Here is a 45,653-nt window from a genome sequence, read left to right on the forward strand (position 1 = left end):
CGTTAAATAACTGAAACATAATACAAAATGAAAAGCTGACTATATAAAGAAAATTAGTCGGGTTATTGTGTTGTTAATAATAGAATGTAAAAAGATTATGCAAAAAAGGTAGAAATGCCTAATTTCGCATCACCTAAACTAAGATAATACATTAAATGAAAGATTTATTCGCAAAAATATACAAAGACAAAGGGCCATTAGGGAAATGGGCTGCACAAGCTGAAGGATATTTTGTTTTTCCAAAATTAGAAGGACAGATTTCTAACAGAATGAAATTTCAAGGAAAGGATGTAATAACGTGGAGTATTAACGATTACTTGGGTTTAGCAAATCATCCTGAAGTAAGGAAGGTGGATGCTGAAGCAGCGGCAGATTATGGTTCGGCTTACCCAATGGGAGCTAGAATGATGTCGGGGCATACAGATCTTCATGAGAAATTACAGAATGAATTATCCCAATTTGTAAATAAAGAAGCGGCTTATTTATTAAACTTTGGTTATCAAGGAATGGTGTCTACTATAGATGCACTTGTTGCTAAAGATGATATTATTGTTTACGATGTAGATGCGCATGCGTGTATTATAGATGGTGTGCGTTTGCATATGGGTAAACGTTTTACTTATAAACATAATGATATTGAAAGTTTAGAAAAAAACTTAGAACGTGCTACCAAAATGGCAGAACAAACAGGCGGCGGTATCTTAGTGATTACCGAAGGTGTTTTTGGAATGCGTGGAGAGCAAGGACGTTTAAAAGAAATAGTAGCATTAAAAAAGAGATTTAATTTCAGACTTTTTGTTGATGATGCTCACGGATTTGGAACGTTAGGTAAAACTGGAGCCGGAGCAGGAGAAGAGCAAGGTGTTCAAGATGAAATTGATGTATACTTTGCAACGTTTGCTAAGTCAATGGCTAGTACAGGTGCATTTATTGCTGCCGATCAAGAAATAATTGATTATTTAAAATACAATTTACGTTCTCAAATGTTCGCTAAATCGCTGCAAATGCAACTTGTAGTGGGTGCTTTGAAGCGTTTAGATATGCTAAGAACAATGCCCGAATTAAAACAAAATCTATGGACAATTGTAGATGCATTACAATCGGGTTTAAAAGAAAGAGGGTTCGATATAGGTACAACCAAAAGTTGTGTAACACCAGTATACTTAGAGGGTAGTATTCCGGAAGCAATGGCGCTAGTAAGAGATTTAAGAGAAAACCATGGCGTTTTCTGCTCGATCGTCGTCTACCCCGTAATTCCAAAAGGAATGATTTTATTAAGAATGATACCAACAGCAACGCATACTCTTATAGATGTTGAAGAGACTTTAGATGCTTTCGAAGCGATTAGAGAGCGCTTAGTAAATGGTACTTATAGACGTATGTCTGCCGATCTAATTAAAGCGATGGGAGAATAGACACTATATAAAGTAAAAAAAATCCGATTCATTTTTGAATCGGATTTTTTTTGTTTTTATTTCAAGTAAATCTATCCGTTTTAAATCCCACTGTAGCGTCTTATAATTCTTTTCTAAACGTTTTACGTCTTATAATTACTTTGGCATCAAAGTGTTTCCATATCTTATATATAGCGTCATTATCATCAAGTTCTGGCGTTCTATAGCACGTCTCAATACCTTTTTCGGTAAATGTATTATAGTACTCATTAAAAATAACGGCGTGTACTCCTTTATTTTGATACTCTGGTTTTACCCCTATTAAATAGAATAACACTTCCTTACTTTCTTTTTTAGCTTTCAATAATTTTAAAAAACCAAAAGGGAATAATTTTCCGTTTATCTGTTGAAGTGTTTTTGCAAATCGAGGTAAAACAATAGCAAATGCTACCATTTCATCATTTTCATCAACAACAAATTTAATATATTCGGGGTTTACAAAACTGATAAATTTTTTCTTAAAGAATTCTTTTTGAATATCTGTAATCTCTACAAAAGACGATAGTTGCGAATAAGAGGAATTAAATAAATCGAACATTTTATCGACATATGGCATAACCTCTTCAGTCGTAGTGAGTTTTAAAGCACGCAGTTTATAACGCTTTTTAATAAGTTCTTGTGCTTTATAGAAGTAATCGGGATGTACGTTTTTAAAAGGAAATTTATTCTCGGAGTACGATTTTTCGACCTTAAAACCTAAAGCTTCATAATGGTTAACATAATAAGAATGATTGTACCATGTAATCATACTAGCAACTTGATCAAAACCTTCTGTAACAACACCTACTTTGTCTAAATTAGAAAAACCTACAGGGCCTTCCATGTATTCCAAATCGTGATGATTTCCCAAGGCTTTCACTTCATTAATTAACGCTTTAGAAACCTCCAAGTCGTCTATAAAATCGAACCAACCAAAGCGCATTTTTTTCTGGTTTTGGTTATTTATTTCAAGCCAGTTTGTAATTGCCGCAATACGACCGACTACTTTATCATTTTTATAAGCTAAAAAGAAAGTGGCATCAGCATCCTTAAAAATAGGATTTTTGTTTTTATCAAATGTTTCAAGTTCTTGAGATATAATAGGAGGAACCCAATATTTTGAATCTTTATAAATAGAAAAAGGAAATTTCACAAATGCTTTTAAGCCTTGTTTTGAGTCGATTTTTTTTACTGTAATCATATAAGTTTAGTAGCGATTAGTTATCATCGAAATCGATAACCTGAGTTTCTTTTTCTCTCTTTTCAGAAGAGCGATTAGCTTTTTTATTGTCTTTTTGTCTTTTCTTATTGGCTTTACGTTCTGCTTCATCTTCTGCAGACGTTCCATTATCCAGTTTATCCTTATGAAAATCGAATCGGTAGGAGGCTCCAAAGTTAACACCAAAAACGGAAGGTGTGTCTTTCGTATTGAAAGTTACCGCGGTATCTAACTGAAAATTTCTTCCCCACAAATAAGCACCTCCAAAACGGAATAGGTTATCGGCATAAAAATCACTCTGGATTCCTTGAGTTTCACCAAATAAAACCCATTGATCTGTAATCGATTTTGTTACGGTGGCAATATATTGGAAATCGGAATAGTCTGTTCCAATTCTGTCCTTAGAGAAGTTTAAAACTAATACCCAACCACTGGAAAAATTATTTTGAGTCGACACCATTATTTTAGGGCTAATGCCTTCTACGCCAGGTGCAGTATATGGGTTGTCTTTAGAATCGAAATTAGCACCTGCATAAACGGCAACTGCTGGAATTAAAGAATTCCATTTAAATTTTCTGTTGGCGTGATAGCTAAAAATATTCGGTTTTTCTTCTTTCGCATTTTTATACGGGTCGTAAACCAGGTATTTAGCCCCGATTACCAAGTTCTTGAAATTAGATCGCTTTGTGTCTAGTGCAATAACGGAGCGACTGTCTTTAAACGTATCATTTTGGTAGGTTCCTTCAATATTAAGTTCTAGTTGAGGTAATAAAAAACCGTATCTCGCAGCAAAATCGATACCAAAACCAGACACTTCATATTTTAATGGTGTGTGCGATTCCTTAATCATATATGGGCCAATTTCTAACTGAGCGACGTTAGTACCGACAGAAAATGCCGATCGAGATACGCCAGGCCGGTTAGAATTAATAACTTCTGTATATTGAGCATTTAAAGTATAGCTTGCAATAGAGAGAAGTGCAAGCGCATAAAACTTCTTTATTGACATAGGTATTGGGTTTTGCTCCAAATATAGAGATTTTATATTTTTTTTAAGGAATTAATTCTGAAATTACTCTCATAGTATTGTATTTTTGTGTTTAATAAAATTACACCAACAAGTATCTATAATATGGGAATTTTAAAAACTATACTTTTTATTCTTTTATTTTATTACGGTTATAAAATAGTATCTCGATTATTTGCACCGATGATAATGCGCTATTTTTCTAAAAAAGTGCAAGAAAAATTCGGTGCTCAGTTTAAGGATTTTGCTAATCAGCAGAAGCAACAAAAACAGCAAACTAAAGAAAAAGAAGGTGAAATCACAATAGACAAAATGCCGCAAAATTCAACGTCTAATAAAAATGTTGGCGAATATGTTGATTATGAGGAAGTAGATTAACGCTTAGGCTTTATCTTCAGTTGTTTTTACCTTTTAAAACTATTTTCAATTTCAAATTTGAATAATCTCGAAAAATATGAGTATTTTTCAAGCTCATAGTTTTAACACATTTTATGCACGTTTCTTTTAAAAAAATCCTGCCACATTTATTAGTGTTTGTAGGGTTTATTATTTTATCATTAGCCTATTTTAGTCCCGTATTGCAAGGTAAACAAATATTACAGAGTGATATTGTGCATTATGAGGGGATGGCTAAGCAACACAAAGCATTTAAAGCCGAAACCGGACAAGAAACGTATTGGACCAATAGTGGTTTTGCTGGAATGCCAACTTACCAACTGGGAGCTAAATATCCGCACAACTACATTAAACAATTAGATTTGGCACTTCGGTTTTTACCGCGACCTGCCGATTATCTTTTTCTCTATTTTATAGGGTTTTATATTCTGTTACTCAGTTTAAAAGTCAATTATAAACTGGCAGCTTTAGGCGCTTTGGCCTTTGGTTTTTCTACCTATTTAATTATTATTATAGGCGTCGGGCATAACTCTAAAGCGCACGCCATTGCGTATTTTCCGCTGGTTTTAAGTGGGATTATTCTTACGTTTAGACGAAAATATATTGTTGGTTTTATAATTACAGCACTTGCGTTAGGCTTAGAATTAGTGACAAATCATTATCAAATGACCTATTATTTGATGCTGTTGGTTGTTGTTTTAGGAGTCGCTTATTTAGTAGATGCGTATCGCAAAAAAGTGTTACCGCATTATTTTAAATCGGTAGGGATTTTAACGGTGGCGCTTGTTGTTGCTATTGGTTTGAATGCTACAGGGCTTTTAGCGACGCAAGAATATGTAAAAGAAAGCACACGTGGTCCTAGTGCGTTAACTATTAACGCGGACGGCTCTAAAAAAGAAGCAGCGTCTTCAGGATTAACTACTGAATATATTACCGAATATAGCTATGGTAAATTAGAAACATTCAACTTATTTATTCCTCGCTTTATGGGAGGAGGAATGGGGGAGGATATCGGTAAAGATTCAAATCTTTATGACGCATACTTAGGGTTAGGAGCGAGTCCGTTACAAGCTAAAGAAGCGGTGAAACACGCACCAATGTATTGGGGAGATCAACCTATTGTTGAAGCGCCAGCATATGTTGGAGCTGTTATTGTTTTCTTGTTTGTATTCGCTTTATTTCTAGTAAAAGGCCGTTTAAAATGGTGGCTAGTAGGTGGTACAGTATTATCTCTGTTATTATCTTACGGAAATAATTTTGGTGTATTAACCGATTTATTTATCGATTATATGCCTTTATATAACAAGTTTAGAGCCGTAAGTTCTGTTCAAGTTATTTTAGAATTATGTGTTCCAATTTTAGGAATTTTCGGTTTGGTGAAGCTGTTTAACGCTTTTAATAGTGATGAAGAAAAACTGAAAGCTTTAAAATATTCTGTAGGAATTACTGCGGGATTAGCCGTGGTGTTTTTAGTTTTTAAATCAGTATTTTTTGATTTTATAGGCTTGAGAGATCAAATGTTTCGTGAAAATTATGGTTTAGATTTTGCTAGTGCTTTAGTGGAAGATAGAAAAACACTCTTCACAAACGATACTCTAAGAACCTTAATATTAGTATTGTTTTCAGCGGGAACGATTTTCTTCTTCTTAAAGAAAAAATTAAACGAAACTAAAGTTATTATTGTTTTTGCAGTCTTAATTGTATTTGATTTAGTGGGCGTAGATAGGCGCTATGTTAATAACGATAATTTTGTGTCTGCAAATAAAGTAGAACAGCCATATCAGCCTAATACCTCCGATTTACAAATACTTAAAGACACATCTCACTATAGAGTGTTCGATTTGGCGTCTGGCGGGGCTAGAGCATCGTTTTTCCATAATTCCTTAACTGGTTATCACGCTGCAAAATTAAAGCGTTACAACGAGGTGTTTGACTTTTATATTTCTCAGAATAATATTAACGTACTAAATATGCTTAATGCAAAGTATATTATTGTACCAGACGAACAGCAAGGTACCGCTGTCTTTACTAATGAAGATGCCAATGGGAATGCTTGGTTTGTTAGCCAGGTAAAATCTGTTGCATCTCCAGACGAAGAAATACTAGCGTTAAATAAATTAGATAATAAAGCAATAGCAATTACAACTAATGAAGCTATAGAAAGTGCTTTTACTGTAGATTCTTTAGCGTCTATAACTGTTTTAGACTATAGGCCAAACTATATTAAATACGACTCTAAGAACCTAAATGAAGGGTTTGCGGTGTTTTCAGAAATGTATTATAAAGAAGGTTGGAACGCTTATGTAGATGGCGAATTAAAACCTATTCATAAAGTAAATTATACGCTACGCGGACTGCAAACACCAAAAGGAAGAAGTGTTATAGAATTTAAATTTGAACCGCAAGTGGTAGAAACCGGAAGTAGTATTGCGTTAGCATCGTCTGTTCTTTTAGCGATATTAATACTGGGTGGTTTGTTTTATGAGTTTAAAAACAGAAAGAAATTAAGTGAATAAAAAGGTACTTATAATCACCTATTATTGGCCACCTGCAGGAGGGCCTGGTGTTCAGCGTTGGTTGAAATTCGTAAAATACCTACCCGAATTTCAAATTGAACCTATCGTTTATTGCCCATCTAACCCCAATTATCCCATTGTAGATGAAAGTTTATTACCTGAAGTATCAGATGAAGTAACAGTGCTTAAGCAGCCTATAAAAGAGCCTTATAAGTTCGCAGGATTTCTGTCTAATAAATCAAAAACCATAAGTAAAGGTATTATTCCTGAGAATAAAAAATTAGGGATTATAGAGAAGCTAATGCTTTATGTTCGCGGCAATTTTTTTATTCCCGATGCCAGAAAAGGGTGGATAAAGCCTTCTGTGGCGTATCTGTCTACTTATATTTCAGATTATAAGATAGACACTATTATAACTAGCGGACCGCCACATAGCCTACACTTAATTGGTTTGCAGCTTAAAGAAAATCTTGGCGTACAGTGGATTGCCGATTTTCGCGATCCGTGGACGTCGATCGGGTATCATAAAAAATTAAGACTCACTCAAGCTTCTCAGAAAAAACATAAAAATTTAGAAAAGCAGGTGCTTACTACTGCCGATAAAATAATTGTGACGAGTAATAACACAAAAAAAGAATTTCAGCAACTAACCAAACAACCAATAACCGTCATAACTAATGGTTATGATGTCGAGAAACCCCAAGCTATCGTTAGGGACTCTAAGTTTAGCTTGGCGCATATTGGATCTTTTTTATCAGAAAGAAATCCAGAAATATTATGGAAAGTACTTCACGATTTACGAAATGAGGATAAAGACTTTAAATCGGATTTTCAGTTGAAACTGGTTGGCGCTGTAAGTGATTCTGTAGTACAATCTATTAGTAAGTATAGTTTAAATGATTGTTTAAATAATGTGGGTTATGTTTCTCATAATGAAGCCATAGTGCATCAAAAACAAACACAGTTATTGTTATTAGTTGAAATTGATTCCGACGAAACAAAAGCGATTATTCCGGGTAAGTTATTTGAGTATATGGTTTCCGAGCGACCGATAATTGCTATTGGCCCCATTGATAGCGACGTGGAGGATATTTTAAAAGAAACCAATACTGGGAGCTATTTTAATTACGGCGATTACGAGGCTTTAAAATCTACAATTAAAACACATTACAAGGCCTTTAAAAGGGGTGACTTAAAAACCCAGGCGATTGGTTTACAAAAATACAGTCGAAGAAATGTAACCAAATCTTTAGCTGAACTTTTATAATGGGAATAGTCGTTAATCAATCTATTAAAAACACGGTAATTACCTATGTAGGATTTGGAATAGGCGCCATTAACGTATTGTTTTTATTTACCAAATTTATAGATCCTGTCTATTTTGGTGTGATAACTTTTATTTTATCTACCGCCAATATAATGATGCCACTAATGGCGTTTGGCGTACATAATACCATTGTAAAATTCTATTCCTCTTTTAAAACACGGCAATCCCAAAACGGGTTTTTAACCTTAATGCTGTTGTTACCTTTTATTGTTATTATTCCGGCCATTGGTATCAGTTTTATTGCTTTCGATATTATAAGCGATTGGATTTCTAAAGAAAATCCTATTGTGGGCGATTATACGTGGTATATTATTATCACAGCGATTGCTTTTGCTTATTTCGAGGTGTTTTACGCGTGGAGCAAAGTACAGTTGCAAAGTGTGATTGGTAATTTTATGAAAGAAGTGTTTCATAGGGGGTGCACTACTGTTTTATTGCTTTTGTTGTATTTTGGTTACTTAGATACTCAGGAATTAATTCAGGCGATTGTAGCGGTATATGTGGTGAGAATGATAATAATGAAATTGTATGCTTATAGTTTACGATTTCCGTCTATAAAGCACATTCAACTTAAGGGGATATCTCGAATATTAAAATACACGTCTTTAATTATTATTGCGGGTTCGGTCGCTAATATCATTTTAGAGATTGATAAGTTTATGATTGGTAAATATGTCGCTATAGAAAATGTGGCTTTTTATGGCGTAGCCATTTATATTGCAGCAGTTATTGGAGTGCCCTTGCGCTCAATGCACCAAATAACGTATCCGCTAACGGCAAAATTGCTAAATGATGGTAATAAGGTCGAACTTAAAAGACTCTACCAAAAAAGTGCGTTAAGTCTGCTTATAATTAGTGGATTTATTTTTCTAATCATTATTTCAAATATCAATCAGTTATATGTTTTAATGGCAGACGGCTATACAAACGGGCTCCTTATCGTTCTTGTTATTGGGTTAGCGAAATTATCTGATAATGCGTTAGGTAATAATAATGCGATTCTGTTTAATAGTGATTATTACCGAGTCGTGTTGTTTTTGGGCGTTTTATTAGCAATTTCAACTGTGCTGTTAAATACTCTTTTTATTCCGAAGTTTGGTATTAATGGAGCGGCTTATGCGAGTTGTATTACCATATTTTTATATAATACAATCAAGGTTATTTTTGTGTATTTAAAATTTAATATGCAACCATTTACAAAAAACACCTACAAGACTTTAGCTTTAATTACTGTTTGCGGCTTCTGTTTTTACTTTTGGGAATTCCCATTTCATCCTGTAATTAATATCGCCTTAAAATCATTGTTATTAAGTGTGTTTTATGGTTTTGTTGTCTACCGATTTAATTTATCTATAGACATTACAAATTTGATTAATAAGCTATTGAAACGTTAGAAATAGTTTTAAATAAAAACACCTATTGAAACCTTAAGAGGAGCAATAGGTGAAGTTTATATTACAAAAGAGCTTATATTCTTCCTGATTTACTTTTAGAACGGTTAGAAGATGAAGAACGTTCCCTTGATTTAGGGTTTCTCGGTTGCGCTTTTTTACGGGCCGAAGGACTTCTCATTTCTCCTTTAGAACGCGAACTTCTCTCTTGAGTTCGCGCCGATTTTGTTTCGGCTCTTTTAGGTGTCGATACACGATCGTTTCTCTTCGTGCGATTAGGTGTGTTTGCCTTTGTATTTCTCGTGTTGTTTTTATCAGACCGAGCTTCAGTGGTGCGTCTTGGTGTTGTGCTTCTTGTTGCATTACTTTTATTTTGCGAACGCGAAGATGTTGCACGCGAAGTTTTTCGGTTTCTAGAGCTATTATTAGCAATACGTTGTCTACCATCGGTACGAGACGCGTAATTTCTATTTCTTTTAATAGAAAGGCCTCTTCTGTTGGCAACCGCCGTGCGTCTTCTACTATTGTTAACGTAAGGCGAATTGTAATGGTAACGCACCGCTTTATAGTGTTTTCGGTACGGTTTGTTATACACTACGCAATACTGGCGTGTAGGAATTCTATAATACGAATGCCAAGGTCTACGCACATAATGTCTGTTGTGCACATTTATGTAGCCTCTAAAATGAGAAAACGTATTGTGGCCATTATAATACACGTGTAAACCACCTAGACGCGAGACGAAACCGTGATGATTGTAAGTAACGAAAACGTTGCCAATTTGATTTATTCTTCCGTAGTAATCGTAAAAAATCGGAACATTTTCAATTTGAACAATCGCACCATAGTCATCATATTGCACATAAGCACCGTAATCGTAACCCGAATTGAAACTAATATGAACATTTGGCGAACCCATTGAAACATTTATATTGGCGCCGTAACTAGGAAGGTGGAAATCAAACTGGCCATCTGGGAACACTGAAAACTCAATACCTTGCTCTACAAAGATGAAAGACTTATCGTACCCATAAAATCGCGAATAATTTGAGGACTCTAAATGAGGCTCACTTTCTGCTCTAACAGCAACACTTATTAATAGTAAAGCTGAAAATAAATAGATCATTTTTTTCATAACAATAGGTTTTAGATTGAATAGTGACTAAAATACAAGCACCGTGCCAAAAAATAAATCGCAGTTGCTAACGCGCTAATTGTTATCGAAACAAAACGGCACTGTATTTTGCCGCGTCATTAATATCGAGTAATTTAGTGGCTTAAAAAATAGAAGAAAAATATGTCTTTTAAAAAGCTAAATCCAGAAATTAAAGAAGCTTTAATTACCAATGAAATTGAAACGCCAACGTCTTTTCAGAAACGACTTTTACCGAAAATAAAATCTGGAATAGATATTTATGGCATAGGGAAAAAGGGAGCGGGTAAAACGACTGCTATGATTATTGGGACGATGCAAATATTGGGAAGTAGATCTTTTGAAGATGCGCCTAGAGCTTTAATACTCGTTAAGGACAAACAGGCAGCAATAGACCTAAAAGATGCTTTTTTAGAGTTTACAAGACGTACAGATTTACGAATTTACACCGCCTATGAAGAGCACGATATAGACACCGAAAAAGAAGATATTTATATTGGTCAGGATATTGTAATTGTAACGCCAAAGCGTTTAAATAAATTATTTTTTCTAAATGCAATTAATGTAACGCAATTGAAGTTGTTTGTTATTGAAGATGCCGAATTTGTGATAAAAGCTAAATATTATAACGATGTTATTCGAGTGCCTGAAAGTATTGAAAAATGTCAATTTTTAATTCTTGCTGAAGAATTATATCCAAAATTAAAGCGTTTAGACGATTTATTTATGGCTAATGCAATTACTATAAAGGCATAAATAATAATAGAAGAGGAGGTAATAGCCTACTTATTAACCCAGATATCTTCCTTTTATAACTAACAAAAAAGCGCTTAAATAAAATTAATTTTATTTAAGCGCTTTTTTTCTTCGGTACTCAGATTGCACTCCTCGTAACCTTGTATTTATAATTATTCAACGATAAACGTACCCTGCATTAAAGCATAGTGTGCTGGGAAAGTACACATAAAGGTGTAGGTTCCTGGAGCTGGAGCTTCAAATTCAATGGTATCACTTTCGCCACCACCAAGCATTTTAGTATGCGTAATAATCATATCTGTCATATCCGCTGGAATATAGTCGTTGTCTGCGGCCATAGCACCTGCTTGTCCTACAGTAGCCATGTCAGCATCTTGTGTTAATAAAACCCAGTTATGACCCATTACCATCTTTTTCATTTTACCCACGTGTTTTAACGTCAATTTTACTGTTTGTCCAGCTTTAACACGAATCTCGCTTTTATTATATTTCATCTGGTCATTACCTTCAATGGTTACGACAGCTACATTTGAATCCATAATAATTTCTTCAGGCGCAACTTTCTCTTCCATTGGGGTGTCCATTTTCATCTCTGTTTTTTCATTTTTCTTGTTGTCACCACAACTAAATGCAGCCGCAGCCAAGAATACTAAAAGTAATTTTTTCATTTTATATTGAATTTAGATTAATAATAAGTTCTGTAAAATTAACTGCTATTTTTATGATTTCAAAATATAAATCTATTCATTTTTAAAAATTAGGAAAGTTGTGTATGTATACCTTGATTTAGTAATTACAGTAGTGTCTATAATCCTAGATACCGTTTAATTTACAACTATTAACGTGCCTAATAGCATAAATGTCTTCAAAAAAAGGAAATATTTAAAAAGGTATTGCTGCATTCTATTAATATACATCGAATAAAATTTATCTTAAAAAAAACAAGATACGACCAAAGTGGCTCTGGCTTCTTTCTTTAAAATGCGGCATTTATTATCATAACCTTTAATCTTGTATAGATTGCGAACCTCTTATTTAGATGGCGCCTTACCGGCGCTAATTGTAATTAAAACAGATACGACGCTGAAGACTCGAAAAATAACAGTACTCGTGATATAACACAATCTGCTTTTACCTTCTTACGGCTGCTTTTAACTTAGAAGATTTGTATCTAAAGTAACGTATTCTAAATTGTAAGCCTTGAAATGAGTGGGGTTATTTTAATATCTTCTTTTGCCGTTGCGGTTAAGCACTTTAAACTCTTCATAACATTCGCTAATGGCGTCTAAAATTTGAAGATCGTTGGCTGTATTTATAAAATCTTTAGAATAATTACATTGGGTTATAATTTCGTCTAAGTCAATTTTGTTCACTTGTAGTAAAACCATCAGCATTTCACGATCAAAACGAGAGGCGAGTAGCGCTCTTATTTCGTCGTCTTTCTTCATCTGCCTTAGCTTTTTAAGCTCTTGTCCTTTGCTACTGAAGGTGTTATATAAAAAATCCAAAGGATTAAAAATAGAACCTAAAACTCTATCAATAGCACTTCTAGATTTGTTTCCTGCCTCATATCCTGTAGATAGCCCCGAAATACTGTAACGGTAATTGGTGTTTAATTCTACTTGTTTTATATCGACTTCTAAATATCCCGTAAGCTTTAATTCGTTTACCACCACTTCTTCTAAAGCGAGAGCAAGTTCTGTTAAGGTGATTTTTGAACTCCCAAATTTAATCCAGTCGTTCGTTACTTTTACTTTAATAGATTTGTAACCAATATAAGATAAGTGAAGGGTGTCGTTGGTTTTCGCTCTAAGTTTAAACTCCCCTTTGGTATTAGTGGTAGTACCAATAACTTGATTAATATTTACGATATTCACGTCTTCTAAAGTTTGGTTAGTCGTTGCGTCGACTATAACACCTAGAACTTCTGTGACTTTCTCTTGAGAGAAACTAACGAGAGAAGAAAAAAGAAGAATACAAGCAAATAAGAATTTCATATATGTTATTGGTATAAGCTATAAAAGTACTAAACATATAATTGTTTAGTACTTTTAAAGTTATTTTTTGCTTAAAATTAACAAAAACGTTTAACGTCTAGAACGTCTTGGTCTAGAATCTCCAGAGGTTTCAGTTCTTGAGTCGCTACGTCTTGGTTTCGATGACGATGTATCACTTTTTTTACGTCTATCACTTCTATTAGGAGAACTTCCAGAATTTCCAAATGAACGTGGTTTTCCACCGTCTTTTTTATCATCGCGACGTCTTCCGCCACCTGTAAATTTACCACCACGACCTCTTCCGCCGCGGCTTGGTTTATCTTCGGTGATTTCTACGTTTACAAAACGCCCGTTATATTTAAAATCTGTAAAGAACGCTAACACTTTGTCTTGCAATTCTTTTTCAGTATTAAAGAAAGAGAATGTTTCTTTAGTATCTACTTTAAAGACATCATCGCGTCCAAGATCTAATTGTTCTTTTAAGAAATCTTTTAATTTCATCCAGTCAAAACCGTCTTTTTCACCAACGTTAATAAAGAAACGAGCTGCATCTGTGCTGTAAGCGCGAGATTCTCCTTCAGAGTCTCTACTAGATCCGGCTTTTACGTTTAAGTCTTTTGTTTTGTTGTAGTAATTGAAGAAACGAGAGAATTCTACAGAGAAAAATTTCTGAATTAATTCGTCTTTCGTTGTTTCTTCGAACATCGTGTTAATGCTCTCTAAATACTTAGCTATTTCTGGGTTAACTTCTGTAGTATGTATTTTGTTTGCTAACGACATTAATTGTACTTCGCAAATATCTATACCACTAGGAATTTCTTTAAGTTCGAATTTCTTATTAATGATACGTTCGATACTTTTTATTTTTCGAACTTCACTTTTAGAAACAATAACCATAGAAATACCAGTTTTACCAGCACGACCTGTACGACCAGAACGGTGGGTGTACGTTTCGATTTCATCTGGTAATTGGTAGTTAATTACGTGTGTAATATCGTCTACATCAATACCACGAGCAGCAACATCTGTTGCCACAAGCATTTGTATTTGTTGCGTTCTAAACTGCTTCATTACAATATCACGTTGATTCTGACTTAAATCTCCGTGTAATGCACCAGCACTGTATCCATCTTCAATTAATTGCTCGGCAACTTTTTGAGTGTCTCTTTTTGTACGACAAAATATTACTGAAAAGATATCAGGATTTGCATCAGCTAAGCGTTTTAAAGCTTGGTAACGGTCGCGAGAATTTACTAAAAAGTACTCGTGAGAAACGGTGCTTGTGCTTTCGTTTTTATGGCCCACAGTAATTTCCTGTGGTTCTTTCATAAATTTCTTAGCAATTTTAGAAACCTCTTTTGGCATTGTTGCCGAGAATAACCACGTATTTTTTTCTTCTGGAGTATGCGATAAAATATCTGCAATGTCTTCTTTAAAGCCCATATTTAACATCTCGTCGGCCTCATCTAAAACTGCAAATTGAATTTTAGAAATATCTACCAGACGTCTGTTAATCATATCTTTCATTCGGCCCGGAGTCGCCACAATAATTTGTGCGCCACGTTTCACCTCTCTTGCTTGGTCTGTAATGCTAGCGCCACCATATATGGCAGCCACATTTAAACCTTTACAATATTTACCATATTGTTTCATTTCGTTTGCAATTTGCAAACACAGCTCACGAGTGGGCGATAAAATTAATCCTTGCGTTGTACGAGAAGAAGAATCTATTTTTTGAAGCATAGGGAAACCAAATGCAGCTGTTTTTCCTGTACCCGTTTGTGCTAATGCAACTAAATCGGTGTCAGACTCTAATAAAATTGGAATTGATTTGTCTTGGACTTCACTAGGTTTTTCAAAACCTAAATCTGTAATAGCTTTTAAAAGGTCTTCGTTAAGACCTAAATCTTGGAATGTGTTCATTCTTTATTATAAGTATTCAATGGCGTAATGTGGGTGTTACATGTAGAAGCGCATCGAATATACTTAAAACCTTACTTCTAGTAACACATCCTCACTCTGAGGAATATAAAATCCGCATCTCGGATTTTTTCAAGGTGCAAATGTAGTGTTTTATTTTAAAGTATACTTTTTTTTATTGTTTTTTATTAAAAAGACCTGATAATTAACAAGTTACATTTTTAAATAGTCCTCATATTCGGCAAAGAAGGCTTCAAAAGCACCCATGTTTTCGTTAAAGAAAAGCATTACGTGTTGCCAAGAGTTCTTATTATGTATCGATACCTTTTGGTCTAGTGTCACAGAAATTCTAGAAATCTCTTTCCCATTGTCTAAATAATAGTCTTCGTCGTAAATCGCTTCCGGTAGATATTCTGAAGTTAAAATGGCTTTTACTGCCGTTAGTTTCTCCCAATAGGTAATACGGTTTTCTAAATCGTCTTCCAAGTCTAAAAAGACGGCAGCGGTTTTATTATCAAAATGAAATTTAAAGCTAAAGCCTTTAATTTTTGTATCGTATAACACCCATTTTCGCGGAAAAGACTTGCCGTAGCTAATCCAAAATTCTTCACGCATTTTTCTAGACTCCTCTTTACTAAACATACTTTTATATTAAATAAGCTAAAACAATAGCAACAATAATGGTTAATAATTTGGTGACATTAAACTTGTGGTTTTCATTACTTTCAAATAAAATGGTAGTTGAAATATGTAAAAAGATACCAATAACCACCGCCGATATTTCTGTAAAATAATGTTGAATGAAATTAAAATTAGCGGCTAGAAACACGCCCAAAGGCGTCATTAAAGCAAACAGAATAAGAAACGCTACAGCCTTAGGGGTTTTCATTTTAGACGCTCTAAAGAACGTTGCTAAAATAATGGCAACAGGCAATTTATGGATAATAATACCGTAAATTAAATTATGGTGCCCGTTTACAGGAATACCTTCTAAAACACTGTGAATGCTTAAACTTATAAAAAGTAGCCAAGGGAAATTTACCGCTTCTTTATCTAAATGAATATGGCCGTGCTCGGCACCTTTAGAGAAAAATTCTAAAATAATTTGCAACAATATCCCAGACATTATATAAACACCCACCGAATGGGAGTCTTCATGGTATACCTCTGGTAAGAAATGAAATACGGTAATCGATAATAAAAAAGCACCACTAAAAGCGAGTAAAAGCTTTAAGTTTTTACTCTGTTTAGGCTTTAAAATAAGTACAATTAAAAAGCCTAAAACAACAGATAATATGGGTAAAACGATATTAATAAGCATTAGTTTATTTGAAAATTAAAATTAAACGTTCCGACGTTTTTTTATGAAATTTATTAAGCTGGTAATCACCAAATACGTCTAGTAAATATACGCCAGCTTGTTCAAAAAGAGTTTCAAAATCAGCTAAAGTAAACGCACGAACGCGCTCTTGAAACTTATAATCCTCACCTTCAGCGGTAAACGAAATATCTTTAATAATAAATCCGTTTTCAACGCGGCGTTGCTGTAAAAAGTCAATACCATTAACCGTTTTAATATCTTCAGGCACCAAATTATCAATGACGAATTCAGTATTCATAAAATCGATTACTCCAAAACCGCTAGCATTTAAATCCGCTTGAATCGCCTTAATAGTGTTTAAATTATCGATTTCTTGATCAAAATAACCAAAACTAGTAAATAAATTAAAAACGCCATCAAACCGCTTGTTATAAGGTTTACACATATCGTGCACCTTAAAATGTAAGGTGTCATTCTCGAATTGTTTGGCGTAATCAATACTGTTTTCAGACAAATCTACGCCCGTAACATTATAACCAATACTGTTTAAATACACTGCATGTCGACCTTTTCCGCAGGCTAAATCTAAAATCTCTCCATGTTCCGGAATATTTAAATAATTGGTAAGATTGTACATAAAAGCCTCAGCTTCTTTATAATCTCTGCCCTTATATAAAGTATGGTAAAACGGCGAATCGAACCAAGACGCGTACCAATTTTGTGTGTTTTTAGTCATATAATTGTTTTGGGGTTTGCGTGTCGCTTAGGCGAAAACGCACCAGGCTTTCGCAAGTCGCTTCCCGATAGTTATCGGGAGAGCTCCAACAATTGCTCAATCCTTAACCCTATTTTTAATAAAACATTAAGTTTGGCACAAAAATAGAGTATTTTTGCAATCTATTACACGAATTCAATGGAAGAAAATTTTAAAATGGTTGCCAAAACCTTATTTGGTTTTGAAGATATATTAGCAAACGAATTAATTCAACTTGGTGCGCAAGAAGTTAAAACTGGAGTGCGAAACGTAAGTTTTGTTGGTGACAAAGGGTTTATGTACAAAGCCAATTTAGCGCTGCGTACGGCTACAAAAATCTTAAAACCTATAAATAGTTTTAAAATTAAAACCGAACAAGACTTATACAACCAAATTTATAAAATGGATTGGAGTAAGTATTTAAAACCATCAGGCACTTTAGCTGTAGATGCGACGGTAAATTCTACCGTTTTTACGCACTCTTTATATATCTCTCAAAAAACAAAAGATGCGATTGTCGATAAATTTAGAGATGAAACCGGAGAGCGCCCAAATGTAGATTTAAAATTTCCCGATTTAAAAATCAATATTCATATTGATCGCGAAGTTTGTAATGTATCGCTAGATTCGTCTGGAGAATCCTTACACAAACGTGGTTATAAAACGGCAACTAACATTGCACCCATAAACGAAGTGCTAGCCGCTGGACTAATTATCTTGTCCGGCTGGGATGGCCAATCCGATTTTATGGACCCTATGTGTGGTAGTGGAACGATGTTGGCAGAAGCCGCTATGATTGCGTGTAACATTCCTCCAAATTTAATGCGTAAAGAATTTGCTTTCGAACGCTGGCAAGACTGGAATGTTGAGTTATTTGAAAAAATTGAAGCCTCTCTACTTAATAAAACAAGAGATTTTCATCATAAAATATTTGGTTTCGATAAGTCGCCAAGTGCTGTAACTAAAGCCAAAGAGAATATTAAGAATGCACATTTAGAAGAGTTTATTTCCATTAAACACGAAGATTTCTTCAAAACGCAAAAAGGTGGCGAAGAAAAATTACATATGGTGTTTAATCCTCCATACGGAGAGCGTTTAGATATTGATATGGAAAGTTTTTATAAAAACATAGGGGATACCCTAAAACAAAATTACGCCAATACAGATGCTTGGTTTATTACTTCTAATTTAGAGGCTTTAAAACACGTAGGGTTAAGACCTTCTCGTAAAATTCACTTAATGAATGCGCGTTTAGATTCGCGTTTAGTAAAATACGAAATTTACGCAGGAAGTAAAAAAGGAAAGTATATGAAATAGATTTATGCTTTCTATGTATAACGCCCTAAAATTAAATTGTAAACCCTTGTGTCGTCAAGCTCTTTTGCTGGCGTACCCGTTGGTTATGCTTATGGTTTTAGGTGCTTTTTAATACCTTTTATAGAAGATTACCTTAAAGAGGTTGGGGCGTTATTTTTATTCACAGCAATAAGCATTGGTTTTTCTACCTTAGTAAAAGAGAAATATTAAAAAAAGGAGCATTGGCTTTAATGCTTTTACTTTTGACTTTTTTCTCTGGTATAAAACTGATTTTCTATGCCGCTTTTGAGGTGAAAATTACTGCGTCGTCTTTGTTTGTGTTATTTGAAACTAATAAAAATGAAGCTTTAGAATTTTTATCGAGTTATATAAACGGTACTCTTATTTTTATTTTGCTTTTTGTACCTGTTTTAGTTTTTTGTATTATTCTCTTTTTAAAAAACAAAACGGTTGCGTTATTTAAAATAGAGTACTAGTCAATCCTATTTAAAGGACTTGTTGTGTTCTCAATATTGGCAAGTGTCTATTTCTTAAAGCGTTCGTTTAAAGAGCATAGTTTGATTTTTACCATTTCGAAATCCTTAGAAGAATACAACCAGGCTAAAATAAATGTGCTCACAGATTTGGCACAACCGCTAAATTCGAATATTACGATACTTCAACAGGATTTGGTACCTAAAATAGGTGTTGTCATTATTGGAGAAGCTACATCGCGTTGGCATATGCAATTGTATGGGTATAATCGAAAAATAAACCCCTTACTTTCAGAAATTAAAGAGGAGTTATTCGTTTTTGAAGATGCGATATCTCCGCACGTAATGACCATTCGTTCATTCGAAAAAGACTTGGCGTTACATAGTTTTGAAACACCACAACACAACGCCAATTTTTCGGTGGTACAATTAGCAAATTCTGCAGGTTTTAATACACATTGGATTTCTAACCAAGAACCCGTAGGGTTTACCGAAAGCATACCAACTATTATCGGAAGCGCCGCAAAACAAACTAGTTTTTTGGCCACTAATAGCTATAATTATTCCATCTACGACGAAGATGTTCTACCAGAATTAGCGAAAGCTCTGAAAAGGAATGGAGAGAGACAGTTGGTTTTTCTGCATTTAATAGGAACCCATCGGCTTATATAAAAAGCGATACCCAGAAGCGTTTAACTACTTCTCTGGGGTTAATGAGCGCACTAAGTTTAAAACAGAATACTCTAAGTTAAAAGTAAATGAATACGATAATGCTGTGCGTTACAACGATTTTGTAGTGCGTAGAATTATTGAAATGGTAAAAGGTGAAAATAAATCGAGCTTTGTTGTTTATTTTTCAGATCACGGGGACGAAGTCTTCGATACTATAGATTTTGTGGGGCATCACGGTAGCAAAGCAACGCGGCCAATGCACGATGTGCCGTTTATTGCGTGGTTTTCGGAAAGGTATAAAAAAGAGAATCCGGCATTGATTGCAGCAGCTTTCAAAAATGTAAAACAACCCTATGCATTAGAAGATTTCACCCATAGCTTTTCAGATTTGATAAAAGTAAAGTTTAAAGGAGTAGATAGTACAAAAAGTATATTTAACAAGGAATTTAAGGTTAAAACTCGCCAGTTACGACAGGGGCGATTTTACGATGATTTGTAAACATAATCGAATACTATAATTACCTTAATTTTTAATAATAAAGAGCGGCGAATTATAAAGGATAAAAATTAATTTAAAGAGCCTAGTAAAAATTTACAGAATTATGAGAAAATACGGGAAATTAGTTGTGTTTACTATTTTTATTCTGTTCGTTTCTGCCTATTTATATAGGTTTACTCCAAGAAGAATCGAGTTCTTAGGCCACTATGACAGAGTATTTGCGCATAGAGTTAACAGTTTAGAAAAGCAAAAAGAAGCTCTAAGATATTTCAATGGGATAGAATTTGATTTAGGCTATACCAGCGAAACAGATGTTTTAGATATCAGTCATTCGCCAATAGAGTCCATTGGGTTAACTTTTGAAACTTACTTTAATCAAATAGAGACCAACGAATTTCCTTTTCTATGGTTAGATATAAAAAAATTAGATAGTACCAATTCTGAAGCTATTTTTTTTAAGTTGAACACTCTATTTGAGGCTAGAAATTATCCTAAAAATAAAATATTAATAGAAACACGGTCACCTAACGGCTTACCAAAATTCTCATTTGCTGGTTATAACACGAGCTATTATCTAAAACCAAAATTACATAAGCGATCTCCAGAAGAATTGGAAAGGGAAATTAAAGATATTCAATCTGTATTAATTGAACAGCCAAAAATTGGAATCTCGGCAAGTTATGAGGACTATAAGATAATGAGAACTAATTTTCCTGAAAAAACGAAGTATCTTTGGGTATTGACAAGTGCGTACAGACCACAATTTAGAAAGTTACATACCATTTTAAACGACACCACAGTTGCCGTAGTTCTTTCAAATTTCAAATCTTTTAAAGGCAGTCTTTAAAAAAAATCCACACCTAACACTTAGACTTTTTAAGTCTTTGGAATTAGCGAAATAAATATTTTTTTTTATTTTGAACTGTTTATTAAGGGGTAGATTATGGGATAGGGAAAAAAAAGTAATGCTGAAAATTTATAACCTTAGTAAACGTTACTTATTCTTCTTAAAAATAGGAATTAAATAGGAAACCGTATATCCGTAACCGACGCCAATATTGCTACCATCATACGTTTTTCCGAAGCCGGGAATATAATTATTTCCAAAATTGGCTGGTTCATCTTCAGAAATAGAAAATTTTAATTGTGCTTGAATACCTAAAAAAAGATTGGACAGTACTTCCGCTTTAAACCCCATTATTAATTCAGCCCAAATAGAAGATAATCCACTAAATTTCTCTGTGTCAGTAGAGGTGAATTGAGGGGTCCAAAACTGGTCTGTGCTGTACACCGTATAGCTGTTTCGTTGTTGAGAAAATGTACTTGCACCAATCCTAAAGCCACTGTAGATCATATTTTCCATTCCCACCCAATTGTTATACATATTATAATCAAAACCAGCTTTAAAATAACTTCCGTTAGCCGTAGAGCTTAAAAAATCATTACGCGTCGTTTTTTCTTCAGTACCCAATTCTCCAGCAATATACCAGTTTTTTGTAAGTCGGTAGTCACCATTAATTTCGAAACCTTTATACTCATCATCTAAAAATGAACGGACTAACTTACTAATATCGGCACCTAATCTTAAACCATATTTTTGTTTAATAACAAGCGTGTCAGTCGGTTTTTTCGTAGCGTCATTTGGCTCTTGTGCATTTGCAGTAACACAAAATAGCAATAAAAATAAAGTACTAGTGAAAGATGTTAAAGTGCGGGTTATCTTCATTTTCTATGGTTTGATTGTCGTTAACAGGTTGTATGACTTGTACCCAGTTGTCGCCATCATCTTCAACCGTTATGGTTATGTTTTTAAAAATAGATTTATAGCCACAAGCACGAGAAACATACACGTTTTCAGTGGCATATTCAATGGTAATAATATCTGGATTCCCAGTGATAAAATCATCCGATGTATCGTCTGGGGTATCATTATCGGAAATGGCATAGTCCTTATAAAATCTAAATTTAGTAACGGTATCGTTTGTTTTAAGAGGAAGAATAACTTGGTCTATTGTTTTTATATTATAATCGTCTAATACACGCATATCTTCTACCGTTTCTGCCCTAAACTTAGTTACATTTTTAGGATTTTCTAAAGTTATCGTTGATAAGTCTAAAAAATCGATAATTAAACGCGGAGTGGTTGGGGTTTCTCCAGAACAAATATCGTCGCGTTCACAACTTAATGTAATCGTGAGAGCAAGTAGAAGTAAGGCTATTATTTTTTTCAAAAGGGTCGTATTTATCTTCTGTTATTTAATTGTACTGTGTTTTAACGTTTTTCTAAAAGCACTATGTTTTCTACGTGATGCGTTTGCGGGAACATATCTACAGCTTGCACTTTTGTTACTTTATATTGGGCATCCATCAACTCCAAATCTCTAGCTTGAGTAGCGCTATTACAACTTACATATACCACTTTTTTAGGCGCAATATTAAGTATTTGCTGTACAACATCTTTATGCATTCCGTCTCTTGGCGGATCGGTAATAATAACATCTGGTTGTCCGTGTGAGTTTATAAAATTGGCATTAAATACATTTTTCATATCACCCACATAAAACTCAACGTTAGTTATACCGTTAAATTGTGCATTCTCTTTTGCGGCAGTAATAGCATCTGGTACCGCTTCTACACCAATTACTTTTTTTGCGTGTTTAGCAATAAACTGTGCAATCGTTCCAGTTCCTGTATATAAATCGTACACTAATTCGTCGCCTTGTAAATCGGCAAATTCGCGGGTTAGCTTATACAATTCGTAAGCCTGATCGGAGTTCGTTTGGTAAAATGATTTGGCATTAATTTTAAATTTAAGACCTTCCATTTCTTCAAATATATGATCTTGTCCTTTATAGCAAATCACTTCTTGATCGTAAATAGTGTCGTTTGCTTTCCCATTAATAACGTACTGTAAAGAGGTGATTTCTGGAAAAGTTTCTCCGATATAATCTAATATTAATTCGCGCTTTTCTTTATCTTCTTTAAAAAGTTGAAACAATACCATAATATCACCGGTAGACGCCGTACGAATCATCATAGTTCGCAATAATCCTGTTTGATTTCTGGGGTTAAAAAATTCTAACTCATTATCTAAAGCAAACTGTTTAACACTGTTTCTAATAGCGTTGGAAGGATCGGCTTGTAAATGGCATTTTCTAATATCTAAAATTTTATCCCACATCCCTGGAATATGAAACCCTAAAGCATTTCTATCGCCTAAATCTTCATCCGATTGTATTTCTTCAAGTGTAAGCCATCTTGAATCGCTAAAAGAAAACTCCATTTTATTTCTGTAAAAGTACTGTTTCGCAGATCCTAAAATAGGAGTAATTTCGGGTAATTCTATATGTCCAATACGAATTAAGTTATTGGTAACTTCATTTTGTTTGTAATTTAATTGGTGCTCATAGCCCATATCCTGCCATTTACAACCCCCACAAGTACCAAAATGCTCACATTCTGGGGGGGTACGTTTGTCGCTTAATTTATGAAAAACAGTCGCCTTACCTTCAAAAAAAGATTTTCTCTTTTTAAATGTTTGTACATCTACAATATCGCCTGGTACAGCATTAGAGATAAAAATAACTTTTCCATCTGGCGCTTTTGCTACCGTTTTACCTTTTGCAGCAGCATCTAAAACCTCTACGTTTGTAAAAATCTGTTTTTTAGTTTTTTTTCTTGACATAGGCACAAAAATACTTTCTTTTTATATTATTTAATCACTACAATTCAAAAAATACAAGATAATTTATGTTTTTGTTTAAAGTAGAGTTGTTTTTACTAAGTCTAGATTATATCTAAATCACTAATAAACAGTGAATTATACTGTTTATTAGTGAGGTATGAAGCGTTAAATTTATGATAAGTGTGTTAAGTTTTATTTGATTTGGCGTCCAGATTTAGTAATTTGCAATTTATATGGATGATTTCTCTCCAAAACAAATTCTTATTATGGATTTATGAAGTAGGAATGGCTATTTTTTAAATTTAAATTTCCATTATAATGGCTGTTTTAGAACAATTAACGTCGCAAAAAGCGATGGACTTAGAAAACAAATACGGAGCCCACAACTATCACCCTTTACCAGTTGTATTAAGTAAAGGAGAAGGTGTATTCGTTTGGGATGTTGAAGGTAAAAAGTACTACGATTTTTTGTCTGCTTACTCGGCAGTAAACCAAGGTCACTGTCATCCAAAAATTGTAGATGCAATGACCAAGCAAGCGCAAACATTAAGTTTAACGTCTAGAGCGTTTTATAATGATATGCTTGGTAAATTTGAAAAGTACGCCTCAGAAACGTTTAACTTTGATAAATTATTACCAATGAATACAGGGGCTGAAGCGGTAGAAACTGCTTTAAAAATCTGTAGAAAATGGGCCTACGAAGTAAAAGGTCTTGGAGAAAATGAAGCTGAAATAATCGTGTGTGAAAATAACTTTCACGGACGAACAACAACAATTATATCGTTTTCTAACGATTCTGTAGCTCGTAAAAATTTCGGACCGTACACTAAAGGGTTCATTAAAATCGAATACGATAACCTTGTTGCTTTAGAAGAAGTATTAGAAAGCAACCCTAATGTTGCAGGATTTTTAGTAGAACCTATTCAAGGTGAAGCAGGTGTTTATGTGCCTTCTGAAGGGTATTTAGCAAAAGCGAAAGCACTATGTGAAAAACATAATGTATTATTTATTGCAGACGAAGTACAAACAGGAATTGGAAGAACGGGACGCTTATTAGCAACTTGTGGAAACTGTAGCTGTGAAGATAAGCACTGTTCTGGAACGCCAGAAGTGAAACCTGATATTTTAATTTTAGGAAAAGCGTTATCTGGAGGGGCCTACCCTGTATCTGCGGTACTTGCTAATAATAACGTTATGGATGTTATTAGACCAGGAAATCACGGGAGTACTTTTGGCGGAAACCCTATTGCTGCAGCGGTTGGAATTGCGGCCTTAGAAGTTATTAAAGATGAAAAACTAGCCGATAGAGCCGATACTTTGGGTGAGTTATTTAGAGCTGAAATGCAAAAATTTGTTGAAACGTCTAACATTGTTAACGGTGTAAGAGGGAAAGGCTTATTAAACGCTATTTTAATTAACGATTCTGAAGATAGTGATACTGCTTGGAATATCTGTATGGCTCTGCGCGACAACGGATTATTAGCAAAACCTACACACGGTAATATTATTCGTTTTGCACCACCTTTAGTAATGACAGAAGAGCAATTATTAGATTGTGTTTCTATTATTACCAAAACATTAAAGACCTTCGAGAAATAATTTTCGAATTATTATATAAGTAAAAGCGACCAATTATAAAATTGGTCGCTTTTTTTATCTACAATCAGCTTTAGTTTTATATTACGATTGTTGTGCCCTTTGAGCTTCTTCCATAGCCTGTTTAAACTCTTCCATTGCTTCATCAAAACCTCCAGTACTAAACATATAGATTGTATAAACAAGAAATAGTACGTTGATTGCAACAGCTACGAGTGCAATAATTTTTGCGGTATTCATTGTGTTTATGTTTCCTTCATATTCCTCAGGATGTAACTGTGCGTCTTTAATTTTTTTATTAGCAATATAATAGGCTGGAGCTGCTAGTAAGACACCTAAACCGCCAAAACAGCAGCATAGAATACTAAAAATAGAAAGGACGTAGACTAAAGTTGGTTTTAATTCTTTTTTCATTATTTGAATATGTTAGTTGGTTTTTTTAATGATAAAACTAATAATAATAATTAAAACTGACGCTATAGCCAAAGCATTAATTATTTTATTAGCATATTTAAATTTGTATATAAAGGTACTCGCAATTAATAATCCTAAAGGTATTAAAGTAAAAATTGCCGGATACATTTTAAAAGCATCTATAAACTGACCGTGAAAAAGTAGTGATATTCCACGTTGTAAACCGCAACCTAAACACTCAAAACCAAATAGTTTTTTATTAAGGCAGGGCAACATATAGTCTTCGGGAAGTGTCATAAAAAGCATTTCATTAAAAGTAATTAAATAATAAGAATAAAAAAAAGCCGATACTTAAAAAGAAGTGTCGGCTTTAGAGGTCTTAAAAAATAATTACTTGTTTGTAATCACTATTTTCTTGTTCAAGGTTTCATTGGTCTTTAAGGTGGTTATAGCAATATAAACACCATCGCTTAAGTTGTTTGTGTCAAATTCGTATCGCGATTGGTTTTTCATTGTATTCGTATGTATTAATTGCTTTCCAGAAATATCAATTAATTTAAACGATTTAATATCTAAGTTTTCCGGGTTGTTTATCACTAATTGAGCAGTGTTATTGTTCTGCAATACCGAGTAACTTGAGTCTTCAAACGACGATACCGATAATGTACCGTCACTTTCTTTAAAGGTTATTTCATAATTAGATAAGTATAATCCTGCAGAAAGATTGATATTAAAATTCTGCTCTCTTAAATTATAATAAATTTCGTTATTAATATCGTGAATATAAATATCCTGATCGTCAGCAAAATTCTGAATATCAAAAATTCTAATTCTTACACTTTTCGCTTCAGAGAGTTCAAAATATAAAGGAATCTTCAAATCTTCATCGAAACTAAAGGCCTGTCCTAAAATTTTAGAAGCGTCATTGTCATTTTTAAAATACACTTCTGCCGTTTCATCTGAGGCATTTTTAAGTTCTAAACCGTAATCGAAACCCGGGGTTGCTTCCGCTGTAAAAGTTTGAGAGATTTGTCTAGTGTACGTATCATCAAAATCAACATTTAAGCGGAAACGCTTAACGTTTGCGGGTAATATTTGAACACCATTGGCATCGTATACAATATAACTTTGTGCTTCGGGACCGTTATCGACAGTAGTATTTAATTGGGTAGTTGTATGGTTTGTTTTAAAGAACTCACTAGCGTCGCCAGACTCTCTGTAATACACTCTATGCTCATTTTTAAACGTAGTTACCGAAGGCGCAGGGATTCCAGATTTACCTTCTACCATAAAGCCTTGTCCTATGGGTATAAATTCTTTAACTTCTTTAGAAGATGTATTCGTAGGGCCATCATCATTTACAGAGCCATCAGCATTATAGGTTTTAAAAACTGCGGGAGTAAAATTCATAATTGTACCATTACTGTTAATAGTATATTGCGCATAACCACCAACATAGCTTGTGGTATTATGAGACATCACCGTTTGGTCTTGTTCCCAAAAATACAGAGTACCATTTAAAACAGCGACATTATCTGGGTCATGAATAAATTTGAGAGCATCTAAAGCCGAAGGGTAGGGGTTGCCTACTAAAGTATTCTGTTCTGCTAGAATGTCGGTTGCTATCGTCCCAGAATTTGGTTTCCCTCTAAAATCATAAGATACTCCGGTGCTTCCATCAGATCCTTTCATTGTAAAACCGTAACCTGCGTCAATTTCTCCAGTGCTTAAAAGGTGGTCCCACTCAGAGTAAGCGACCCCAGGATTAAAAGCATATAGCCAGTAAGAAGCGATTCGTAAAGGAGAAGAGTACCCATCATAACCATTTATAAAAATGGCGTCATTAGGGTTAATAATATCACCAGATTCAAAAATAACATCGTCTGCTCTAAACGTTCTATTTAAATCATCTACAGCGTCCACATTTCCTACTGGAGAAGCCCAATAGTTAAACGCATAATTATGCACTGTACCTTCTTGTTCGACGCTTAAACGACCTCTTCCTGAGTTATTTATGTTTTCTGTACCTTGAATTAATTGTGCTTCATCACGCAAATAAATAGCAGGAGACGTTTCATCAGAATTGACTCCTAAAGTTATTTTATCTTGAACAAAAACAACTCTATCGCTAACATAAATATAGGCATCTTCTCTAACGGATAGTTGCGCGTAACTTATACTCGTAAAAAACAGTAAAACATATAATGTCGTTAAAAACTTCATAGGTAGTCGGTATTAATTATTTAGGGCGTAATGTGCTAATATACAGAAAAACACAAACTTTAACTTCTTATTTTTTATTATAAGTCCGCTTTTATTAAAGTAACTTACAAATATTGAAAATAGAAAACAATATATTAGCGCTAATAAATTAATATATGAAAAAGAATACAATTAGTTATTTATTAATCTTGGTAGGTAGTGCAATAGCTATTTATGCAGATGCTGAAGAGCAACAAAACTTAATTCTTTTAGTGGTAGGAATTATTATTCTTATAGTTGGTATTTATAGAATTTCGAGTACGATTGAGAGTAAAACAGATAAGGAGGATACTGTTAATTATAAGGAAGATAAGAATGAAATTTAAAAAAGGAGATAAAATTTTTGTCTTAGACGAAGATCTTTCAGGAATAATTATAAAAATTAAAGGCAATGCGATCACTATTGAAGATGTTGATGGTTTTGAACTTGAATTTGAAGCGTCAGAGATCGTAAAACAAGGTAATTCTGAATTAAAAGAAGATGTTTTTTCTAATCAAAGTATCGAGCGAGTGCTTTCAGAAAAATCTACCGCAAAAAGAAAGCAAGTACCTAAAGTAAAAGCTAAAGAGCGTTACCAACCCACAATGGAAGTGGATTTACATATTCATCAATTGGTAAAATCGGAACGCGGAATGAGCAGTTACGATAAAAAGAACTTACAGCTCGATACGGCGCGCCATAAACTAGATTTTGCCATCAAGAAAAAAATTCAAAAAGTAGTCTTTATTCATGGTGTGGGAGAAGGCACTCTAAAATTAGAGTTAGAATACCTTTTTGGTCGCTATAATAATGTGAAATTTTACGCTGCCGACTACAAAAAATACGGACTAGGAGCTACCGAAGTCTATATTTTTCAGAACATAGATCCTAACGATTAAACCTAAAAGTTAGGAGTTAATGTTCTTGTTTTACTGGTTGATGCATCGTTGAGCGTACCAAAATCAAGAAATTGTTGCGTAACAACTTCAAACGTTAAGTTTTCTAAATTTAATGTAACAACAAATTGTTGCTTTATACTATGTAATCTATACGCTGTGGCAGAGACAGACGTTGAGACTAAAGGGTTTAAATAATCAGGGCCCACCGTGTTGTTAGAAATATCGTTGGTTGGGTTTTGGTCTTGTGTTGCGTTTTCTTCGTCGCGAGTTAATACACCATCACCATCATCGTCACCATCTAAATAATCTGGAGTGCCATCGCCATCGGTATCTAAAGCTAAGCTTAAACCATCAGCTATAGAAAAATTAGGACTCTCATTTGCAGTTAAAACATTGTCACCATCGTCGTCTACATCTAAATAATTAGGGATGCCATCACCATCGGTATCATCATCTTCTAAATTCCCATTGCCATTAATATCTTCAAATTTTGCAGGAATACCATCGTTATCATCTTCAATTAAAACAATAGTAAAAGTAGCTTTTCCACCAGAGGTTAAGTCTTGGGTGACTTGAATATTTGCCGGAGGAATATCATTACAAAATAAATTTTCAGGTATAGTGGCGTAAGAGCGGTAGTTTAAGGCGTTGTTTTCAGAGATGGAGACCACCACTTGCGTGTCTACCAATTCTACTAAATAAGGGTTGTCGGTTCTTGGAACGGTAACATAAAAATCGGTTAAAGCAAGATCTGGATTTTTTACTAATAACGAAAGCGACTCGTCTGGATCGGTTTTAATTTTATAAAAAACAAGATCACCACACGCTTCAAATGTGTTACCAAAGGTTAATTCGGTTGTTATAATCTCGCCATCATCGCAAGAATAAAATAAAAAGCTTAGTGCTAAAGCAGAAAGTAGGGTGCGCATATAAAGTGTGTTAAAGAACAAAAATAATAGATTTGTCAAATTATAACGCTTCTTATTGCATTTAATTTTATTTGACTTATTTTTGAGTGTTGAAAATGATGCATTCTTAGTCGTTTTTTTAAGACATTGTAAGAGATATTTCACACTTTGAAAACTCACAAAAAATGAAACAAGTATATTTTGATAGTGCCGCCACGACAGTGATGCGAGAAGAGGTTATTGCAAAAATGGCTAGTGTTATGCGAGAGAATTATGGCAATCCGTCGTCGACGCATAGTTTTGGGCGTTCGGCAAAATCTATAATTGAAAACACTAGAAAAACGATTGCGAAACAGTTTAATGTGTCTGCTTCGGAAATAATATTTACTTCTGGAGGTACTGAAGCCGATAATTTAGTCTTAAGAAGTGCGGTTAGAGATTTGGGGGTAAAAACAATTATTACTTCTAAAATTGAGCATCACGCCGTTTTACATACCTTAGACCAATTAAAACGTGAATATCCTATTATTGTAGAGTATGTTAATTTAGACGTTAAAGGAAATATAGATTTAAACCATCTTGAGCAATTATTGAAAGTACCCAATAAAACACTCGTAAGTTTAATGCATATTAATAACGAAATAGGCACTATTTTAGACCTTAAAGCTGTTGCTGAATTATGTAAAACCTACGAAGCACTTTTCCATAGCGATACCGTACAATCGGTAGGACATTACCGCTTAGATTTACAAGAAATTCCTATTGACTTTTTAGCTGTAAGTGCGCATAAATTTCACGGACCAAAAGGGGTTGGTTTTGCCTTTGTAAGAAAAAAATCGAATTTAAAAGCCTTAATTTTTGGGGGAGAACAAGAGCGCGGCGTTCGGGCCGGTACAGAATCTATTCATAATATTTTAGGATTGGAAGAAGCCTTAAAATTGGCGTATGCAAACCTTGATGAAGAACGCCCACATATTGAAGGCTTAAAACGCTATTTTATAGCGCAGCTAAAGGCAAATTTCCCAGGTATTCTGTTTAATGGAGACTCTGCTGACTTCCAGAAAAGCACCTATACCGTGTTGAGTGTTTGTTTGCCAGTATCTCCAGAAAAAGGACAGATTTTACTGTTTAAGTTGGATCTAAAAGGGATTGCGTGTTCTAAAGGGAGTGCGTGCCAAAGCGGAAGTAGTTTGGGATCTCACGTTCTAAATGAGATTTTAAGTGACACCGACTTACAAAAACCATCCATTCGTTTTTCATTCAGTAAATTCAATACTAAAGAAGAAATAGATTACGTAATTGGAGTTTTAAAAGAAGAAATATAGCATTAGCACTTACTTAACACATCAATCTGAGTTAAAAGCATCTGTGCTTCTTGAAGCAACTTTTGTTTTTCAATTTTATCTTTATCCGATAGTGATTTAGAGTCTTCAATACGTTGCGTGTATTTACGTTTTAGTGAATTGAGTTTGCTCTTATTTTTAAGTAATTGAAACATTGGTGTTGTTTTTTACAAAGATATTTTCAAATATTTAAAAGAGGTGCAAGTATTTGTTAAAGATTATTTTAAAGTACTCAAATAGTTAATGAGCTCGTTAACAGCTTTACCACGATGGCCGATTTTATTTTTGACTTCGAGATCTATTTCAGCAAATGTAGAGCTGTAGCCCTTAGGCATAAAAATAGGATCGTAACCAAAACCTTTATCTCCGCGCTTCGTTTCTGTAATTGAGCCTTCGCAAACGCCAGTAAAAGTTTTGACTTCACCGTTTAATTGAAGTGCAATAACGGTTTTAAATTGAGCGTTTCTATTCTCTTTATCTTTTAAATTAAGAAGAAGTTTGTCCATATTATCATCGGCATTGCGCTGTGAGCCTGCGTAACGTGCAGAATAAACACCGGGTTCTCCGTTTAATATAGACACCTCTAAACCTGTATCGTCGGCAAAACAATCGTAATCATAATGCGCTTTAATGTATTGTGCTTTTTGTAAAGCATTGCCATTAATTGTAGATTGGGTTTCTGGCACCTCTTCCAAACACCCAATATCTTCTAAACTAAGGAGTTTTATAGACTCTGGAATTAAGGCTTGAACTTCCTTTATTTTGTTTTTATTATTGGTAGCGAATACTATTTTCATAAGTCAATAATTAGTGTTTCAAAAATAAAATAATACTGATTTTTTAAGCGAACTCAGTTCTGTTTGTGAGGTGATGAATAGTTACAGAAACTAGAGAATAATGCTTTCTGGTTTTGCTGAAATTTAACGGTGATGATACGGTTCGTTTCGTAAAATTGTAAACCCTCTATATAATTGTTCAATTATAAATAAACGTACCATTTGGTGGGAAAAGGTCATTTTTGATAACGCGATTTTTCCTTTGGCCAGGCTGTAAACGTCTTCTGAAAATCCGTAAGGGCCACCAATTACAAAAACAACTTGCTTGATACCAGAATTCATATGTTTTTGTAAATAATTAGAAAAACCTACCGAATCCATTTGCTTTCCATTTTCATCCAATACTATAAGAGCGTCGGTACTGCTAATTTTTGCTAAAATAAGTTCGCCCTCTTTTTGTTTCTGTTGGGCTTCACTTAAATTTTTAACGTTTTTTATATCTGGTATAATCTCTAAATTAAACTTGATATAAAAGCCTAAACGCTTGCAATAATCGTCGATTAAAGATTGTAATTGCTTGCTGTCGGTTTTACCGATAGCGATAAGTTTTATGGTCATTTAAAAACAATTTTTAAGGTAAATATATTATAGTCATTCCGAATCGTCTTTAGTCTAAATAAGGGTGTTAATTTCTATTTAACCTTTATCTAAAGACTTCATTATATGTGAGTATTATGAGCACAAGTAGTGTAAATTAGACCGTAAATGCGGAAAACCGGAAATGTAAAATCAACTTTTACTATAATTTTGATTGATTTGTCGCTAAACTACAATTAAAATTCAAAAAACGAGAATCAATTTATTACTTTAGCGTTAAAGATTAAATCAATGATTAGTAAAGCACAATTTGATAAAGAAATAGAGTTGATTATAGCCAATGCTATTCGTGAAGATGTTGGCGACGGCGACCACAGTTCGTTGGCTTGTATTCCAGATTCTGCAACTGGTAAAGCAAAACTATTGGTAAAAGATGACGGCATTATTGCTGGAATTAGTTTTGCAAAACAAGTGTTTAAGAGCATTGATCCAGATTTAAAAATAGACACCTTGCTCCAAGATGGCGCGCCTGTTAAATACGGAGATATTGTGTTTTATGTTGAAGGTAAATCGCAGTCTATTTTAAAGGCAGAGCGGTTAGTGCTTAATGCGATGCAGCGCATGAGTGCCATTGCAACTAAAACGAAACAGTTTGTAGATTTACTAGAAGGTACAGGTACAAAAATTTTAGACACACGTAAAACGACTCCTGGAATTAGAGCTTTAGAAAAGTGGGCGGTAACGATTGGAGGTGGAGAAAACCACCGTTTTGCGTTGTATGATATGATTATGCTAAAGGATAACCATATCGATTTTGCTGGCGGAATTACTAAAGCCATCGAAAAAACAAAGCACTACCTTAAAGAGACTAATCGCGATTTAAAAATTATTGTTGAGGCTAGAAATCTTGCTGAAATTGAAGAAATTTTACTAACCGAAGGTGTCTACAGAATTTTAATAGACAACTTTAATTACGACGATACCCGAAGAGCAGTACAACTAATTGGAGATACGTGTTTAACAGAAAGTTCTGGAGGAATTAACGAAGATACGATTCGCGATTACGCATTATGTGGTGTCGATTATATTTCTTCTGGTGCACTAACGCATTCGGTTTACAATATGGATTTAAGTTTAAAAGCAGTCGATTAATTAAACCTTAAGCGCTACGATTAATGTCGCAAGAAATAGAAGAAAAACTGAGTAAAATACCTATAGTTAGTAACTTAGTAAAGTTATTAGATAGATTTAAATTGCCTGGTTTAGAAGGCCTGTCGCTTTACGATTTACTCGAGCTTTACGTTATCGGTATCGCTAAAGGAGCTTTAACGGCACGCGCAAGTGCTATAGCCTACAGCTTTTTTATGGCGCTATTTCCGTTTTTACTATTTATTATTATTGTAATTCCATATGTTCCTATAGCTGGTTTTGAAAATGACTTTTTGGCTTTTCTAGAATCGGTTTTACCACCAACAACAACAGAGTTTTTTCACGATAACATTTTTGAAAATTTAAAAGGAAACAATACAAAAAGCGGATTAATCTCTACCGTGTTTTTAGTTGCTATTATTTTAATGACAAATGGCGTTAGTGCTCTTTTTGAAGCTTTCGAAAATTCATACCACGAGCAATTAATACGGTCTTTTGTTAAACAATATTTGTATGCATTAGGTGTTGCGTTAATACTCGCGTTTTTATCGATAGTTACCGTAGCCGTTTTGGGGTACTTTCAAATTTATATTGTCGACAATTTAATGGAAGTGTTTGATAGTTATGGGTACGAAACGCGCCGGGAAACAGGCTTTTGGGCAAAATTTGCGCAATACGGTTTTTTTGTTTTAATGACGTATATTGCTACTGCGACCTTATATTATTTTGGGACTAAAGAAGGAAAAAATTCTAAGTTCTTTTCTGCAGGTGCTTTATTTACAACGCTTTTAACTATGTTAACTTCGTATTTGTTTGGTGTTTATATCGAGCAATTTTCAAACTACAATAAACTGTACGGTTCCATCGGCGCGTTACTAATTTTGTTATTTTATTTGTGGTTAAATGCAAATATTCTTTTATTAGGATTTGAACTTAATATGTCTTTAATTAGATTGAGAAAAACACATCAAAAAAATGAATAAATTTATCCTTATTATCGCTTTACTCACTTCCCTTTCAAGTTTCTCTCAAGATATCTTCGGAAAATGGAAGACTATTGATGACGAAACTGGAGAAGCCAAAAGTATTGTAGAAATTTATAAAAAGAATGATTACGTCTTTGGTAAGGTTGTCGAAATTTTAAATAAAGACAAAAGAGACGCTATTTGCGATACATGCGAAGGTGACGAAAAAGGCCAGCCAATTTTAGGCTTGGAGATTATAAAAAATATGGAAAAGAGTGGTCAATATTATAAAGAAGGAACCATTTTCGATCCAACAAAAGGCAAAAAATATACCTGCCGCTTAGGTTTAACCGATAATAAAGACGTGCTTCAAGTTCGTGGTTATATTGCCTTTTTATATTCAACTCAATATTGGGAGCGTGTAAAATAAACCGCTAATTTATCGGCATTTATTACTCTTATAATCCTTTATAAAATAATGTATTGAATTTGCACTTCGTAGATATTATATTACCAATTCCCATCGAAAATCTATTTACGTATAGCATAACGCAAGCGGAATCTATATTTTTAAAAATCGGGATGCGTGTGTCTGTTCCCTTTGGGAAATCTAAAATTTATACCGGAATTGTTGGACATATTCATACCACAGCTCCGGTGTTATACGACGCTAAAGAAATTCATCAAATTCTAGACGAAGCGCCTATTGTTAACGATAAGCAAATCGAATTATGGCAATGGATTTCTAGCTATTATATGTGTACCATTGGCGAGGCTATGCGCGCTGCATTGCCAAATGCTTTTATTCTAGAAAGTGAAACCATTGTAAGTTTAAACACGGCAACGACTATTAATGATGCCGATTTAAAGGATGATGAGTTTCTGGTTTATGAAGCATTATGCCAGCAATCAGCATTAAAAATTAAGGAAGTTTCTAGCATTTTAAATAAGAAAAATGTGCTTCCCATTATTAAGCGTTTAATTGAAAAAGAAGCAATTACCGTTGAAGAAGAAGTTTATGAGAAATACAAGCCAAAATACGTTAGATACGTTAAACTAAATGGTAACTATTCCTCGGAAGCTGAGTTAACCAAACTGCTAAATGTGTTAAGTCGCGCACCAAAACAACGCGAAGTAGTACTCTCTTTATTTACATTAACTGCCAAAACCAAAAAACCGATTAAAGTTACCGATTTGGTGGAGGCTAGCGGAAGTTCTTCCGCTATTATTAAAACGTTAATCGATAAAGACATCCTTGAGGAATACCATATTCAAACCGATCGTGTGGAATATGATGGTGATGAGAATGAAGCTTCAAAATCCTTAAACGAACATCAAGAACAGGCTTTAAATGAGATTATAGAATCTTTTAAAACACAAAAAACAGTATTGCTTCACGGGGTAACGTCTTCAGGGAAAACGGAAGTGTACGTTAAACTCATAGAAACAGTATTAAGTGAGAATAAGCAAGTACTGTATTTGTTACCAGAAATAGCGTTAACAACACAATTAGTAACGCGACTTCAAGATTATTTTGGTGAGCAAGTGGCCGTGTTTCATAGTAAATACTCTCCCCACGAACGTGTAGAAGTGTGGAATAACGTGTTACACGATTCGCCAAAAGCTAGAATTGTTTTGGGTGCCCGTTCGTCTATTTTCCTTCCTTTTAATGATTTAGGTTTAATTATTATCGATGAAGAACACGAGCAGTCGTTTAAGCAATTTGATCCCGCTCCGCGATACCACGCGCGCGATACGGCCATCGTTTTAGCACATATTCATCAGGCAAAAACACTTTTAGGAAGTGCTACGCCAAGTTTGGAAAGTTATTATAATGCGAAAGAAAATAAGTATGGTCTTGTAGAAATTAACAGACGCTACAATAATGTGCAAATGCCAGAAATTGAACTGGTAGATATTAAAGAAAAGCATAAAAAGAAACGAATGAAAGGTCATTTTAGCGATAGAATGATTGAAGAAATACAAATTACTTTAGAAGAAGGCCATCAAGTTATTTTATTTCAAAACAGACGGGGATTTTCGCCAATTGTAGAATGTAATACCTGTGGTCATTCGCCACAATGTACCAATTGCGATGTAAGTTTAACCTACCATCAATACCGCAATCAATTGCGATGTCACTATTGCGGGTATACAATGGCGATGCAAGTAAAATGTTTGGCTTGTGGTGTAAAAGATTTAAATTCGAAAGGTTTCGGTACTGAACAAATTGAAGCAGAACTTAAAGTCCTTTTTCCAAAACGAAATATTGGAAGAATGGATCTCGATACTACGCGTGGTAAATATGGTTACGAAAAAATAATTACAGCCTTAGAGCAACAGGAAATAGATATTTTGGTGGGGACGCAAATGTTAACCAAAGGTCTAGATTTTAGGAATGTGAAATTAGTAGGCATTATGAATGCTGATAATATGATTAATTTCCCAGATTTTAGAGCACACGAACGCAGTTTTCAGTTAATGTTGCAAGTGTCGGGTAGGGCAGGGCGTACTAAAAAACGTGGAAAAGTACTAATACAGACGTATGACCCTTACCATAAAATTGTTCAGCAAGTATCGACTAATGATTATAAGGGAATGTTTAAAGAGCAACTTCAAGAACGTTATAATTTTAAATATCCGCCATTTTATAGGTTGATTAAAATTACGATACGCCATCGGGATTACGATCGTGTAAATATGGCAGGCGATTGGTTTGCTAAATCGTTACGACAAGTCTTTAAAGCCAATGTTTTAGGGCCAGAGTTTCCGCCGGTGTCGCGAGTTCGTAACCAGTATAATAAAAACATATTAATTAAAATACCGCAAAAGCAATCGCTAAATAAAACTAAAGAAGCCATACATAAAATCAATACGAGTTTTAATGCGGTTAAAAATTTTAGACCCGTTCGTGTAATTATAAATGTCGATAATTACTAAAATAACAATAGCTTTTAAATCTATTCTTTATATAGAATTCTCTTTTTTATGTAGAGCTGTGAGCATTTATAGGTCTAAAAGTAATTTTTAAAAAGATTCTTAATAGGGTTCTCTTTTGTGTAAAATGAAACACTAATAGTTGAGATATAAAAAAAATCCTACCCAAGAAGAGCAGGATTAATCTATATTTTATTACTGTAATGCTTCAGCTTAAATATTATTTAAAGCATCTACAAGCAGTGTTTTTTTGTTTCTGCTTAAAGGAATTTCGAAAGACCCCACTTCAACATTTTTACTATTAAAACGATCTACTTTATCTAGATTTACGATGTAAGATTTGTGTATTCTTAAAAACCTACCTTCAGGTAATTCTTGTTCAAAAGCTTTCATTGTAGATAATACAACAAGAGAAGTATCGTCGGTAACTAGTTTTACGTAATCACCAAGAGCTTCAATCCATTTAATATCCTTAACATAGACTTTACGTTTTTTTAGGTTACTTTTTACAAAAATATGCTCACCTTCGGCCTCTGTATAATCAAGCTTTAGTTTGTGCTGTTCAATAGCTTTATCTACCGCTTGGTTAAAACGGTCTCTGGTAATTGGTTTTTGTAAAAAATCGGTGGCGTCGTAATTAAAGGCTTTAAACGCATATTCAGTTTTTCCAGTAACAAAAATAATTTGCGGTTTGTTATTTAAAACATCTAATAATTCGAAACCGTTTAACACAGGCATTTCGATATCTAAAAATATAAGATCAACTTTATGATGATTTAGTCCGTTTTTAGTTTCTAACGCACTACTATATTCAGAAATCAGATTTAGCGCCTTGTGGTTTTCTATTAGCTTAACAATCGACAATCTTTGGATTGCTGAATCATCAACTACTACACAATTTAAAGTCATAGCGAAATAATATTTAGGTTTAGTTATCGACAATAGTACAAAAAATTCGGTTAAAAACCAAGAAACATCGTTTAAGTGTTTTTTTAACACAATGTTAACGCTTTTAAACGAGTCGTTTTTTATTCGAAATAATGTTGTGATATATAATAATAATAAGTATTTTTGCACCCAATTTAACAATAAAATAGATTTTTATGAATCATTATGAAACTGTTTTCATCTTAAATCCCGTTTTATCTGAAGTGCAGATAAAGGAAACAGTACAGAAATACGAAGATTTTCTCGTTTCTAAAGGAGCTAAGATGGTATCAAAAGAAGATTGGGGCTTGAAAAAGTTAGCTTACCCAATTCAAAACAAAAAAAGCGGATTTTATCACTTATTTGAGTACGAAGTAGATGGTGAAGCAATTAAGCCTTTAGAAATTGAGTTTAGACGTGATGAGCGTTTTATGCGTTACTTAACAGTTACTTTAGACAAGCACGCTATTTCGTGGGCTGAGAGAAGAAGAGCTAAATTAAAACAAAAAGCATAATTATGGCATCTATAGAACAACAAGCAAAAGGAAAAAAAGAAGGAGAAATTAGATATCTAACTCCTTTAAATATAGAAACTAACAAGGTTAAGAAATACTGTCGTTTCAAGAAATCTGGTATTAAATACGTGGATTTTAAAGATGCGGATTGGTTATTAGGTTTTATAAACGAGCAAGGTAAAATTTTACCTAGACGTTTAACAGGAACTTCTTTAAAATACCAAAGAAAGGTATCTGTAGCAGTAAAAAGAGCGCGTCATTTAGCGTTATTACCTTACGTAACAGATTTATTAAAATAAAATACCCGTAACTATGGAACTTATATTAAAACAAGACGTTGAAAATTTAGGATTTAAAGACGATGTTGTAACGGTAAAGAACGGTTATGGTAGAAACTTTTTAATTCCTACAGGTCACGCTACTTTAGCTACAGCTTCTGCAAAGAAAGTATTAGCTGAAAACATAAAGCAACGTGCCTATAAAGAAAAGAAAATAGTTGAAGAAGCTAACAAAGTTGCAGAGGCACTTAAAGCTCTTGAGATTAAAATAACTTCTAAAGTTGGATCAGGAGACAAATTATTTGGTTCTGTAAACAACATCAATGTTGCTGAAGCAATAGCGAAAGAAGGACAATCAATAGATAAAAAATTCATCAATGTTATTGGTGGAGCTGTAAAACGTACTGGTAAATACAATGCTATTATTCGTTTACACAGAGATGTTACTGTTGACTTAGAATTTGAAGTTGTAGGAGCGCAAGCTTAATACAAAACAATAACAGATTTTATAATCTGATTTTTTTAAATGCGCTTCTATAATTTAGAAGCGCATTTTTTATACCAATTTTTCTGGACTTAGTCATTAAAAAAAAAAGGAAAGTAATGAAGCATTTATATTTAATTTTATTAGTATTTGGTATGCTTTCGTGTAAAAACGAATCGAAGCCTGCAACAAATCAAGCCAAAAATAACACAGAAGTGTTAAAACCTTCGGCTTTAATAGACGCCTTTAAATACAAAGAAAACGCTGCGCCTATAATAAGTGTACATAGAGGTGGTAAAGGCTTAAAAAACTATCCAGAAAACAGTTTAGAGACCTTAATCTATATTAACGATAGTATCTCTGCTATTTACGAAATTGATGTAGCTAAAACAAAAGACGGTGTGCTCGTGCTTTTACACGATAACAGTTTAGATCGTACTTCTACAGGAACAGGAAACCTTACTAATTATACCTATAATCAATTACTAGATTTTAATCTAAAAGATGATTATGGTACCGTAACGAATTTTAAAATCCCTCTATTTAGTGACGTTTTAAAATGGGCAAAAGCGAATGCAGTGGTGTTAACGGTAGACATTAAAAAGAGTGTAGCTGCTAAAGATGTTATAAGCGCTATTAGAACTGAAAAAGCAGAAGATGTATGTGTAATTATCACCTACACTATGGAACAAGCACATACCGCTTACAAACTAGCGCCAGATTTATTATTGTCAGTATCGGCAAGAAATACCAAAGAATTTAACTGGTTATTACAGTCGTCAATTCCACCCGAAAATATGTTCGCGTTTACGGGAACACGCTTGTCTCCGGAACAACTGTATGCGTCCATCCACAATAAAGGAATTAAAACAATTTTAGGAACATTAGGGAACTTAGATAAACAAGCGGAAACCAAAGGGGATAGTCTGTATGCCCTATGGCACCAAAAAGGTATCGATGTTTTTGCAACCGATAGACCTTTTGCGGCCGCGAGAGCATTGCAACTTAGCAAATAATACATGACAAGAACAACGGTAAAACGCAAAACAAAACGTAATTATTTTTTAGATGAAATACGCAAGACTTACAAAAGAACAATTTGAAGAATTACACAAAGAATTTATTAATTTTCTGGCATCGCAAACAATTACTGCTACCGAATGGGAAGCTTTAAAAAGCAATAAACCAGAATTAGCCGAGCTAGAACTAGACGTTTTTAGCGATTTAGTTTGGGAAGGCGTTCTTGGTCAGGCGCAATATTTAGAGCATATCTCGCCACAAAGCATTCATTTATTTGCTTTAAATGAAGACCGAATGCATCTTATTGGGATCAAAGTTAAAAACGATATCGATGTCACGACACAAGAGGGTTTTAACTGGTTACGAGAGAATTTAATGGATGAAAATATTGAATTTGTTCAAGCACACAAAGAGTATACTGACGATAAAAATGTAGATAAGTTTACATTAATAGAGCAAGGTGCTAATATTACAAAAGGCGATTTGTACCTTTATATGTCTAAAATTATCAATTAAAAAAGCGCATCTTAATTAAGACTCTTATTTATGTTTAAAAGATGGTGACGACTAAAATAATTCTAACAAAAACGATTATTTTTGTAATACAGGAACGTGTAAAGTACATCATTTTAAAAATGAAGAAGCGGTGTTACTTTCAATTTTCAACTTATAATTAATTAAAAATACTACCCTATTTTAGGAGCTTGATATGGCACAGAAACCAAGTATACCAAAAGGCACAAGAGATTTTAATCCGGAGCAAGTGGCCAAAAGAAATTACATCTTTAGTACGATAAAAACACAGTTTGAGCGCTTCGGTTTTCAGCCAATCGAAACACCTAGTTTTGAGAATTCCGATACGCTAATGGGGAAATATGGAGAAGAAGGCGACCGATTGATTTTTAAAATATTGAATTCTGGAGATTATTTATCTAAAGTCGATGATGCCTTATATCAAGAGAAAAACTCGAATGCGACGACTGCTAAAATCTCTGAAAAAGCCTTGCGTTACGATTTAACGGTACCCTTTGCGCGTTACGTAGTACAACATCAAAACGAGATTGAATTCCCGTTTAAGCGTTACCAAATGCAACCGGTTTGGAGAGCCGATCGTCCGCAAAAAGGACGTTTTAGAGAATTTTATCAATGTGATGCCGATGTGGTAGGAAGTGATTCTTTATTTCAAGAAGTCGAATTTATTCAGTTGTACGACAATGTATTTTCAGCTTTACAATTAGAGGGGGTTACTATTAAAATTAACAACCGAAAAATACTATCTGGAATCGCTGAAGTTATTGGTGCTAGCGATAAACTTATCGATTTTACTGTCGCGTTAGATAAATTAGATAAAATAGGAGAGGAGAAAGTAAAAGAAGAAATGCTAGGAAAGGGTATTTCTCAAGACGGAATTGATAAATTACAACCATTATTTACAATCTCTGGTTCTTTTGAGTCTCAAATTGAAAGTTTAAAAGACATTTTAAGTACTTCTGAAGAAGGTACTAAAGGTATTAAGGAATTAAGTACTATAAATAAAACAATTACAGCGTTAGGCTTAAAAACAGCAACATTGCAATTGGATGTTACTTTAGCGCGCGGTTTAAATTACTATACAGGTGCTATTTTTGAAGTTTCTGCCCCCAAAAAAGTGAGTATGGGATCGATTGGCGGCGGCGGCCGTTACGATGATTTAACGGGCGTTTTCGGACTTAAAAATGTAAGTGGTGTTGGTATTAGTTTTGGTTTAGACCGTATTTATTTAGTACTTGAAGAATTGAACTTATTTCCTTCAACAATTACAAAAACAACCGAAGTTTTATTTATAAACTTTGGTGACAATGAAGCATTAGCCTGTTTAAAAGCCGTACAAGCGCTTCGCGAAAACCATATTAATGCAGAGCTATATCCAGATGCTGCTAAAATGAAAAAACAAATGAATTATGCCAATAAACGCAGTATTCCATTTGTTGTTTTAGTGGGTGAAGAAGAGCTTAATAACAATACGTTTACTATAAAAAATATGGAAAGCGGTGAACAAAGCCAACTAAATTTAGAGGCTTTAATTGCTCACTTTAAAGCGTAGTTTCCTTTCCTAAATATTCTTAATACTAAAAAAAATCCCGAAAATATTTCGGGATTTTTTTTAGTATACTCTTCTTCAAAAGTTGCATAATTTTTATTGAATTATTTCTCTTTAGCAAAACCAGAGGTACTTGAATTTTATTAGTTGGAGTGACTTAGCTAATTTCTTTTCGGATCAATTATAACTTCAAATGAGCAAATCTTATTTCCAAACATTATTTATATTTAGGTGTAATTTAATTGGAAAATATGATGAAAAATGTATTTAAAGTAGTATTAATTGCGATTTTAGGAGTGGTATTCTCTTGTAAGAATAATACAACGGAGCAAAATGTTGAGGGTCGAGTCAATCCATTAAACGAAGATTTAACCAAAACTACCAATTATAAGAAAAACGGTAATTTTGAAGATAACGAAACTTTTAATGTCACAGAAGATTCGGATAGCATCAATGAGAATTGGAATTTAAACGATCCCGACAGACAGAAAGCATTATATTCTAGATTTCGTATGGATGACACTCAAATTGAAATGTATGAAACTGCTTTGGAAAATTGGTGGTCCACAGACTTAGATCATCCCTATGATAAATTATCTGCAAATGAACGGATAAAAGAAGAAGGTGCAATTTTAAAAGAAATCTTGAACGATTCTCAGTTTAATCAATATAGCCAATGGGCTAACGACAATGATGAGCGCTAGAAAGGAGTAACAAAATTAAATGTTTTACTAATTATAGTGTAAAGATGTATTCCAAAGGGTTGAATAGTTCCTTTTCGGCATTGGTATTCAGCCCTATTTACTATTGAGGTTAAGTAATAAGTTCAATTGTTAGCAAGAAGAGTATTAGTAAAAAAAAGTCAAGACTTTAATCTCGACCTTTTAAGTTTAATTTATTTCGAGGACGACTATTTAATTGGACTCGTGCGTATTCTGAATTCTAATCATTTTAAGTCTATTCCCTTTAATTTATTGCATTAGCAAGTGTTTTTAATATAATAACATTTTACTACGTATGCTTTATTGCTCTGTTTTATACAAACGCACTGTAACCAGTAATGGCTCTGCCAACAATTAATGTGTTTATTTCTTTTGTGCCCTCGTAAGAATAAATGGCTTCGGCATCTGCTACAAAACGCGCGACATCATATTCTAAAAGAATACCATTACCGCCCATAACTTCTCGGGCACGACTTACAACATCTCTAGTACGCATAGAGCAAAATACTTTAGCAAGAGAGGCATGTTCATCTGTAAGTAAACCCTGATCCTGTAATTCGGAAAGACGATACACCATTGCTTTCATCGCTGTAAGATTAGCTAACATTTCTACTAAATGATTTTGAATAAGCTGGAACTTTGCAATGGGTTTCCCAAACTGTTCACGCTTTTTAGTATATTTCAACGCACTCTCGTAAGCGCCTCTTGCACAACCCAAGGCTTGCCAAGCAACACCAGCGCGCGTCATTCGCAGTACTTTAGCGGTGTCTTTAAAAGAATTTGCTTTTTGTAAACGGTCGCTTTCTGGTATCTTACAATCGGTTATGGTAAGGAGTGCATTTTGTACTGTCCGTAAAGCCATTTTGTTTTCAATTTTTTCTGCTGTATAACCAGGATTACCTTTGCGTAATAGAAATCCTTTAGCTTGGTTATCATCTATATCTCGTGCCCAAATAATAATAACATCTGCAAAGGTAGCATTGCCAATCCATTTTTTTTGTCCGTTTAATATCCATTCATCACCCACTTTTTTACAAGTCGTTTCCATTCCTCCAGCAACGCCACTGCCTACGTTTGGCTCGGTTAAACCAAAAGCTCCAATAGCTTCCATTTTTTGCATTTTCGGTAGCCATTCTTGTTTTTGTTCCTCGCTTCCGCAAAGGTAAATGGAACCCATAGCGAGTCCGCTATGTACGCCAAAGAATGTAGATATTGACACGTCTACACGTGCTAATTCTTCGGCTATAATGCCCTCCATCATAAAGGGTAAGTTAGGACAGCCGTAACCTTCATAAGTCACACCACAAATATTTAACGCCGCTAGTTTTGGAATAATTTCCATCGGAAATTCGGCTTTGTTCCAATAATAATTGGCAATAGGTTGTACTTCTGTTTCCATAAAGTTGCGAACTTTTAATTGAATGGCACGCTGATCTTGTGTCAATTTTAAATCGAAATCGTAGAAATCGCCATCGATAGGTGGTAGATTATGTTGTCCTTTCTTGACTTTTTCAGTAAGCATTTTCATCAAGCCTTTAAGTTGGTTGTCGTCCAACTCTCCCACAGATTTCATAATTTTAGGCAAATCTATTTTTTTTGAAATCTCACCTAATTCGTTGAAATCTATTTGTTTCATTAAATGGGTGATTTGTTTTATCTTTTTGAAGAATTCCATTGTTATTATTTTACGTTGATTTGTGGTTTATAATGTGCGCGTTTGTTTTTTATTTAGACATCAAAGAACACACATACTTTATTATTATCTAAAATAACTAAAACTCTTTATATGTAGGTCGCTATTGGATGTGCTAATTTAGCGGACAGTACAAGTTAAGCATAAAGTCTTACATTTAACTTATGACACAAGAGCGAAAGAAATATGATCCAGCTTTTAAACGACAAGCTGTAGAATTAAGTAAGGACAGAAAGAACCTGTCAGAACTAG

General features: G+C 34.1%; 48 protein-coding genes (1 of these 48 cut by a window edge). 27 read left to right on the forward strand and 21 right to left on the reverse strand.

The features are described 5' to 3' along the window. A protein-coding gene (locus ES676_RS10135; protein ID WP_148370211.1) for a PLP-dependent cysteine synthase family protein crosses the window boundary here: on the forward strand, window positions 1-10 show its 3' portion. The gene continues 1,031 nt to the left of window position 1, outside the view; only the last 10 of its 1,041 coding nucleotides appear in the window; its start codon lies off the left edge, out of view; the stop codon is at window positions 8-10. A gap of 145 nt (window positions 11-155) precedes the next feature. Then, window positions 156-1,415: an aminotransferase class I/II-fold pyridoxal phosphate-dependent enzyme gene (locus ES676_RS10140; RefSeq protein ID WP_148370212.1), complete on the forward strand. Its 1,260-nt coding sequence runs from the start codon at window positions 156-158 to the stop codon at window positions 1,413-1,415. A 100-nt stretch (window positions 1,416-1,515) separates the two neighbouring features. On the opposite strand, the gene ES676_RS10145 is transcribed toward ES676_RS10140, so the two are convergent. Both ES676_RS10145 and ES676_RS10150 read right to left on the reverse strand, forming a co-directional pair. Continuing rightward, window positions 1,516-2,634: a GTP cyclohydrolase gene (locus ES676_RS10145; protein ID WP_148370213.1), complete on the reverse strand. Its 1,119-nt coding sequence runs from the start codon at window positions 2,632-2,634 to the stop codon at window positions 1,516-1,518. 16 nt (window positions 2,635-2,650) lie between these two features. Beyond that, complete coding sequence (locus tag ES676_RS10150; RefSeq protein ID WP_148370214.1) at window positions 2,651-3,661, reverse strand: transporter; 1,011 nt, start codon at window positions 3,659-3,661, stop codon at window positions 2,651-2,653. A gap of 123 nt (window positions 3,662-3,784) precedes the next feature. Between ES676_RS10150 and ES676_RS10155 the strand changes: the two genes are divergently transcribed. From ES676_RS10155 to ES676_RS10170, 4 genes are all read left to right on the forward strand, one after another. Then, entirely contained in the window at window positions 3,785-4,057 is a 273-nt protein-coding gene (locus tag ES676_RS10155) for a DUF4834 family protein (RefSeq protein ID WP_148370215.1), read from the forward strand. A 113-nt stretch (window positions 4,058-4,170) separates the two neighbouring features. Continuing rightward, window positions 4,171-6,591 carry a YfhO family protein gene (locus ES676_RS10160; RefSeq protein ID WP_148370216.1) on the forward strand — a complete coding sequence of 807 codons (2,421 nt, stop codon included), beginning with the start codon at window positions 4,171-4,173 and terminating at the stop codon, window positions 6,589-6,591. After that, on the forward strand, window positions 6,584-7,858 hold the full coding sequence (locus ES676_RS10165) for a glycosyltransferase family 4 protein (protein ID WP_148370217.1): 1,275 nt from the start codon (window positions 6,584-6,586) through the stop codon (window positions 7,856-7,858). The genes ES676_RS10160 and ES676_RS10165 overlap by 8 nt, the downstream gene beginning before the upstream one ends. Further along, window positions 7,858-9,312, forward strand: a complete 1,455-nt coding sequence (locus ES676_RS10170; RefSeq protein ID WP_148370218.1) for an oligosaccharide flippase family protein — start codon at window positions 7,858-7,860, stop codon at window positions 9,310-9,312. The genes ES676_RS10165 and ES676_RS10170 overlap by 1 nt, the downstream gene beginning before the upstream one ends. A gap of 73 nt (window positions 9,313-9,385) precedes the next feature. On the opposite strand, the gene ES676_RS10175 is transcribed toward ES676_RS10170, so the two are convergent. Continuing rightward, window positions 9,386-10,444, reverse strand: a complete 1,059-nt coding sequence (locus tag ES676_RS10175; RefSeq protein WP_148370219.1) for a hypothetical protein — start codon at window positions 10,442-10,444, stop codon at window positions 9,386-9,388. Window positions 10,445-10,606: 162 nt separating this feature from the next. On the opposite strand from ES676_RS10175, the gene ES676_RS10180 reads away from it, so the two are divergent. Continuing rightward, on the forward strand, window positions 10,607-11,218 hold the full coding sequence (locus ES676_RS10180) for a DEAD/DEAH box helicase (protein ID WP_148370220.1): 612 nt from the start codon (window positions 10,607-10,609) through the stop codon (window positions 11,216-11,218). A gap of 152 nt (window positions 11,219-11,370) precedes the next feature. On the opposite strand, the gene azu is transcribed toward ES676_RS10180, so the two are convergent. The 6 genes from azu to ES676_RS10210 all read right to left on the reverse strand — a co-directional run bounded on the left by azu (window position 11,371) and on the right by ES676_RS10210 (window position 17,192). Then, window positions 11,371-11,808 (reverse strand): azurin, encoded by a 438-nt coding sequence (azu, locus tag ES676_RS10185; protein ID WP_317130825.1) that lies wholly within the window; start codon window positions 11,806-11,808, stop codon window positions 11,371-11,373. A 630-nt stretch (window positions 11,809-12,438) separates the two neighbouring features. Beyond that, complete coding sequence (locus ES676_RS10190; RefSeq protein ID WP_148370222.1) at window positions 12,439-13,215, reverse strand: carboxypeptidase-like regulatory domain-containing protein; 777 nt, start codon at window positions 13,213-13,215, stop codon at window positions 12,439-12,441. Between the two features lie 90 nt (window positions 13,216-13,305). Continuing rightward, on the reverse strand, window positions 13,306-15,138 hold the full coding sequence (locus ES676_RS10195; protein ID WP_148370223.1) for a DEAD/DEAH box helicase: 1,833 nt from the start codon (window positions 15,136-15,138) through the stop codon (window positions 13,306-13,308). 210 nt (window positions 15,139-15,348) lie between these two features. After that, on the reverse strand, window positions 15,349-15,777 hold the full coding sequence (locus tag ES676_RS10200; RefSeq protein ID WP_148370224.1) for a DUF4268 domain-containing protein: 429 nt from the start codon (window positions 15,775-15,777) through the stop codon (window positions 15,349-15,351). A gap of 4 nt (window positions 15,778-15,781) precedes the next feature. Further along, window positions 15,782-16,456 carry a ZIP family metal transporter gene (locus tag ES676_RS10205; RefSeq protein WP_148370225.1) on the reverse strand — a complete coding sequence of 225 codons (675 nt, stop codon included), beginning with the start codon at window positions 16,454-16,456 and terminating at the stop codon, window positions 15,782-15,784. A 4-nt stretch (window positions 16,457-16,460) separates the two neighbouring features. Next, a complete protein-coding gene (locus ES676_RS10210) occupies window positions 16,461-17,192 on the reverse strand; it encodes a class I SAM-dependent methyltransferase (RefSeq protein ID WP_148370226.1) in 732 nt (243 codons plus the stop codon). Window positions 17,193-17,369: 177 nt separating this feature from the next. On the opposite strand from ES676_RS10210, the gene ES676_RS10215 reads away from it, so the two are divergent. From ES676_RS10215 to ES676_RS10230, 5 genes are all read left to right on the forward strand, one after another. Beyond that, entirely contained in the window at window positions 17,370-18,527 is a 1,158-nt protein-coding gene (locus ES676_RS10215) for a THUMP domain-containing class I SAM-dependent RNA methyltransferase (protein ID WP_148370227.1), read from the forward strand. A 230-nt stretch (window positions 18,528-18,757) separates the two neighbouring features. Continuing rightward, on the forward strand, window positions 18,758-19,003 hold the full coding sequence (locus ES676_RS14725) for a hypothetical protein (RefSeq protein ID WP_170234448.1): 246 nt from the start codon (window positions 18,758-18,760) through the stop codon (window positions 19,001-19,003). 24 nt (window positions 19,004-19,027) lie between these two features. Next, window positions 19,028-19,672, forward strand: coding sequence for a sulfatase-like hydrolase/transferase (locus ES676_RS15180; protein ID WP_148370228.1), 645 nt, complete (start codon window positions 19,028-19,030; stop codon window positions 19,670-19,672). Continuing rightward, window positions 19,659-20,171 carry a sulfatase-like hydrolase/transferase gene (locus tag ES676_RS15185; protein WP_148370229.1) on the forward strand — a complete coding sequence of 171 codons (513 nt, stop codon included), beginning with the start codon at window positions 19,659-19,661 and terminating at the stop codon, window positions 20,169-20,171. Before ES676_RS15180 ends, ES676_RS15185 begins: the two co-directional genes overlap by 14 nt. 103 nt (window positions 20,172-20,274) lie before the next feature. Beyond that, the gene (locus tag ES676_RS10230) at window positions 20,275-21,018 is read left to right on the forward strand and encodes a PI-PLC domain-containing protein (RefSeq protein WP_148370230.1); all 744 of its coding nucleotides are present in this window, start codon (window positions 20,275-20,277) and stop codon (window positions 21,016-21,018) included. Window positions 21,019-21,165: 147 nt separating this feature from the next. Here the strand turns inward: ES676_RS10230 and ES676_RS10235 are convergent, their stop codons facing one another. The 3 genes from ES676_RS10235 to rlmD are packed head-to-tail and all read right to left on the reverse strand — an operon-like array spanning window position 21,166 to window position 23,856. Beyond that, window positions 21,166-21,897: a DUF6048 family protein gene (locus ES676_RS10235; RefSeq protein WP_148370231.1), complete on the reverse strand. Its 732-nt coding sequence runs from the start codon at window positions 21,895-21,897 to the stop codon at window positions 21,166-21,168. Continuing rightward, the gene (locus tag ES676_RS10240) at window positions 21,863-22,402 is read right to left on the reverse strand and encodes a DUF6452 family protein (RefSeq protein WP_148370232.1); all 540 of its coding nucleotides are present in this window, start codon (window positions 22,400-22,402) and stop codon (window positions 21,863-21,865) included. The genes ES676_RS10235 and ES676_RS10240 overlap by 35 nt, the downstream gene beginning before the upstream one ends. Before the next feature lie 41 nt (window positions 22,403-22,443). After that, on the reverse strand, window positions 22,444-23,856 hold the full coding sequence (rlmD, locus tag ES676_RS10245) for a 23S rRNA (uracil(1939)-C(5))-methyltransferase RlmD (protein ID WP_148370233.1): 1,413 nt from the start codon (window positions 23,854-23,856) through the stop codon (window positions 22,444-22,446). A gap of 318 nt (window positions 23,857-24,174) precedes the next feature. On the opposite strand from rlmD, the gene rocD reads away from it, so the two are divergent. Continuing rightward, window positions 24,175-25,455, forward strand: coding sequence for an ornithine--oxo-acid transaminase (rocD, locus tag ES676_RS10250; protein WP_148370234.1), 1,281 nt, complete (start codon window positions 24,175-24,177; stop codon window positions 25,453-25,455). A gap of 81 nt (window positions 25,456-25,536) precedes the next feature. Here the strand turns inward: rocD and ES676_RS10255 are convergent, their stop codons facing one another. The 3 genes from ES676_RS10255 to ES676_RS10265 form a co-directional block, all read right to left on the reverse strand. Then, window positions 25,537-25,866 carry a CCC motif membrane protein gene (locus ES676_RS10255; protein ID WP_148370235.1) on the reverse strand — a complete coding sequence of 110 codons (330 nt, stop codon included), beginning with the start codon at window positions 25,864-25,866 and terminating at the stop codon, window positions 25,537-25,539. A gap of 12 nt (window positions 25,867-25,878) precedes the next feature. After that, window positions 25,879-26,163 (reverse strand): DUF2752 domain-containing protein, encoded by a 285-nt coding sequence (locus tag ES676_RS10260; RefSeq protein WP_148370236.1) that lies wholly within the window; start codon window positions 26,161-26,163, stop codon window positions 25,879-25,881. Window positions 26,164-26,256: 93 nt separating this feature from the next. Next, complete coding sequence (locus tag ES676_RS10265) at window positions 26,257-28,089, reverse strand: T9SS type A sorting domain-containing protein (RefSeq protein ID WP_148370237.1); 1,833 nt, start codon at window positions 28,087-28,089, stop codon at window positions 26,257-26,259. 155 nt (window positions 28,090-28,244) lie between these two features. On the opposite strand from ES676_RS10265, the gene ES676_RS10270 reads away from it, so the two are divergent. Together ES676_RS10270 and ES676_RS10275 are read left to right on the forward strand one after the other, a co-directional pair. Continuing rightward, on the forward strand, window positions 28,245-28,454 hold the full coding sequence (locus tag ES676_RS10270) for a hypothetical protein (protein WP_148370238.1): 210 nt from the start codon (window positions 28,245-28,247) through the stop codon (window positions 28,452-28,454). Continuing rightward, window positions 28,444-29,007, forward strand: coding sequence for a DNA mismatch repair protein MutS (locus ES676_RS10275; RefSeq protein WP_148370239.1), 564 nt, complete (start codon window positions 28,444-28,446; stop codon window positions 29,005-29,007). Before ES676_RS10270 ends, ES676_RS10275 begins: the two co-directional genes overlap by 11 nt. A 2-nt stretch (window positions 29,008-29,009) precedes the next feature. Here ES676_RS10275 and ES676_RS10280 read toward each other — a convergent pair whose 3' ends face one another. Continuing rightward, a complete protein-coding gene (locus ES676_RS10280) occupies window positions 29,010-29,936 on the reverse strand; it encodes a hypothetical protein (RefSeq protein WP_148370240.1) in 927 nt (308 codons plus the stop codon). Between the two features lie 164 nt (window positions 29,937-30,100). Here ES676_RS10280 and ES676_RS10285 point away from each other — a divergent pair, with 164 nt between their 5' ends. After that, entirely contained in the window at window positions 30,101-31,240 is a 1,140-nt protein-coding gene (locus tag ES676_RS10285; RefSeq protein ID WP_148370241.1) for a cysteine desulfurase family protein, read from the forward strand. Window positions 31,241-31,242: 2 nt separating this feature from the next. Here the strand turns inward: ES676_RS10285 and ES676_RS10290 are convergent, their stop codons facing one another. From ES676_RS10290 to rlmH, 3 genes are all read right to left on the reverse strand, one after another. Then, a complete protein-coding gene (locus tag ES676_RS10290) occupies window positions 31,243-31,413 on the reverse strand; it encodes a Lacal_2735 family protein (protein WP_148370242.1) in 171 nt (56 codons plus the stop codon). A gap of 63 nt (window positions 31,414-31,476) precedes the next feature. Further along, a complete protein-coding gene (locus tag ES676_RS10295) occupies window positions 31,477-32,055 on the reverse strand; it encodes a non-canonical purine NTP diphosphatase (RefSeq protein WP_148370243.1) in 579 nt (192 codons plus the stop codon). A 123-nt stretch (window positions 32,056-32,178) separates the two neighbouring features. After that, a complete protein-coding gene (gene rlmH / locus ES676_RS10300; protein ID WP_148370244.1) occupies window positions 32,179-32,652 on the reverse strand; it encodes a 23S rRNA (pseudouridine(1915)-N(3))-methyltransferase RlmH in 474 nt (157 codons plus the stop codon). A gap of 270 nt (window positions 32,653-32,922) precedes the next feature. On the opposite strand from rlmH, the gene nadC reads away from it, so the two are divergent. Genes nadC through priA form a run of 4 tightly spaced genes read left to right on the forward strand, consistent with a single transcriptional unit; the run spans window position 32,923 to window position 37,685 of the window. Continuing rightward, window positions 32,923-33,783 carry a carboxylating nicotinate-nucleotide diphosphorylase gene (gene nadC / locus ES676_RS10305; protein ID WP_148370245.1) on the forward strand — a complete coding sequence of 287 codons (861 nt, stop codon included), beginning with the start codon at window positions 32,923-32,925 and terminating at the stop codon, window positions 33,781-33,783. A 23-nt stretch (window positions 33,784-33,806) separates the two neighbouring features. Then, on the forward strand, window positions 33,807-34,763 hold the full coding sequence (locus tag ES676_RS10310; protein ID WP_148370246.1) for a YihY/virulence factor BrkB family protein: 957 nt from the start codon (window positions 33,807-33,809) through the stop codon (window positions 34,761-34,763). Then, on the forward strand, window positions 34,756-35,175 hold the full coding sequence (locus ES676_RS10315) for a DUF2147 domain-containing protein (protein WP_148370247.1): 420 nt from the start codon (window positions 34,756-34,758) through the stop codon (window positions 35,173-35,175). The genes ES676_RS10310 and ES676_RS10315 overlap by 8 nt, the downstream gene beginning before the upstream one ends. Before the next feature lie 59 nt (window positions 35,176-35,234). Then, a complete protein-coding gene (priA, locus tag ES676_RS10320; RefSeq protein WP_394348790.1) occupies window positions 35,235-37,685 on the forward strand; it encodes a replication restart helicase PriA in 2,451 nt (816 codons plus the stop codon). A 210-nt stretch (window positions 37,686-37,895) separates the two neighbouring features. Here priA and ES676_RS10325 read toward each other — a convergent pair whose 3' ends face one another. Further along, window positions 37,896-38,591, reverse strand: coding sequence for a LytR/AlgR family response regulator transcription factor (locus ES676_RS10325; RefSeq protein WP_148370249.1), 696 nt, complete (start codon window positions 38,589-38,591; stop codon window positions 37,896-37,898). A 194-nt stretch (window positions 38,592-38,785) separates the two neighbouring features. On the opposite strand from ES676_RS10325, the gene rpsF reads away from it, so the two are divergent. From rpsF to ES676_RS10360, 7 genes are all read left to right on the forward strand, one after another. After that, window positions 38,786-39,124 (forward strand): 30S ribosomal protein S6, encoded by a 339-nt coding sequence (gene rpsF / locus ES676_RS10330; RefSeq protein ID WP_148370250.1) that lies wholly within the window; start codon window positions 38,786-38,788, stop codon window positions 39,122-39,124. Between the two features lie 2 nt (window positions 39,125-39,126). Then, entirely contained in the window at window positions 39,127-39,423 is a 297-nt protein-coding gene (gene rpsR / locus ES676_RS10335; RefSeq protein ID WP_148370251.1) for a 30S ribosomal protein S18, read from the forward strand. 13 nt (window positions 39,424-39,436) lie between these two features. Beyond that, window positions 39,437-39,889 carry a 50S ribosomal protein L9 gene (rplI, locus tag ES676_RS10340; RefSeq protein WP_148370252.1) on the forward strand — a complete coding sequence of 151 codons (453 nt, stop codon included), beginning with the start codon at window positions 39,437-39,439 and terminating at the stop codon, window positions 39,887-39,889. Window positions 39,890-40,005: 116 nt separating this feature from the next. Beyond that, window positions 40,006-40,902, forward strand: a complete 897-nt coding sequence (locus tag ES676_RS10345) for a glycerophosphodiester phosphodiesterase family protein (protein ID WP_148370253.1) — start codon at window positions 40,006-40,008, stop codon at window positions 40,900-40,902. 52 nt (window positions 40,903-40,954) lie between these two features. Beyond that, window positions 40,955-41,422: a DUF6495 family protein gene (locus ES676_RS10350; protein ID WP_148370254.1), complete on the forward strand. Its 468-nt coding sequence runs from the start codon at window positions 40,955-40,957 to the stop codon at window positions 41,420-41,422. Window positions 41,423-41,615: 193 nt separating this feature from the next. Then, window positions 41,616-42,989: a histidine--tRNA ligase gene (hisS, locus tag ES676_RS10355; protein ID WP_148370255.1), complete on the forward strand. Its 1,374-nt coding sequence runs from the start codon at window positions 41,616-41,618 to the stop codon at window positions 42,987-42,989. A gap of 248 nt (window positions 42,990-43,237) precedes the next feature. Then, window positions 43,238-43,690: a hypothetical protein gene (locus ES676_RS10360; RefSeq protein WP_148370256.1), complete on the forward strand. Its 453-nt coding sequence runs from the start codon at window positions 43,238-43,240 to the stop codon at window positions 43,688-43,690. Window positions 43,691-44,021: 331 nt separating this feature from the next. Here ES676_RS10360 and ES676_RS10365 read toward each other — a convergent pair whose 3' ends face one another. Next, window positions 44,022-45,383: an acyl-CoA dehydrogenase family protein gene (locus tag ES676_RS10365; protein ID WP_148370257.1), complete on the reverse strand. Its 1,362-nt coding sequence runs from the start codon at window positions 45,381-45,383 to the stop codon at window positions 44,022-44,024. Window positions 45,384-45,653: the final 270 nt, after the last annotated feature.

Origin of the sequence: Bizionia saleffrena, from assembly GCF_008086175.1 — a bacterium.
Lineage (GTDB): Bacteria > Bacteroidota > Bacteroidia > Flavobacteriales > Flavobacteriaceae > Bizionia > Bizionia saleffrena.

Excerpts from the sequence above, each read along its gene's own strand:
- ES676_RS10175 (WP_148370219.1), bottom strand. The coding sequence starts at position 10,444 with ATGAAAAAAATGATCTATTTATTTTCAGCTTTACTATTAATAAGTGTT.
- ES676_RS10210 (WP_148370226.1), bottom strand. The coding sequence starts at position 17,192 with ATGACTAAAAACACACAAAATTGGTACGCGTCTTGGTTCGATTCGCCG.
- ES676_RS10295 (WP_148370243.1), bottom strand. The coding sequence starts at position 32,055 with ATGAAAATAGTATTCGCTACCAATAATAAAAACAAAATAAAGGAAGTT.
- ES676_RS10360 (WP_148370256.1), top strand. The coding sequence starts at position 43,238 with ATGATGAAAAATGTATTTAAAGTAGTATTAATTGCGATTTTAGGAGTG.
- ES676_RS10170 (WP_148370218.1), top strand. The coding sequence starts at position 7,858 with ATGGGAATAGTCGTTAATCAATCTATTAAAAACACGGTAATTACCTAT.
- ES676_RS10290 (WP_148370242.1), bottom strand. The coding sequence starts at position 31,413 with ATGTTTCAATTACTTAAAAATAAGAGCAAACTCAATTCACTAAAACGT.
- ES676_RS10365 (WP_148370257.1), bottom strand. The coding sequence starts at position 45,383 with ATGGAATTCTTCAAAAAGATAAAACAAATCACCCATTTAATGAAACAA.
- ES676_RS10215 (WP_148370227.1), top strand. The coding sequence starts at position 17,370 with ATGGAAGAAAATTTTAAAATGGTTGCCAAAACCTTATTTGGTTTTGAA.
- ES676_RS10325 (WP_148370249.1), bottom strand. The coding sequence starts at position 38,591 with ATGACTTTAAATTGTGTAGTAGTTGATGATTCAGCAATCCAAAGATTG.
- rplI (WP_148370252.1), top strand. The coding sequence starts at position 39,437 with ATGGAACTTATATTAAAACAAGACGTTGAAAATTTAGGATTTAAAGAC.
- nadC (WP_148370245.1), top strand. The coding sequence starts at position 32,923 with ATGATTAGTAAAGCACAATTTGATAAAGAAATAGAGTTGATTATAGCC.
- ES676_RS10260 (WP_148370236.1), bottom strand. The coding sequence starts at position 26,163 with ATGACACTTCCCGAAGACTATATGTTGCCCTGCCTTAATAAAAAACTA.
- ES676_RS10255 (WP_148370235.1), bottom strand. The coding sequence starts at position 25,866 with ATGAAAAAAGAATTAAAACCAACTTTAGTCTACGTCCTTTCTATTTTT.
- ES676_RS10280 (WP_148370240.1), bottom strand. The coding sequence starts at position 29,936 with ATGCGCACCCTACTTTCTGCTTTAGCACTAAGCTTTTTATTTTATTCT.
- ES676_RS10200 (WP_148370224.1), bottom strand. The coding sequence starts at position 15,777 with ATGTTTAGTAAAGAGGAGTCTAGAAAAATGCGTGAAGAATTTTGGATT.
- ES676_RS10270 (WP_148370238.1), top strand. The coding sequence starts at position 28,245 with ATGAAAAAGAATACAATTAGTTATTTATTAATCTTGGTAGGTAGTGCA.
- ES676_RS10160 (WP_148370216.1), top strand. The coding sequence starts at position 4,171 with ATGCACGTTTCTTTTAAAAAAATCCTGCCACATTTATTAGTGTTTGTA.
- rlmD (WP_148370233.1), bottom strand. The coding sequence starts at position 23,856 with ATGTCAAGAAAAAAAACTAAAAAACAGATTTTTACAAACGTAGAGGTT.
- rpsR (WP_148370251.1), top strand. The coding sequence starts at position 39,127 with ATGGCATCTATAGAACAACAAGCAAAAGGAAAAAAAGAAGGAGAAATT.
- ES676_RS14725 (WP_170234448.1), top strand. The coding sequence starts at position 18,758 with ATGCTTTTACTTTTGACTTTTTTCTCTGGTATAAAACTGATTTTCTAT.
- ES676_RS10140 (WP_148370212.1), top strand. The coding sequence starts at position 156 with ATGAAAGATTTATTCGCAAAAATATACAAAGACAAAGGGCCATTAGGG.
- ES676_RS10190 (WP_148370222.1), bottom strand. The coding sequence starts at position 13,215 with ATGAAATTCTTATTTGCTTGTATTCTTCTTTTTTCTTCTCTCGTTAGT.
- ES676_RS10195 (WP_148370223.1), bottom strand. The coding sequence starts at position 15,138 with ATGAACACATTCCAAGATTTAGGTCTTAACGAAGACCTTTTAAAAGCT.
- ES676_RS10230 (WP_148370230.1), top strand. The coding sequence starts at position 20,275 with ATGAGAAAATACGGGAAATTAGTTGTGTTTACTATTTTTATTCTGTTC.
- ES676_RS10205 (WP_148370225.1), bottom strand. The coding sequence starts at position 16,456 with ATGCTTATTAATATCGTTTTACCCATATTATCTGTTGTTTTAGGCTTT.
- ES676_RS10150 (WP_148370214.1), bottom strand. The coding sequence starts at position 3,661 with ATGTCAATAAAGAAGTTTTATGCGCTTGCACTTCTCTCTATTGCAAGC.
- rlmH (WP_148370244.1), bottom strand. The coding sequence starts at position 32,652 with ATGACCATAAAACTTATCGCTATCGGTAAAACCGACAGCAAGCAATTA.
- hisS (WP_148370255.1), top strand. The coding sequence starts at position 41,616 with ATGGCACAGAAACCAAGTATACCAAAAGGCACAAGAGATTTTAATCCG.
- rocD (WP_148370234.1), top strand. The coding sequence starts at position 24,175 with ATGGCTGTTTTAGAACAATTAACGTCGCAAAAAGCGATGGACTTAGAA.
- ES676_RS10155 (WP_148370215.1), top strand. The coding sequence starts at position 3,785 with ATGGGAATTTTAAAAACTATACTTTTTATTCTTTTATTTTATTACGGT.
- ES676_RS10145 (WP_148370213.1), bottom strand. The coding sequence starts at position 2,634 with ATGATTACAGTAAAAAAAATCGACTCAAAACAAGGCTTAAAAGCATTT.
- ES676_RS10345 (WP_148370253.1), top strand. The coding sequence starts at position 40,006 with ATGAAGCATTTATATTTAATTTTATTAGTATTTGGTATGCTTTCGTGT.
- ES676_RS10315 (WP_148370247.1), top strand. The coding sequence starts at position 34,756 with ATGAATAAATTTATCCTTATTATCGCTTTACTCACTTCCCTTTCAAGT.
- azu (WP_317130825.1), bottom strand. The coding sequence starts at position 11,808 with ATGAAAATGGACACCCCAATGGAAGAGAAAGTTGCGCCTGAAGAAATT.
- ES676_RS10235 (WP_148370231.1), bottom strand. The coding sequence starts at position 21,897 with ATGAAGATAACCCGCACTTTAACATCTTTCACTAGTACTTTATTTTTA.
- ES676_RS10275 (WP_148370239.1), top strand. The coding sequence starts at position 28,444 with ATGAAATTTAAAAAAGGAGATAAAATTTTTGTCTTAGACGAAGATCTT.
- ES676_RS10265 (WP_148370237.1), bottom strand. The coding sequence starts at position 28,089 with ATGAAGTTTTTAACGACATTATATGTTTTACTGTTTTTTACGAGTATA.
- ES676_RS10310 (WP_148370246.1), top strand. The coding sequence starts at position 33,807 with ATGTCGCAAGAAATAGAAGAAAAACTGAGTAAAATACCTATAGTTAGT.
- rpsF (WP_148370250.1), top strand. The coding sequence starts at position 38,786 with ATGAATCATTATGAAACTGTTTTCATCTTAAATCCCGTTTTATCTGAA.
- ES676_RS10180 (WP_148370220.1), top strand. The coding sequence starts at position 10,607 with ATGTCTTTTAAAAAGCTAAATCCAGAAATTAAAGAAGCTTTAATTACC.
- ES676_RS10350 (WP_148370254.1), top strand. The coding sequence starts at position 40,955 with ATGAAATACGCAAGACTTACAAAAGAACAATTTGAAGAATTACACAAA.
- ES676_RS10285 (WP_148370241.1), top strand. The coding sequence starts at position 30,101 with ATGAAACAAGTATATTTTGATAGTGCCGCCACGACAGTGATGCGAGAA.